Genomic DNA, 56,023 nt, shown 5'->3' on the forward strand with positions numbered 1-56,023 from the left:
GCGAGGTCCGGGCTATCAATTCCTATCCAAACAGATGCTCAGCACCCGTTGGCTTATCCGGCACACAGAGCGTAATAGGGGTGTCGCAACCACCAACCTGAAAGGACCAAGCGATGCAAGACCTCCACGAAATCCTCGCCGCGCAAGCCCGCCACAACGCTCGCGACGTGCTGCTGCGCGCCCGCAGCGTCCTGGAGCGCGCCGTTGAGGAGATCGACAGCCGGCTTCGGGACTACGACGACGCCCGGGACGACACCGAGCGGGCAGCGGTCGTGAACCGGATCATCAACCACCTGGCCAGCAACATCCAGCCGAACCTCAACATCGCCCTGATGGCCGAGCAGCAGGCGGCGCTCGCCAAGCTGGCGCGGTAAGCGAAAGGGGCCGGGCCGCCGGCCCCTCTTCACGCATCAACAGGAGGAAGAGACCATGAGCCATACGGTGAGCATCCCGGCAACCGAGAACGAAGCTTGGGGTTTCATTGGCGCGATGGGCGTGCACGCCCCCGCGGCTTGGCCACTGGCGATGAGCGCCGTGGCCGAGGCCACCGGCCAATCGCTGGAGGCCGTGAGGGCGTTTCTCGACAGCCGGTGGGGCCGGCACTTCGCCAACGACGTGCTCAACAGCCTGCACGAGGGCACTACCTTGCCCGCAGCCATCCTGACTGCCGTGGACCGGTGGATGACGTGGCGAGTCGGCGCCAAGATTGCCGCGCACCACGGTATCCCCCAGGGAACAGCACATCTGCTGGGCTTTGTCGCCCTCGCCGCGTTGGAGGAGAGGCTGGTTTAGCGTCTCAGCCAGTAGTGGGCCGCAAGCACGCGGTCTCCTTGAAGCTCTGAGCTCTGCATCGTGGGGTACACCAACGATGCCATCGTTTGTACAGCCTCGAAGGCTGCTCCCATTAACATCGCTGAACCGGCCCAGAGCAGAGCAACCGCCGCAAGAAGGATCAGGCTGATTGGTATGTTCACGCGCCAGAAGCGCAAACTCGTCACTCTGGGTACGCCAACAAGATCAAAGGTGCTGTGGATGACAATCAGCATTGCGCGTACGGCCGACGCGGCAAAGAGCAAGCGCCCGAGGTCACTTCCGTTTGCTACGCCCTGCCATGCAAATGCGGTCTCCGGTGCGTACCGAACAATGTCTTCATAGATCCTCCGCAGGATCACGTGTGCAGGCTCTGGTGAGGGCGGGGTTTCGTAAGTCATGCTGAGTCCTCCGAGTAGTGGAGAGACGACAGTACGAAACATCGAGGAGTTCATCCACCCGAAAATCGGGCGTCTGATGTGCGATTTTTGTGGGGGGCAGGCGTCATCAGGCTTCTGCCAGCGAACAGACCTTTTCCGCAACGTTGTCGAAAACGCTGCCGTCAGTTTCACGAGTCGCGTCTTTGCCGGTCCAGTCTTGCCAGCGCCGAACGATGATATCGACGTACTTCGGGTCAAGTTCTATCAGCCTTGCAACGCGGCCGCTCTTCTCTGCAGCAATTAGCGTGGTGCCTGAGCCGCCGAACGGGTCCAGCACCGCCTGCCCTGGCCGGCTTGAATTCCGAATTGCCCGCTCGACCAGCTCCACCGGCTTCATTGTCGGGTGCAGGTCGTTTTTCCTGGGTTTCTTGATCTGCCACACGTCGCCCTGGTCGCGGTCGCCGCACCAGTGGCGCTTCGCGCCCTCGGGCCAGCCGTAAAGGATGGGCTCGTACTGGCGCTGGTAGTCGGCGCGGCCCAGTGTGAAGCTGTCCTTGGCCCAGATGATGAAGGTCGACCAGTGGCCGCCGGCAGCCCGGAACGCCATCTGCAGCCGGTCCAACTCGCTGGAGGACATGGCGATGTACATCGCGCCCCGGCAGTGGGCCGCCATCAGCGATAGCGCATCGCTCAGGAATTGCTGAAACCCCTCCCCGAGCGCGTCGTTCAGGATGGGGCGAGCCGTTCCGCGCTGCCGGTCCTTGGCGGTGTTGGCATAGTTAACGTTGTAGGGAGGGTCGGTGAACAGCATGTCGGCCTGCTCTCCGCCCATCAGCAGCCGGTAGCCCTCCGCGGTGGTGGAGTCGCCGCAGACCAGCCGGTGCGGGCCCAGCAGCCAGATGTCGCCCGGCTGCGAGATCGATACCTCCGCCACCTCGGGGACAGCGTCGTCGTCGGTCGCGCCTTCGCATTCCGGCTCCTCGCCCTGCAGTAGCTCGGCCAGGGCATCCGCATCGAAGCCGGTCAAGTCCAGGTCGAAGCCGTCGGCGTCGAGCGCCTGCAGCTCAAGGCGCAGCAGCTCGTCGTTCCACCCTCCGAGGTCGCTGAGGCGGTTGTCGGCGATGACAAGGGCGCGCCGCTGCGTCTTGCTCAGATGGTCGAGCACGACCACCGGGACCGTTGGGAGCCGCAGCAGCTGCGCGGCCAGGAGCCGGCCCTCGCCGGCAATCAGCACGCCATCGGCACCGACCAGGCACGGATTCACAAACCCGAACTCGACGATGCTCGCCGCGATCTGGGCAACTTGCGCCTCCGAGTGCGTGCGCGTGTTGTTCGCGTAGGGCAACAGCCGCTCGATGGGCCAGTGCTCGATCTTGGCGGCCAGCCAGTTCACGGTGGGGGACGGGGCAGGGAGCATCGAAACTTCCAGGAAAAGGCGGGCCCGCCCCCGAGCAGGAGGCGAGGAACGGAGACGGGCCGCAAATGCCGCTTACGCGGCTTCAGGAGGAAACGCAGGGGTGCCGTCGCTTCCCCTGGGGGACAACGACGTGCAAAGAATGCGGCCCGCTCCGAGCGGAGGTCGGAGGCGGGCCGCGGGAGGCGGGGTCAGCGGCCAGACGGAGAAGGCAAGAAGGCACAACGACGGCGCGATACGATGCTGCTACAGCAGGCAGGAGCTGTGTGAGTGTGCGGGACCAGCACGGTAAAGTGCAGTCTCCAAACGCCTAGGGACGGTTCCTTCCATGCTGACGTCATTGCTTCGACCAACTGCTCTTGCTGCGTTCCTTGTCGTAGTTTCTGCTTGCTCTACCCGGCCGGGAGGGAGCGCTGAAGGGCCCTGTTCTTTTAGTTCACTACAAGCGGCGACGACGCCAGAAGCCGTCCGGTCCGTTAAGTCGGCCTGCTCGCCCGGTTCTCCGGTCTTCAGCAGAGCACTGTTGAAGTTAAACGGCATGCCGCTCCCAAAGGCTCCTGTGCTCTCGCTTCGGCCAGAAGCGCCTTTGACCTCGTCAGAGCGAGTACGCCTCGAGGTCGATGTCTTTTTCGATTGGCTTGAGTCTTACCCTGCGGACCTTGCCTTCCAGAAGTTGAATGAACTCATCCTCAGGATGGGAACAACCTACCAAATTGAGTCGGTTCGAGTTGTCGGTTCTCAGGATCGCATAGAAGGCCAAATTGCGTCGCTTCAACTGCCAAGGGAGAGAGCAGATTCTGTTCGTCGATACCTCATGTCTGCGGGCCTCGACTCACGCGTCAGTGTCGAAGCTTCGACCGCCGAAGCGCGCTATCCAGATACTTTAGAGGGTCAAGCTCGTGATCGTTCGGTCACGGTTGTTGTCATTGCATTGCGTCGCCGGGCAAGTTAAATACGTGGTGCGAACGCTGCGAACCTCAGTTCGCGGTGCACGCTAGCGAAGCGTCGTGCGTTTCCCGCCCGCATTGGGTACCAGAAGGAAGGACCCGCAAACTCTCCTCTGAGAGCCCCGAAAGGCAAGCTGAGAGCTTGACTTCAGGGGACGTTTGCTACTGCTGGTCCTTGCGTCACCATAGCTGGAACTGTAGCCAAAACCGGCCCGAAATGCTGCACGGCCATTTCCCGCAGTAGCCCGCGGGAGCCCGCTCTGCCCCCCGATGGCCCGCTACAACCCGCTATTTCCCGCTGTGGTTCCGGGCTAAGGCAGCTGCTGCTGGTTGAGACGGTCAGCGACCACACCGAGGGCCACCAGCCATCGGCGCCACGCCGTGTTGCGGTCGCAGCCCATTCGCTTTCCGATCTCGCTCCAGCCGTAGCGTTTCGCGCGCATCCACACGAGGTGCCGCTGCTCGACTTCGAGCCACTGCACCCACCGCATGGCCTGCAGCATGCGCTCGACCGCCTGGGGGCTGGGCGGGAAGGTCAGGGGGCGGTCATCGTCGCGTCCGAGCGCCTCCCACGCCTCGCGGGTGACCTGCGGCCAGCTGCTCAGGTAGCCCTGCACCCTGACCGGCGGTAGCCGGCGTGCCGTGTCCGCCGCGTCCGCAAAGCGCATGGCCACGGCCTCCACGGTCCATTGCTCAGCCATCGCGCTTGCCTCCCTTGCCGTAGAGCCGCTCGCCGATCCGGCGCACGATCTCCCGCTCGATGAGATCCAGGCGCTCGTCGGCTTCGTGGACCACGAGGATGCGCTGCTTGCGCCAGCCTTCCTCCTTGACCGCGTCGAGGTCGGTCCTCTGTGGCTGCAGCTTGCCGAGGGCGCAGCGGTAGCGGTGATGGGGGGTCAGCATGCTTCGCCCTCCTGCGTGTCCAGCGCCCAGTGCAGCAGCGCCAGGGCATCGGCCTCGTTGTCGTCGACGGGAGCGTGGCCGCGCACTCGCATTGCTGCCATCACGTGCTCCTTGCCCGCGTTGCCGCGGCCCGTGGCATGCCGTTTGATGGTTCCGACGGGCACACCCTGGTAGGGCACCCGGTGCTGCTCGCACCAGGCGGTGAGGTGGGCCATGAGCCCGCCGTACAGGTGCGCGGCGTCGATGCCGGTGTGCCGCCGGACCTCCTCGAAGTACACCGAGCCCAGCTCGCCCCTGGCGCTGTGCAGCTCCGAGAGCCAGCGTTTGAAGCGCAGAAAGCGCATGCCTCCCCCCTCGAAGCGCTGCGGGCGGAAGTGCTGGGTGCCGCTCGTGATGGTCCTATCGCGCTGGCGCACTGCCCACCCCGTGCTGGTCCCCATGTCCAGCGCGAGGATCGCGACTCTGCTGTTGTGGTGCTGGTGCATGGAGCCCGGAGCAACCTCCTTACGTAGCGGAGGGGGAACCTCTGTTCCCCCTCCTACGTAGTAGGAGGAGAGTGTTCGCCAACTGGGGTTGTCGAAAAAATCCAGTTCCGACAATGACTTACGGCAGTTGGTCAGTTGGCATGCCAACTGGCGGCTGCCAACTGCCAGCAATCGCGCAAGTCCTTGTCCTGCCTGGATTTTTTCCTCGAATTCGGCCGAAAGCAGTTGGCAGTTGGCAGCGCTTTTGCCAGCTTCGCAGCGCTCATTCATCGTTGACCTCCAGGGTGGTTTCATCGTCGTGATAGACCCACACTTCGGGGTTCTCGACCGGCAGCGCCGCGCCGGTGGGCCGGCACTTGTAATGGGTGGGCAGCACCATCAGCTCGGTGAGGGGCAGCTCGCCGGTGGCCACGTCGGGCTCACCGAGCGGCACGCACAGGACCATGGCTTCGACGCACAGGTAGCCGAACTTGGTCCGCTCCGGAGAGGGCAAGCCGTAGTCCGATGCATTGCGGAAGAACTTGATGTAGCCCTGCGTCGACAGGGCCGAGATGCGCTGGCGGATGGTGCGTTCGCCTCCGAGCCCGGCCTTGCCCTCGAAGGCTTCCGCGAACTGATTGGTGGTGTAGCAGCGGCCTGCTGCCGCCTCGTCGTAGATGATCTGCAGGATGACGTCGCGCTTGCGCCTGCGTTCGGCATCCAGCCGCGCGCCGTGGTCCTGCATCACCAAGCGCCGGCTCGCAGCGATCTCCCGCCACTCGCCCTTGATCTTGTCGACGTCCTTGGGCGAGATCGCCGCGCCGTTGCGCAGCTCGAAGATGACCTGGCGCGCGGTGCTCGCCTCGTCCGGTCGGAACAGCAGCATCCCCGTGGTGTAGTAGCCGCGCAGGCTGCTCGCGCCGGCCAGGGCCTGGAACGGGTCCTCCTCGAACTGCTTCTTGCCGAGCTTTTTGGTGTGGTGCACCAGGACGATCCCAGCCTGCGGGTTCACCGCATCGCGCAGGCGCTCGACCCGCTGGGACAGGAAAAACAGCATGCCGTCGTTGTCGTTCTCGCCGCCCGCCTCACCGCCGTCGAACACGTTGCGCAGCGGGTCGATGGCAATGATGTCGGGGCGCTCGCCGCGGAAGGCCGCCGTGATGGTCGGAATGACCTGCGCGAGGCCGGCGTCGTCCAGGATGAGCCGCAGCTGCGGCGTGGCCACGAGGTTGGTCCGCGCCGCACTCACCCGGCTGGCCGGTAGCCGGATCTCTTTCACGCGCTCGCGCAGGTAGTCGTACTGGACCTCGGCCTGCAGGTAGAACACCCGCAAGGCCCGATGGGGGCGCATGCCGAGGAAGGGGGCGCTGCCGGCCATGTGCGCCAGCCAGGACAGCAGGAAGTCGCTCTTGCCGACCTTGGGCGCGCCGCCGAACACCAGCATGCCGCCCGGCGTCAGGACACGCGGCGCGATGAGGTCGGGCGGCAGCGGGCTGTCGTCGTCGAGCAGGTCGCCCAGCGTGAAGGACGGCAGCGGGGCCGGCGCCGCCCTGACGCTGCGGCGCTCGCCGTGTGCGATGAAGCCGCGCACGTCGAAGCTCTCTGCGACCGCGTTCGCCACGTCCCAGCCCTCGGGCTTGTCCTCCGGCGGGTACAGGATCGTGCAGGAGACCGCCCCGGCCTGGAGGATGGCCAGCGCCGCATTCTCGGCGTACTCCCAGCCGGGCTTGTCCCTGTCGGGCCAGATGATCACGACCTTGCCGGCCAGCGGCGACCAGTCGGTCTTGTCCACTGGGGCGTTCGCGCCGTGCATGGCGGTGGTGGCGCAGAAGCCCATCTTGATGAGGGCGTCGGCGCACTTCTCGCCCTCGGCGAGCACCACGACCGCGGACTTGGCGATGCCGGGCTGGTTGTACAGCGGCCGGGGGTCGGGCGGCGCCGTCTTGCGGCGCTTCACGTCATACGGCCGGAACTCCTTGCGGCGCCCTGGCGGGTCGTAGCGGTAGACGACCGCGATCAATTTGCCGTCCGCGTCGAGGTAGTCCCACTTCGCGGTGTGAGGCCCGAGCTCATCGACAGGCGGCCCGCGCCTGACCGGTGCGGCGGGCTCCGTCGGAGCGCGGCCGAGCAGGTCGCACGCCCGCTGCAGCACCTCCGCGAAATGGGTCTGCGTGTCGATGCCGTAGTGCTCGCCGATGAGCGTGAAGATGTCGCCGCCGCTGCCGTCGGCCCGGTCGGTCCACAGCCCGGCCTTCTCGCCGTCGAGCACCACCTCCAGGCTGTCGCCGGGGCTGCCGAGGACATCGCCGATGAGGAACTTGCCGCCGCGCTTCTTGCCAGCGGGGAACATCGTGCTCAGCACCGGCTCCAGCCGTGCGAGCAAGGCGGCGCGGATCTCCTCGCGCTCGGCATCGAAATCACGCTGGGGCTGCGCCTGGGGGGGAGCGTCGTTGAAGTCAAGAAAGCGCACGGGCGCATCGTCGGCGGCGGCCCCCTCCCTGGCGGTCAGCGGAGGGAGCGTGTTGTCGTCGTGGATCGTCATGAAGGTTCTCTGCGGTATTCGGGTAAGAGGCCCGGCCTGGCCGGGCCAGTGTTCGAAGTGCATGGGGAGGTGCGGGCGAGCGTCACGCCGGTATCGATTCGCTCGTCGAGGACGTGTGCACGAGGCGCTGGATCGCGGCCTTGTTGAACTTGAAGGTCAGCAAGGCCGACGCGCGGTAGCGCGTGAGTCCGTAGTCGGTGCGCAGCTTCTCGGGCAGGTACTGCAGCTGTTTGGAGGTGGCGGGCTCGCCGAGCCAGCGCCGGGTCTTGTACGCCGTCTCGGCGCTCTCCCGCTCGTTGATCCAGTCATTAGCGCGGGCGAGGCAGACCGCGCGCTCGCCCACGGCCAGCAGGCGCGGCCGCGCATCTTCGGCGCCGCCCACGGCATACCAGCGGCCCTTCCAGCGGAACAGCCCGCCCCAGGCGTTGAAGCCCGTGGCCACCAGCGATGCATCGTCCTGGAAGAGGTCGCACCAGCGGAAGTTGGACCGTTCCAGCAGGTCGATCTCGGTCATGACGACGCTGGCGCGTGGCGAGATCGCGGCCGGCTCGCGCTCCCACAGGTGGCCGCACAGAGGGCACTCCCGGCAGGCCAGCGGCACCTCGACCTCACACTCGGGGCAGTCCTTCGTCGGCGCTTCGCCGTCGCGGGGCTGGCCGTCGAGATCGACCTCCTGCTCCAGCCGGCCGTGCGTCAGCGAGGCGGTGCCGAAGTCGAGCACGATGCAGTCGGTTTTCACCACGCCCGGGTGCTCTGCAGGATCGACCGTGCGCAGGCCCCGGCCTACCATCTGGATCAGCGTCGACTTGTGCGAGCTGGGCCGCAGCAGCACCACGCAGGAGGTCGGCGTGTGGTCGTAGCCCTCGGTCAGGACGGCCACGTTGACCACGACCTGGGCGGCACCGCTTTCATACGTGGCTAACCGCGCCTGGCGCTCGGCGTCGGACAACTCGCCGTGGATCAGCACCGCGGAGACGCCGGCTTCCCGGAAGGCGGTGCAGACGCTCTCGGCATGGGCGACCGTCGAGCAGAACACGATGGTCTGACGGTCGCCGGCCTTCTCGCGCCAGTGGTGCAGGACGGCCTCGTTGATCGGGGCGCTGTTCAGGATCTCGGCCACCTCGTTCATGTCGAAGTCGATGGCGGTGCGCCGCACCCTCTTCAGTTGCTCTTGCGCCCCGACGTCGATCACGAAGGTGCGAGGCGGCACCAGGTGGCCCGACGCGATCAGCTCGCCGAGCGTGATCTGGTCGGCCACGTTGCTGAACACCTCGCGCAGCCCTTTGCGGTCGCCGCGGTTCGGCGTGGCGGTGACGCCGAAGATCCAGGCGCCGGGGTTGCGCTCCAGCACCTGGTCGACGATCCGCCGGTAGGAGTCCGACGCCGCGTGGTGGGCTTCGTCGATCACCAGCAGATCCAGCGCCGGCATCGAGTCGAGATGCGAGCCGCGCGACAGCGTCTGCGCCATGGCGAAGGTGGCGCGGCCGGACCAAGACTTCTCCTTGGCGTCGAACACCGAGGTGCCGATGCCCGGGTTGACGCGCTGGAACTTGGCCCGGTTCTGGCCGGTGAGCTCGTCCCGATGGGCGAGCACGCAGGCCTTGGCGTCGGGGTTGGCCAGCACGCTCCCGGCGACCGCCGAGAGCATGACGGTTTTGCCCGCGCCGGTGGGCGCGACGCACAGCGTGTTGTGGTGTTGCCCGAGGGCGGCCAGCGACCGCTCGACGAGCAGCGCTTGCCGGGGACGCAGCATCATGGCCGCGTTCCTTGCCGTTCGCGTTCGGCCGCTTCTGCCTCGCTGCGGCGCGCCTGCCAGGCGGCTACCTCCGGCAGCCTGAAGCGCACGAGGCTGTGGATGCGGTAGTGGGGGATGCCCAGCTGCCGGCGCCGGGTAGCGTCCGACAGGAAGCACTCGGGTAGGTTGAGGGCGCGCGCCGTCTGCTGCGCGGTGAGCAGGCGGTCCTTGGCGGCGGGGTGGATGTCGTTGGTTTTCATGGTTGGATTCGGTGGCACCGGTCCTGCCATGGGCAGAACCGGCATTCGATGTGGGTGGGGTCGTGGAAAGCGCGCGGCAGCAGCTCGCCGGCTTCGGTGGCGTGGATGACACGCGCCGCGCGGTCGGACATGCGCTGGGCCAGCGCCGCATCGAAGGGCACCAGCTCGGCGTAGATCTCCATCGTGTCGGCGTTCAGCGCCGTGAACAGCGCCGGGTGCTCGTGCAGCTGCAGGTAGGCCTGGTAGATCGCGACCTGCGCGGCGTAGACCGGCTTAGCTTTGGCCAGCTTGTGCTTCTGCAGCTCCTTCCAGGATTTCGAGCCGAGGCATTTCATCTCCCAAAGCGCCGGACAGACGAAGCCGTCCGGGCCGGCGAGGATGACGCCGTCGACGTGGCCGCGCAGGCGGCCGTTCGCGACGCTGAAGCCGAATTGCCCGCCGTCGGGCTTGCGGGTGCGCAGATCGAAGCCGGCGGCACGCAGCCACTCGACCATGACCTCCTCCATACGGTGACCGCGTTCGAAGACGCGCAGGATGCGGCCGGAAAAGCCCCGGCCGGGGTCGACCGGTGCCTGCGCGTACTCGAACTGCAAGGCCCGCTCGCAGGCGACACCGACGCGCGAGGCGCCGAGGTAGTCGCGGGCGGGCTGCGCGGCGGCCTGCCGCTGCAGGCCGTCGTCGATCAGCGCTTCCACCCGCTCGCCCAGGCTGGACGTTGGGTTGAAGTCCATCATCGGGTGGTCGCCTCCCCACGTGCGTCGCTCGACGCGTTCGCGAGCGGATCAGGCGTCGGCACCATGCCCCGCACGGGCGGGTACTTCGTTGCCTCGTGGTGCTCGACCATCGCCTCGGTGTAGCGGGTCACGATGGCATCGATGACCTGCAGCGCCTCGGTCTCGGTGTACTGGCCCAGCGGCTTGCCGAAACCGATGGCCGCACCGGCTTCGCCGAAGGCGCGCAGGCAGCGGCGCATCGCGGCCTGCTCGATCTCAGAGGGATCGATCATCGGAACCTCCTTGCGGTCGACGTCCCCCGCGAGTACGGCCCGCCAACGCCCGTACAGCACATGGAACGCTTCCAGGCAGCGGCGAGAACAAAAGACCCAGTCGATCGGGTAGTGCCGCGGGTCGGTCAGCGCGTAGCGGGTGTCGCTGTGGCCGAAGCCGCGGGCGCTGCGTGAGCAGATCCAGCATTTCAAGCGTCCTCCTTCAAGGCGGGCGCGGCGGCCTCGGCAGCTGTCGCGAAGACGGCCTCGCACCGCTTCGCGAAGTCCTGGTAGCCGCTCGACAGGCGGGCGATCACGGTCACGGCGGCGATTTGCGCCTGCAGCCGCGGCACCCCCTCCTCGGACAGCCACCGCCGGTGCTGCTGCGACACCGGCCGCCCGCTCTGGACGTGCCGGAACAGGGCCTGCGGCAACACCGGCCGGTAGACCCACTGCAGGGTGACCTGTTCGACGGCCAGGGGCTGCGGCGCTTCCTGGCCCTTGAAGTGCCAACGGAACAGCCGATAGAGGGCACGGTGGTAGTCCGCACCGAAGCGACGTTCCCACGCCGGGCAGATCTCGTTCAGCAGGTCGGCCATGCGCCCCAGTACCGCACCTGGCGCCTGGTGGCGGCCGTAGCCTGTCGCCTCGTCGATCAGCTCCACCTCGGTGCGCGCGGCCAGGGTCGCGACGACCTTGATGCAGTTCGCCAGCAATCGCTCCGAGGCGCCGTGCCGCCGGCCGGCGAGCGCCGCCTCGAAGAGGTTGGACGCAACCTCGCCGATGATGCCGGCGGGACAGAACTGGCCCTTCTGCCCGTCCAAGAGGAGGATGTCCTTCGGCCCTTCATCCAGCAGCGGCTCGGACGTCGGGGCGAACTCGCCGAGCAGCAAGCCCAGCCGGTCGCCGTAAGAGGTTTCGTCGAATCGCAGCTCAAGGGCCACGTGGGGCCAAACGAATCCGCGCTCGCGCGTCTCCAGCACGACGGCTTCGCAGGGGACATCGAGGAAGCGCACGACACCATGGCAGACGACGGGAATGACAGCATCACTCATGTCCATCCTCCTCACTGGGCCCACGCCGGCTTGCCGCTCACGGGCGGACGGCCTGGCGCGACGGCTTGCGCGGGGGCGCGGGCGGCAGGCTGCTGCGCTGCCGGCCGGTAGCCCTGGGCCGCGGGGGCGGCGGTCGGCGCGGGGAGCACCTGGGCCATGGGCTGCGCCGGGACGGCGGTGCCGGCCGGCGCGATACGCGGCGTCACGCCCATCAGCCGCGCGTGGTCCGGGTGGTCTGGCTCGACCGCGACCTTGATGACGTTCTTCAGCTCGTCGCGGCCGTCCTTCTCGACGTCGATGCGGGCGAGGAACTCGATGCCGTCCAGCTCGTGGAAGCCCGAGATGAAGCGCCTAGCGGCCGTGTCGGGACCCAGGTCCTTCGGATGCAGGTTGCGGGCGCTGTTGAGCACACCCCGGATGAAGCTGCGGCCCATCTGCGTCCAGGTCGATCCCTTGGGGCTGTAGAGACCAATGTTCGACCACACCTTGCGCCTGGCGTAGTCGCCGGCCAGCACCACGAACTCGCAGGCCAGGTACACCGAGCCGGTCTCATAAGATTGGGTGGCCCAGCCATCGGTCCAGCCCTGGGAATGATCGTCGAAGCCGCCGGGCTTGATCGTCATGCGCACCGGCACGACGGTGCCCTTGGGGATGAGGTCGAAGACTTGCGGTTCTGCGTCGTTGAAATCGTTCCAGGTGGTCATGCGGTGGTCCTTTGTTGTTCGTTCGATTCGGAGGAAAAGCTCTGGTGGGTGGTGGCGCACTTGCCGATCAGGGCGCCCAGGTCGGGCGGCTCCAGCAGGTCCAGGACGCCGGAGCGGTCCTTGGCCGGGTAGCCATAGGGGTTGACGGTGTGGGTCACGAAGGCGCGGAAGGCGCTGCCGTCCTCGGCCTTGATCTCGGCCAGCGTGACCACCTCGTCGACGATGCCGGGCAACTCGCTGGCGGTCTTGCTGCCCTCGATCTGTGGGAGGAAGACCTTGCGGTTGAAATCGTCGAACCGCTCGTCGAGGATGGCGACGAAGATCACGTGCTTGCCGCGGGCGTGCTGCAAGTGCGTGAGCGCGCCGATCATCTCAGCGCCCAGTAGCCCGTAGGCACCGCGTGTGTCCGGCTTGCCGGTCCGCTCGGAAAACGCCTGGGGCTGCGTCTTGGCCCAGGCCAGGCACCAGCGGGAGAGGACGGTGAGGCTGTCGACGAAATAGCAGTCGTATTTGTCGAGCTGGGCCGGATCGCCGTAGCGTTGGCAGACGTGGTCGAAGTGCGCCTGCGAGAACGGCGCCTCGGCCGGCAGCGCGGCGTTGGGGCCGGCCAGGAATACCACGAGATTCCGGAACTCCGGCCAGGTCGTCGAGCGCATCGTGTCGCCGCGCCAGTCCTTGACGGCCAAGTCGCCGGCTTCGAGGTCGATGAACAGGGTGCTGGCCTCGGGCAGGGTCTTGAGCTGGGACGTTTTGCCGATCCCGCTCTTGCCGAGTAGAACCAGCTTGACGCCGGTGCGCTCCGCCAGCCGCTGCTCGGCGGTGATGATGGGAAGGGCCATCAGATCGATTCCTTGGAGTCGAGGTGGAGGGTGAAGCTCGGCTTGCCGGGCTCGACCGTGCGGGCGGGGGCGAACTGCTCCTGCAGGGTCGGCGGCCAGCTTTTGAACTTGGCCTCGCTGACGGACAGCTTGGCGTCGATGTAGTGCTCGACCTTCTCGCCGCCCGCGACGATGCGCTCGGCCAGCTGGTGCAGCTGCTGCTGGTCCCACTTCACGCGTTTGGGCAAGTCGAAGGTGATCCGCACCACGCCGTCGCGGCCGTGGGCGGTGCCGAAGTCGCGGCCGGACTCGTGCAGCACGCGCCGGCAGGTGTCGCCATAGGCGGTCTCCAGCGCAGCGTCGAACTTCTGTTCGGCCTGCCGCAGCCAGGCGGCGGCGGTCGCCAGCTGCTGCTGGATCTCTGCCGTTTTTAAGGGCGGGCAGGGCGGCCAGCTCGGCGACGCTCAGGGCGAGCAGGGCCGGCAAGGGCGCCAGCTCGGTCACGGTCAGCTCGGCACCAGTGAGAACAGAGATAGTGGTGTCGGTCATGGGCGCGGCCTCACTCATCGCGTTCGGATGTGGAGATGCGGCCGGCGGCGCGTTCGAACTCGAACACCGCGGTGAGCGGGTAGCCGATGCGGCTGCCGAGCTTCATGTACTTGGGGCCGCGGCCTTCGTTGCGCCAGCGCTCGAGCGTTCTCTCGCTCACGCCCCAGCGCAAGGCCAGTTCATCGGCGCGCAGCACCTCGCGTTTGACCGGTTCCCGCGAAGCAAGGGCGGCGGGACTGCCAGTCGTGCGGGGGACTCGCCCCCGTTGAGATGTCGTCAACATTGATCCTCCGGTGAATGGGTGTGTGCGCGCACCGGAGGCATTGGAGATTTCTGGCAGCGAACTGTCAGCGAACTGGGCAGCGAACTTTTGCGAAAGTTCCAGTTCGCTGCCGAGGTCGATCCGCGGTTGGGAGAGGCGAAAAGGCGAGAAGAAGGGCCAGCATCGTGGTTTGTGCTTCAACCTGGTGCACAGCGGCTGACCAGCAGCGAACTGAGTTCGCTGCTGGCGGGAGACAAACGAGGCCGCTGCCCAAAAGCAGTACGTCCAGCGGCCTTCGGGGAGGGAGCAGCGAACTCAGTTCGCTGCTGGCCCGGCGCACAGCGGCAAGGACGGCCGGGGCGCCTGGATGCGGAGTTGGAGGGGCAGCGAACTCAGTTTGCTGTCAGCGTGGAGGACGAAGGCGCTCTGAAGGGGGCGGTGGCTGGGCGCCGCGCCGGGTCGGAGCCAGCCGACCGGCGCAGTTCCCCTTCACAGTTTCAGCGCATACGTGCCCTCACGAGCGTTGACTTCCACCAACCGCGAGTAGGCGTAGCGCGGCGCCTCGTACTCGGGCTTCCCCTTGTTCTCGGTTTTCACCTTGAACACTTCGGCCGGCTTGTTGCCTTTCAGTCCGGCGCGCGCCATCACCACCTCGCCCTTTCGTGGTTCTCCGTTGAACGACCAGAGCGCCCTGAAGACGGCAGCCTGGGCCCGAGTGAGGCGGATTGGGTTGTGAGGGTAGTCCTTCAGGAACACCCACTCAAAGTCGTCTGAGAACGGCCCGTGGACGGCTTCCACCGGCCTCTGCGCTGCGCGGGCCAGCTCCGCCCGCGGGGACGGCGGCGGCTCGATACAGCTCAGGCGCGAGCCGTTCAGGACGAAGCAGCGCTGCAGCGGCATCCACATGATGCCCTCCTCGAACGGCTCGGCCGGCAGAGGCAGGCTTGTTTGAGGCGTCAGCGCCAGCGCGCGCCCCGTGGTGCTTGAGCGCATCCGTCCGAGCAGCGCGGAGCGCGCCCAGAGCCGGCTGACGCAACGTGCGAGCAGCACCGGCTCATGGCGCAGCGAACCCAGTCGCCACACGCCCTCAGCCAACTCCACGGGCCCGTCGTTGCCGGAAATGCCGAGCGCCAGGCGCAGCTGCGCGGCGAGCCAGCGGGTGTCGAGCTCGACCGTGAGCCGGTAGTCCGGTGTCACCGTGACGATCCCACAGTCCGGGCAGTCGCAGCCGACGGCGGTCCCGCCAGAGCCGCCGAGATCCACAACGTGGCCGTGCTGCTGGTGGCACTCGGGGCACAAGACGTAGGGGTTGTTGTCCGGGCGCGCCTCGACGACGTGCGCTTCGACGAGTGCCGAGAGCAGCACTCGCTGATCGCAGGGGAGGGCGGCTATCAGTGTCGGGGTCGAGCGCTTGAACAGGGTGCACGCGAAATTCCAGACTTGTGCGTCCCACGTCACGGACTAGGCTCCACCGTGTGCTCCGGCATTCCGGTCGGCAAGGAGGGTGCCTCGAAGGTCTGCTCGGGGCGCAGGATGCCCATGTCGATCAAATAGCTCTCCAGCTGGCGCTGCAGGCTCGCCTCGAACTTGTGCAGGTTCACGCGACCGCGATCGGTGATCTCCAGGCAGATCTGCCGCATTCGGCTTCGACCTGGCTCTGGCGGGTAGTAAAGCGCGATGTCGGCCGCGGTGATCCTCCATCCGTCGGTGAGCGGATGGTCCTCGCACCACATCTCCTTCAGCAACTCGGTGACAGAGCGCCGCCCGCCCGCGGCGGTCGCGCTGCACTCCAGCTTCAAGGTGCCGGCCGGGCTGATCAGGGACAGCGACTTCACCTGCACGACCGAGAAACCGTCCTCGATCGCCCGGGGAACCCGGAAGCCGTCGCGCAGCGGGGAAAGATTGAGCCGGGGCCGCAGAACGCGCTGTGCGTCCACATCACATTCCAGCAGGTGGCGGGCGAATGCGTTCACCAGCATGTGGTGGAACTTGGCGCCGCCGCGCACCAGGGAGCGGGTGGCGCCCGTGCGCGGCGCGTACTCCAGGACGATGTGGATCGTGGGGTGGCCGATGCGCTGGCGAACGGCGTCGCCGTCGAACTCCAGCAGCAGGTTCGGCAGGTCCTTGACGTGGAGCGTCAGGACGAAGACGTCGTTGCTGCGCTCGAACAACTGCGCCACGCACCGGTCGCCGCAGCCGAACTGCTGCCGGTAGAAGGCGCCCACCTCGGCGCACAGGGCCTGCAACGCCTCCGCATCACGCCGGGGCACCACCTTGCAGCCGAGGTCATGCTGCTGCGCGCGAGCGACGTTCGCGTCCAGGTATTCCGCGGCGCAGGACTGATCAAAGATGGCGCGGTAGCACACATAGAGCCAGAACGATCGGTGCAAATCGCTCTTGCACCTGACGAGCGCCAGGAAGACGTCGCCGTGGGTGGCTGCGGCCTCGAACATGGCGTCGCGGCCGAGAGGGTGGGCCAGCTGCGCCCCTCGCTGCAGGCCGGCAATGATCCGCTCTCGGACCTGCGAGTTCTCAAGGGTTTGAACGGCTTGGACGACGGCAGGCGCGACGGCCTCGCAGCCTTCGGATGGCTGAAGAGGCACTTCGAGGCCCTGGTCCGCCAGCCAGGTGTGCAGCACTTCGTCTTGGGCGAGATGGGTCAGCACGTCCACATACGTCCACATCTTGGTCACGCTTCGCTCTCCGACTTGTTGCAGGGATCCAACCCTGCGGTTGTTGTTGCATATACACACACAAGTGTCCGGCGGGTATCGAACCCCCACTAACCCGCTAGAACCCGATACGCCGCCGAGAGTAAACCCTAGCATGGAAACGGTTCTTTGTACTGCTGCTTACCAATGTCATCACATCAAACTCGCAGGTCTGACAGGGAAACCGGCGGGGGCTTGGCGCCCCGGCCTCCGCAGCAGGAAGTCGCCGACCTGCTGGCCGGCGCGCTGCTGCGCTTGCGCGCCTGGACCACTGCGGCTCCCGCGCCACTTCACTCGGACATAGAGACGGTTGGACTTGGCTTCCTGCCCACCCAGAGCGTGAATGCCAACCCCTCTCAACCGAAACGGAGTTGACGCATGACGACCTTCGCACCGGCACGACCGGGTCCTGCAGTGGCGAGCCTGGCCGAGCAGATCGCCCAGCTGCCGCACCTGGACATGGAGCAGCTGTGGGCCCGCTGGGACGCGCTGTTCGACGACCGGCCCGCCCACCACAACCGGGTCTACCTGGAGAGCCGCATTGCCTATCGACTGCAGGAGCGCGCCTTCGGCGGCTTGTCGCCCTCGGTGCGCCGCCGGCTGGAGAGCATCGGCGAAACCGGCATCGTGCCGCGGCTCAGCCAGCGCGAGGCGAACGGCCTGCTGCCAGGGACGCTCCTGACCCGCGTGTATGACGGCATCGAGCACCGGGTGGTGACACGCGGTCCCAATGACTTCGAATACCAGGGCCGGCGCTACAGGAGCCTGTCGGCCATCGCCCGCGCTATCACCGGCACGCAGTGGAGCGGGCCGGCGTTTTTTGGGATCAGGACGCCGCGCCAGGGAGGAAAGGCATGAAGGCCTCACGCGCACCCCTGGCCGCCCCGGTGGCGCTCCAAAGGCGCTGCGCGGTCTACACCCGCAAGTCCACGGACGAAGGGCTCGATCAGGACTACAACAGCCTGGAGGCACAGCGGGATGCCGGCCTCGCCTACATCGCCAGCCAGCGCCACGAAGGCTGGGTCGTGGTGCACGACGGCTACGACGACCCGGCTTACTCCGGCGGCAACCTGGAGCGGCCGGCGCTGCAGCGCCTGCTCGCGGACATCCATGCCGGGCGCATCGACGTCGTGGTCGTCTACAAGATCGACCGGCTCACGCGCAGCTTGACGGACTTCGCCCGGCTGGTCGATGTGTTCGACCGGCATGGCGTGTCCTTCGTGTCGGTCACCCAGCAGTTCAACACCACCAGCAGCATGGGGCGCCTCACGCTCAACGTGCTGCTGTCCTTCGCCCAGTTCGAGCGCGAGGTCACCGGTGAGCGGATCCGGGACAAGATCGCGGCGAGCAAGGCCAAGGGCATGTGGATGGGTGGCATGCCGCCGCTCGGCTACGACGTGCAGGACCGCCGCCTGGTGGTCAACGAGGCCGAGGCCGATCTGGTGCGCGACATCTTCCGGCGCTTCGCCGAGCACGGCTCGCCCGCCCGGCTGGTGCGCGAGCTGGCCATCGAGGGGCGCACCACCAAGTCGTGGGTGACGCAGGCCGGCACCCACCGGCCCGGCCGTTTCATCGACCAGACCCATATCGGCAAGCTCCTGCGCAACCGCGTCTACCTCGGCGAGATCGTCCACAAGGGAACGAGCTACGAGGGACAGCACGAGCCCATCGTCTCGCAGGCGCTGTGGGATGCCGCGCACGCGATCCGCGACCAGCGGCGCAGAGGCGCCCAGGAGCGCCGGACCGAGCATCCGGCGTTGCTGGCCGGGCTGCTGTTCGCGCCGGACGGGCAGCGCATGCTGCCGACCTATACCGCCAAGAAGGGGGGCAAGCGGTACCGCTACTACGTCTCGTCCCTCTACAAGCGCCGGTGTGCCGGTTCAGTGGCGGAGCCGGGGAAGTCCGACATCGGCCTGCTGCCGGCGGCGGAGATCGAAGGGGCCGTACTCCAGCAACTACAGGCGACGCTGCGGCAGCCAGAGATGGTGATCGCCGTCTGGATGGCCGCGCAGCGCCTCCCTGAAGGCCGGGAGATCGACGAGCCGCAGGCGGTGGTGGCCCTGCAGCGCATCGGCGACGTGTGGGAGCAGCTGTTCCCGGCGGAGCAGCAGCGCATCGCCCGCTTGCTGATCGAGCGGGTGCAGCTGCACGACGGCGGGCTCGACATCGTCTGGCGCGAGGACGGCTGGTCCGGCTTTGGCCCTGAGATCCAGCGGCACCGGTTTGTGGAGGAGCAGCGGCTCCTGGTCGAGGAAGAGGAGGGCGTTTGATGGGCAATGCGGTCAAGTTGAAGGGCAGCGCCCGGCAGGTGGTCACCGTCGAGGGCGCGGGCCAGCCGCGGCAGCACAGCACCGGAGTGCAGAGGGTGACGGTTGTCCCGCTGAAGATCCGGCGCCGGCACATCCGCAAAGTGCTGACGCCGCCGGCGGGGGACGGCGGGGCGCCGACCCGGTCCTCGTTCGACCTATCGATGATCAAGGTACTCGGCAAGGCGTTCTACTGGCAGCGGTTGATGGAATCCGGGGAGGTCAGCAGCACGAAGGAACTGGCCCGGCAGCTCAAGCTGGACCCGGGCTGGGTCGCGGAGGTCTTGCGTCTCACGCTGCTAGCGCCCGACATCGTGGAGGCGATCTTCGAGGGCAAGCAGCCGCGTCATCTCCATCTGCAGCTGCTGAGGGGCCGGACCGACCTGCTCCCGAGGGAGTGGGCTCGGCAGCGGGAGATCCTCGGGCTCACGTCACCGCCTTCAAACTCCGAATGCGAATGAGCACCCCCTCCAGATCCCGGGAATCAACGGGCTTGCTCAGGTGGGCGTCAAATCCGCTGATGCTGGCCAGCTCCATGGTCTCCCACTCGGGCGCGCCCGTCATGGCAACGAGGATCACACCCCAGCCGCGCGTCTGACGCAGGGACTCGGCAGCCTCGTAGCCATCCATCACCGGCATGTTCAAGTCGAGGACGACCATGTCGGGTTCGAAGCGCCGCGCCACCTCCAAGCCTTGCTGCCCGTCATAAGCGGAGCAGGCCTCATACCCTTTCAGCTGGAGCACCGCCGCCAGCGAGTCCGCGAGATCTGCGTGGTCGTCCACGATGAGCACTCGTGTCGCTCGTGTGGTCGCCGCCACCGGGGGGCTCTGTACGATCTGAACTTCGGCGGCACTCATCAGCGCTCGCTCATCGTGGCATTGCCATCCCATAAAGCACCCAGCACGTAGAGGCAGCGCGTTGGCGGGAGCATGGGCCGATGTTCCCCATGGAGCAAGAGGAGCAAGAGGCCATGACTTCGTAGTGAACATAAGGAATGCGGGTGGCTAGGCCGTGCGCCTAGCTTCCTGTAGATGGATGACACCATGCGTTCTCTCCCAATGAGGTGGTGAGGACGCATGGTGACCCTTGATCAAAATCAGAGGGAATATGCAGATTCTCACTGCGTGATGTCCGGTCGGCTGCACTGTGATCGCAGCGTCGCTAACGCAGCAGCGTCAGTCAGCTGCGACGAAGGAACCGTGAAGCCCGACAGGTAGTGCGTAGGGCAGTCGGGCTTGCATCACTGGTCCGGCGCGCAATGCCCCAGCATCGAAGACAGACAGAACGGTCTGCTGCTCCAGCAAGTCCAGAGCACTGCCGATCACCCATCGTTGGCCCGGAACGTTGCAGTCGCTGGCAATGACATGCTCCTCCACCAGCCAATCCGCACCGTACTCATAGAAGTCGACACCACCTTCCTCGACATCGAAGCTGGCGACCTGGTCGAAGCCGGGGACAGTGGGGTCGCGCTGTGGACTGCGGCGGGCGAAGACCACTTGGCGGTAGCGTTGGCCGATCTCTTCGGCGGCAACCGCCGGGTACTCTCCCTCAAGATCATGGCGGGTTTGATAGTCGACGCTACCCTTGCGGGTATCGATTGTGATCAGCGTCATGCGCGTGCCGCCGTAGTGGCGGTACTCTCCCTTCATGAGGGTCCAGCCCGCGAGCATCGCGCGTGGTTGGTCGTCTCTCATGCAGTCGAGCCGGATAACGCCGTCGTCGTCCTCCCACGCATTGCCGATGTGGAAGACATTCGACGCCGGCAGTTCGAACCGCTGTTCGCTCCAGTCGCGCAAGTCCACCACCACGACGCGCAGCCCGAGGGAGGGGCGCCACTCGCACGCGGCGCCGAACGGCAAGCCACCGCGGATCCGATCAGGACTCAAGGCCAGCGGCGGCGCCAGGAAAACCAGATGCCGCGAGGTCACCGCGAAGTCGTGAAGGGTGGCCGAGTGGGGGATCGAGAGGCTTCGCACGTCGATGAGCGCGCCGCTGGCCGACACATGGAAGACCCTCACCAGGCCTTCTGCGGCCACGCAGCCGAAGTTCCACATCGTGCCGTCGGGCATCCGGCGCGGATGGGCAGAAAAGGCGGCGGCTTTCAGGTCGTCCCGCCAGGTCTTGATGCCGAGAGTCTCCAACGTGTTGGGATCGACCCGGTAGGCCGAGCCGGGCTCCCACAGCGCAAGCATCTCGCCCGCACAGGGCACGATGTTGATGTTGCCGGCGTTCATTTCTTCCATGGGTTCCGGCAGGTTGCGGGAACCTTCCACATGCGTGCCGAAGCCGCTGACCAGGCGCTTGCCGGCCGCCTTCTCGCGCAAGTATTTCTCGGTGCGCAGGTAGCGCGCCTGGTGCGTCACACCTTCGTCCCGCAAGCGAAAGGCTTGCAGCAGCCCGTCACCGTCCCAGCGGTGCGCGTAGCGTTGCCCGGCCATGTCGTGCAAGGCCGGTCCGGTGCGGAAGAACGTGCCGCGCAGGCCCGCCGGGAGGGCGCCCTGAAGCGCCACCGGCCCGGCCTGGACCGATTCCGCATCGAAAGACCGGTAACCCAGCGTCCAGGGCTGATGCCGGGCGTTCTGGAAGGCGGCACGTATCCCTTCCCCGTCCCAATGACCGGACAGATCGAACGGCGGTTTGAAATCTGCTGCGTGCGGGGAAGATCCTGTTTGCGACGTCATTTCGGTCTCCTTCATTTGACGAGCGCCGTGGCGGGTAAATGCACCCGCATCACGGTGCCACTGCCTACCCGGGACTTCACCTCGATGGTGTAGCCCAGACACTCCGACAGGCGTTTGACCACGGCCAGGCCGAGCCCGACACCGGCGCAGCTCTCCACGCCGCCCGGCCCGTCCTGTTGACCCTGATGAAACGCCTCGAAAATTCGTGCCAGCTCTTCCTTCGGCACACCTGGACCGTCATCCCACACATCGATGAGACAAGCACCGGCACGCCGTCTCGCGCTCACAAGGACCCGGCTTCTGGCGAACTTGAGTGCGTTCGACACCAGGTTCTCGAGGATGCGAAGCAGCATCGTCTCGTCCGTGAGCAAGCACACAGCGGTCCCACGCATGCGCAGATCGATTCTCCGGCTCATCGCCACTTCCTCAAAGTGCAGGTCGATGTTCTGGAGAATGTCTTGAACTGAGACAGCTGCGAGCTTCGGCCGCAAGGCGTGCCGCTCCAGCCTCGCAAACTCAAGCACATCCGTGACGTAGGCGTCGAGGTCCTCGACGGCCGCGGCGAGGCGCTTGAGCGGAGAGTCCGTAGCGCCGGGCGAGAACTGAAGTTGGGAGGAGTGCGCGAGCAGCTTGATCGCGTGCAATCGCTGCCGGAAGTCGTGGCTGGCACCGTTGAAGAACGAGGAGCGCGCTTCCAGTTCGGTGGCCACGTCCGCCTGCAGCGCTTCGAGCGCCATGTTGGCCTCTTGCAGCTCTGAGACCAGCAGGTCGACCTTGTCGCTGCGCTGCAGGTAGTTGGTGACCTGCTTGACCACGATGAAGACGGTCAACAGCACCAACGCGACCCCGCTGACCACGAGCAACGGGAGCCATGCAGACGGCGCCCACGTGGCGTGTCGGAGTTGGACCGCGAAGGGGACCCAAAGTGCCACGGCGTGTACCGCGGCAGCAAGGTGGGATACGGGTGCGCTGCCCATCGCCGCCACGGTCATCAACACCAGCACCATCAGGAGCATCACGAAGGTCGGTGTCAGCTCCTGCCCGACGAAGAGAACCGAAGTGGCGATCCAGAAGGCACCCGACAGCAGCACTGCGAAGAGCGGAGTCAACCGCGCCACTGGCTTTTGTGCGAGCGCCAGCGGCGAGTTGGGGAACATGAACCGCGTAAAGAGAACGCGCCGCACGATAAGAATCAAGACGCCGGCGATGACCCATTGAGTCAAAGCGGCACGCGGTATCGTCGGGGACAGCCATTCACCAAGGTACATCAGCAACAGGCTGAGCGCGAACGTCGCTTCGATGACACGCACTTGGGTCATCGCGAAGGCGCGCGTGGCCGCAGTCGCGCTGGTCACCCACTTCCATCGCGCGTCCTCTTGGCTGGTGACTTCCACGGCCTCGGCCGTTTCCTCCTGGGAGTAGCCGTATCGCAGGACGGAGTAGTAGCCCGACGCCTGCTGGCCCTTGGCGACCCTGATCGTTTCGTTCATCGGTTCCTCGCTGTGGTATCGCGGATCTCGGACGGCTCGACCGGGCTACCTCCCCGGCCCGTCATCCCTGTCGTGGCCTTCCCCAGGAGGTCGCAGGGGCAGGGCGGCGCTGGAGCCGTCGCCGAACGACGCGTGTTGCTCCAGAGTTGGAGAAAGCAGCCCCAACTCCATGGCCTTCGCAACGGCATGCGCCCGGCCTGTCACACCGAGGACGCGCAGGATGGAAGCCATGTGGTTGTTGACCGTGCCTTCAGACAAGTTGAGCGCGACGCCGATCTGCTTCGACCCCAGGCCTTGAGCGACAAGCTGGAGCAGTTGGAGTTGCCGTCGTGTGAGGCGGGTCGTGGGCGGTGCCGGCGTGAGGGTGGCAGACATGTACACGTGTTCGCCAGCCAGCATGCGGGACAACGCGTCCGAGAAGTCCGGGACTGGAAGCGCCTTGCCGATGTAGCCGAGCAAGCCCAGTTGGCGGGTAGCTTCGATGAATTCCTGCTTGGTGTTGGCACTCACGACGCAGGTCCGGCTGGCCAGGCCCCGGTCGGCGACTTCGCGGACCAAGGACAGGCCCTGTGCACCCGGTACGTCGAGATCGAGCAGTATGCGAAACCACGCCTGCTCCCGCTGCAGCACCGTCTGCGTCTGAGCGGCCGTATGGCAGATCACCAGATCGGAGCGGGTCCCGCAGCGCTTTAGCAGATCCGCCGTGGCTTCGGCCACCAGCGGGTGGTCCTCGACGATCAGGATCGGCAGTGTCTCGTTCGCGGCACAGCGTGGGGTGGGACAGTCGGACTGGGTCATCTATCGAGCGGGTCAGGTGCAGGCCTCGTGGCTGGAGCACGGCTGCGGTTCCAGATGAAATGCGACCTTGCTGTGTTTGCCAGGATGGCGAAAAATCCGCCACGCGCAGATCTGACAGGAAACTCACGCGCTTTGCCGGCAACCCTCGCGACCGGCAAGCGATGGCCGTGTGCAGTAAGGCGGTGGCCGCCAAAAGAAGCGCAGCATTTCTACTGCATGCGCTGGTATCGAACAGCGCAGGAACAGTGGACCCTGCACCCTTCCCTGAACCGACAGGTCTCTTTATCCTGTCCCTGCGGCAGACGCCGCAAAGGCGCTGCGCGGTCTACACCCGCAAGTCGACCAACGAAGGGCTGGACCAGGACTACAACAGCCTCGAGGCCCAGCGGGATGCCGGCCTGGCCTACATTGCCAGCCAGCGGCACGAAGGCTGGGTCCCCGTGCACGACGGCTACGACGACCCGGCTTACTCCGGCGGCAACCTGGAGCGGCCAGCGCTGCAGCGCCTGCTCGCAGATATCGACGCCGGTCGGGTCGACATCGTGGTGGTCTACAAGATCGACCGGCTCACGCTACTGCTTCCGGACCGAAGTAGCGGTCGTAGGGAAACACCAACAGGTCAACGGAGCACCGTTTACCAAGATCTCGTACCAAGGTCTACCTTGCGGCGCGCTCCATTGGCTGCTGCAATCCAGAAGAGTCCGGATGATGTCCCGCTTCGAGCGAGCGATCCCAAAAGGGACTTCCACTTCCCTGCACCTCCCGGTCACTCGGAAGGAACCCATCGTTTGTCACGTATGACACGATCAAGCATGCTCATAGTGAGTGGCCGGTACTCGCCCTGATCCCTAGCTGCTTTGCCTGCAAAAGGCACGATCCAAAGCAGCACACGGGTGAGCATGTTTCGCCCAGCGAACTCCGGCGGGAAGAACTTGTCGAACTCGAATCCACTCAGGTCGACCTGATAGTGATCAACCAGAACGCCCATGTAAGCTTCTGCGACATCTCCGTAGATGCGAAGGTCGTGATAGAGCCGTGTTTCCCATGTGCAGGCGGCAAGCTTCTTCTCAGGCAGACCGCAACGCCTCAGGTACTCACGCAACGGGTCGGACAACTCGCTCATGGTTTCAATCGCAAGATAACGCATCGTAGAGCTCGTACGCGCCCAGTGCACCACCTAAGTACGGCACTTTGCGAGCAAACCTGGTGATCAGGTTGCGCGTTGGCACCGAGTACCAGCCACGACTCGCTGCGGCGTGATTGAGCTGGCTAAACACCGATGTCGTTGAGCCTGATGGCCCGCCTCCAGCAATGCCCGTCCTAGGCTTACTGGCGAACGGGCCGAACAAACCGAGTGTACCGCCCACGGCAGAGTTGCCTACAGGACCAAGCGGGGTCTCCTTGCATGCGCAGCGCTCCTTCTTGTACTGCTCCAGGATGTAATCGAAAGCGTAGCCCACACCAATGCCGATCGCTATCGGTACGAATGCAATCTCACCCGTGGGGTCGATGTACAAGACAGGGTTTCCGTCGACATATGCGTACGTGTTGATGCCTCCAACCAGCCCGATCGGATCGCTCTGCACGTACCGCCCAGTGTGGGGGTTGTAGGTCCGAAAGTAGTTGTACGCGGTAGTGGTCTCCACATCGAAGTACTGCCCCGGGAACCGAAGGTGGAAGTCCAGCCGCTGCGCCGCCGCCTGCCCTTGGGGGGCCCCGTTGGCGGCTGTGATCCCGAAGGGCTCGCCGATGGCGCTCCACTCCCAGCGCTCGGCCCCCGCCGTGTCGGTGATCAACCGCGGCGTGTTCAGGTGGTCCGGGTGGATGTTGTGGATCGCGGGCGGGTTCGGCGTGCCGGTGGAACGCACCGGCTGCGTTGGTGTGGCCCCGGTGATCACCGCCACCGGCATGTCGTACAGCCAGATGTACTCGCGCTTGACAAGCTGACTCACATCGCTCTCGGCGATCAGCTGCCCCGCTTGGTCATAGTGGAAGTAGGTGTCGCTGGAACCGACGTACGCCGGCGGGCTGTAGGTGACGCCCCCCGAGCTCAGCGTGGAGCCAGCCTTGCGTATGCGCTGTCCCAGGCCGTTGTGGCTGTAGACGTGGCGCGCCAGCGGCCCGTAGCTGGTGCTGAGCCGCCCGGTCACCACCAGCCCCTCCCCGGTGGCGTAGGCGTAGTTGATGGTGCCCACCGGGTTGGCCGCGTCGACGGTGATGTTGCCGGTGGCATCGGTCGTGATCGCCTGTGCCGGCTTGCTGTCCTGCTGCACGCTCTGCAGCCGGTTGCTGGTGGCGGCATAGGTGTAGGTGGTCGTGCTGCTACCGGCTCCGCTGATCACCCGCTTCGTGCGGTTGCCGTTGAGGTCAAGATCGTAGCTGTAGGTGGCGCTGGGCAGCGTGGCCTGGATCAGCCGGTCGAGGTTGTCGTAGCCGTAGCTGGCCTTGATGGGTGTGCTCGCCGCGCCGGTGGCGATCTCGGTGATGCGGCTGGCGGCGTCGTACTTGATGCTGTACTGCGCCTGCTCGGCGCTGACACCCGGCGCGCCTTTGCCAAGGGTAAAACCGGTGATGCGGCCGTCCAGGTCGTAGCTGCGGCTGTAGCTCTGCACGGGAGCCGCGCTGCCGTTGCCGAACGTGAAGCTCTTGACGGCGTAATCGCCAACGCCCAAGGGCTGGTACTGCACCTTGCTGATCACCGCTTGAGCGGTGCCGGCGCCGGGATGGGTGGTGGTGATGGCGCTGATGCGGCCCTGGCTGTCGTACTGGTAGTCGACCTTGCGGCCGGACGGGTAGGTCAGCCCGAGCAGCCGACCGGTCTGCGCACCACTGCCCCAGCGGTAGCTGAGGGTGTGGGCCGGCGTGCAGTTCGTGGCGGTGCCCCAGATCTGGCAGCGCCGTGTCAGGCGGCCTTGCGCGTCGTAGGCGAACGCCAGCCGGCTGGTCTGCTGGGCGCTGGCGTTGAACTCGGTGATGCTGGTCAACCGGCCGCGGCCGTAGTTCTCGGATCCGGCCGCGGTGCTGTAGGCATCGTAGCCGTACACGGTCTTGGCACCGCCGGGGTAGGTGGCCTGTGTGAGCCGGTTCAGCGTATCGTAGGCATAGACAATCTTCTGCCCGCGGGCGTTTGTGACTTCGGTGACGTTGCCGGCGGCGTCGACCTTGCTCAAGGTGGTGCCGGTGTCGGGGCTGATCAGGTTGACCGGGTTGCCTAGGCCGTCGACGCCGTAGCTGCTGGTGTTGCGCCTGGGGTCGGTCACGCTGGTGAGTTGGTCGCGTTTGTCGTAGCCGTAGTCGATCTGCGGCTGGGCCGCGCCGGCTTTCGGGAGAGGCAGCCGCTGCTGGATCAGCCGCTGCAGGGCGTCGTAGCTTTGCACCCTCACCTGGCCGCGCGGGTCGGTGATCTTCGTGCGGTTGCCTTCGGCGTCGTATTCGTACTGGGTGATCGTGTCTTGCACGGGGGCGGCTTGGGCCCAGGCCGACAACGGCAGCGCCTGGGTGGTCACCAGTACGCCGACCAGGACGTGTTGTCCCCAGCGGAGCGAGGGGCGTCGTAGGCTCATGAAGTTCCTCCCCGAACGGTCCGGGTTGTTGGTGGGGCGTGATGCCGGGGTGTCGCTTCAGCGCGGCACGCCGGTGGTACTCTGCACTCGGCCCAGGGCGTCGTAGGTGCGTCCGATGTTGCGTGTCAACGTCCCACTCGGGTCCTTCACTGCTTCCTGGGTCCGGTGGCCGGCGTTGTCCAACGTGTAGCTCACCGAATTGCCAAGGCTGTCCTGGATGCTTATAAGGCGGTGGGCGTTGTCGTAGCCGTACACGACGGTGCTGCCGTCGGGCTGTGTCACCTTCTTCAGCAGGCCGGTGGGTTCGTATTCGTACTGAGTGCGCTGGCCGTTGACCGTCACGCTGCTCAGACGCTGGCGCGGCTCGTAGCTGTAATCGGTCACGATGCCGTTGGCGTCGATCTGCTTGAGTACCTGACCGTGCGGGTTGTACTGGGTGTAGCGGGTCACCTGCCCGGCCGGGTCGCTCACCTGCTTCAAGTCGCCCTGGGTCCAGTCCGCCGTGGTGTCGGGGTGGTACTCGTAACGGGTGACGTCGGCCACATCGGTGCGGGGACCGTCTTCGCTGAGCAGCTGGCCGTAGCGGTTATAGGTGTAGCGCCACTGGCGTGGCGCGACGCCGCTGGTCAGTGCGGCGGAGAAGCCCTTGCTGCCATCCGCGTCCGTTGTCGCTTGTTCGACCCGCTTGCACACTACGGCGATCGGCTTGCCGTCGGGCAGCTTCGCTTCGGACGGTGTGCAGCTGGCGGTTGCGCTGCCGTTGAAGGGATCGGGCTGGCCGTTGTAGACGGTCGTCACGATACGCCGCGGCTCGGCAACCTTGGTCTCCAGGTGCCAGTCGGGGTGCCACTGCCTGCTGGTTTTGCTCGCCTCTGGCGGCAGCGTGGCGCCGGAGGCGGTGTAGGTGTCGCAGGCGGCCGTGTTGGGCAGCCCCTCCACCCGTGCCGTCTCGAGGTTGCGTTGTGATTCATAGGCATGGCAGGTGCGCTTGCCATTGAAGTCGTCGCGGCTGCGCACGTTCCCCCTAGCGTCGTAGCTCATGTGGCTGGTCGCGGCCGCGCAGCCGGCCCCGGCCGGTTGCGACAAGGCGGTCCGGCGGGCGACGCCGAGCACGTTCTCGAAGCGGTAGGTGCGTGTTGCATTCAAAGGATCGGTGAGGCGGGACTCGCCCATTGCGGCGTCCGGCCCAGCGACACCCTGGTAGGCGACGGCGTAGCGGCCGACGGTCCGGTCGCCGCTGGCATGCAGCACTTCCTCGATCGCCCGGCCTTGGGCGTCGTAGCCGTAGCTGGCATGGCGGACGCCCTTTTCGTCAATGAGGCCGGTCAGCGCATGCGGCAGCTCGGTGCCTGCGGTGCGCGCCGACTCGTTGTAGACGTAGCGGCGCTGCTTCCCGTCGGTGTGGACCACCTGCTCCAGATTGGACCGGGCGTCGTAGCTGTAGCGCAGCACCGTGCCGCCCGGCAGCGTTAGCTGCGTGACGCGGCCCTCGCTGTCGTGGCTGAAACGGAGGGTTCGGCCAACATGGTCTCGCATGGTCGTCAGGTCACCCGGTGTTGGCTCTGCCGAACTGTAGGCAAGCTCCCAGCTGTCCCCTGCGGCGCCGTGCACCTCCACCAAACGTCCGTCGGCGTCGTACTGCTCGATCGTCGCGTGCTCGATGTCCCGGTAGCGCCACCCGGTCAACGTGCCGGTGGCCGGCAGTCGTTGCAGGCGGTCGTCGACATCCGCATCGGCGACCCAGGCGTCGCCGCTGGGCTTGAAGTACACGATGCGGCCGTCGGGCCGGTAGGCCGCCACCTGCTCACCGATCGGTACGACACGGGCGTCCAACGCACTGCGCCAGCTCGCACCGAACAGCGCGCCGGGCGCCGCAGCGGGCGTGCTGTTGTAGTACCGGGTGAGATTCAGCCCGCGAGGTGATGCCGTGCTGTAGTCCGATTCGCGCAGCGACTTGTTGCCGCTGCCGATCGCAATGGGACGCGGCGTGCGGTCGCACTCGTCGCCGAAGTTTTTCGGGATCGTTCCACAGTAGCGGGGAATGTGGATGTCAGCGCCAGAGCTGGCGGTGCAGAAATAGGTGGCCAGGCTCACCGGGGCGGTCGAGGCGGTGAGTGGACAGGACCGCGTGCCCGGGATCGCGCCGGCTTTGCGGTACAGCGGGAAGCACACCTCGTCACCCGGGATCGCCCATGCAGGCAGGGGGACAAGCAGGGCAGCGGCAAGCGACAGCAGCAGGGCCGTGCCTGAAGAGCCGCTGATACGATGGGAGTGGGAGGAGAGCGCGGGGGCCGGCGACGTGTCGAAGGCCGACGTGAGATGACGCACGTGCAAAAGCGTGCGCTCAACGTAATCGCTGTTCATGCTCCCTCCCTGGAGACGGTTCTGCGGTGAACGGGACCGTACTGCGCTTGTTGGAGTGTGCGTCTCTCACGACAGCGAGAAACACAGGCGAGCGCATGATAGGAGGAGCGTGGGCCAAATGGCAATGTGAGACGCTGCAGCTCCCCTTGTTCTCGGGGAGGACGCACATCAGTCCGGGCGAGAGGTGTTGGAAACGGCGGGCTGCGACATCTAGAGGTACTCGACGCCAGGCCTGGCTGACGCGCCTCTCTCCACATGACGCCCAACATGCCAGTACTGCGTAGAGCACAGTAGCCGTTTCTTGCCGCTGCAAACTCTCTCAGATTACAAGGCGTCGTCGGTGACTTACCCTCCGCCCGAACCAACTCGTTTCCGCACGCCGAACAGGTGATCGGTTGACCGTGCAGGGTGGATGCTTTCTGTTCACGAGGGTAAGCAGCCCACCTTTGTCGCTCGATCCTGACGTTCCCCGTTCACAGAAGACAGTCGGGCGCACGCCTCCCACACCACGGCGCCGGTTGGCTCTGCGGGTTCAGCTTTTCTCTTGGTACCCCGAGCTTCGTCGTTACACGCATTTGATGCTCGGACGTCGCCCTCCGCCATGACCTCCAGGCGTCCACCGTTGATCCTCACTGCAACGGGAGAGCCGGTGGATATCGCGCTCCTGTTTCCAAGCAAGACCAACATGAACTGCTACTTCAGGGAGATCCATCAATGCAGAGTCAAATCGCAGCGCGACTATTCCTCTTAGTTCTCGGATGTCTCATCGTTGGTGCCAGTGCGAGCGGTCAGACGGCACCGCCCATCGTCATCGGTCAGACCACGGCGCTCACGGGAGGGGCGTCGGCATCAGCACGTGAGATGACCGCCATCGCCAACCTCTACTTCGAGTCCATCAACTCCACCGGGGGCATCCGCGGGCGCCCAATCAGCTTGGTCACGCTAGACGACGGATACGAGCCGGCGCGATCGGCCGCCAACACCAGCCGTCTCATCGAGGAGTACGGAGCGATTGCGCTGTTCCTGTCTCGGGGGACAGCCACGACGGCCGCGATGTTGCCGGTGCTCGCTCGGCACAAGGTCCCGCTCATCGGCCCGTCCACCGGGGCCATGAGCTTGCACAGGCCCTGCCATCCGTATGTGTTCAACGTCCGTGCCTCGTATCAAAGCGAAGCCTCCAAGGCTGTGCAGCAGATCGTCGGCATGGGACTCCGCCGGTTTGGCCTCATCTATGTCGACGATGCCTTCGGCACCGATGCCGTTGCAGGAGTGAAGGCAGGCCTGGGGAAAACCGGCGCGCAACTGGCCTACGCCGAGAAGTTCGACCGAAAGGCGACCGACTTCAGCCGGGTCGTCGATGTGGCTGTGAAGGCAGATGCCCAGGCCCTGCTCATCATCGCCACCAACGAGCCGACGATCGCGCTGATCCGCGAGTTCCGAAGGGCTGGGGGGCTCGGCCATGTGGTCACCCTAAGCAACAACGCTTCCGGAGGCTTTATCGCTCAACTGGGACAGCACGCGGCAGGCGTCATCGTCGCCCAGGTCTTCCCGCCGGAACGACGCATGGACATCCCCCTGGTGGCAGAGGCAGCGCAACTGCTGCGTCGCTCCAAGGAGTACAAGACCGTGAGGGTCTCGCCTGCGATGCTGGAAGGCCTGGCTTCCGCGAAAGTGCTGGCTGCGGCACTGCGCGCCGCAGCGAAGCCGACGCCGCACCACCTCATCGAGTCTCTTCAGAGTGGGACGCCGTTCGACGTCGGGTGGCCGGGCCACAACGTGACGTACTCGGCGACCGAGCATACCGGTCTGGAGTGGACCGACCTCTCCATCGTGTCTGCCAGCGGCCAGTTCCGCAGGTAGCTCAGTCGGGCGGCAGCGGTCGGCAAGGGGCTGCTGCCAGGAACCGCTACAGGTCGCGTCACTCTGCCTCGCTGTCAGGGATCACAGCTTCCTTTTTATGCAGCGGTCGCTGAACCTGCCGGCAGACGCTTCGAACACCTATCCCTGGAACCCGACACGGAGTACCTATGACCGTTCCCACCCACCTGAACCCGCCCGACGGCGTCTCGCGCAGGCGGTTCCTCAAGGCCGGCGCCTGTGCTTCCGCGCTCGCATGGCCCGGCGTGAATCTGCTAGCTGCCCCCTGGCCGACGCGTCCCGTGACCCTGATCGTGCCATTTGCGACCGGGGGGGGCACCGACGCCTTCGCCCGTCCACTGAGTGCCATGCTGACGCGCCAACTCGGCACGCAGGTGATCACGGTGAACCACGGTGGGGCCGGCGGCACCCTGGGAGCGACCGTGGCCTCCAAGGCGCCGCCCGATGGCTACACCTTCCTGCTGGGCGCCGTGCATCATGCGATCGCGCCCAGCGTGTACCGAAAGCTGTCGTACGACATCGAGACCGACTTCGTGCCGGTCGGGTTGGTGTCCAACGTGCCGCAGGTCGTCGTGGTCAATCCCGGACGTGTGCCGGTCTCCGACCTCAAGAGCCTGGTGGAGCATGTGCGTAAGCGCCCGGGCAAGCTGAACTACGGATCGGCCGGGACCGGCACGAGCCACCATCTGGCCGGCGAGTTGTTCAAACAACAGACCCGAACCTTCATCACGCACATTCCCTACCGCGGCGCCGGCCCAGCCCTGCAAGACCTGATCGGCGGCCAGTTGGACCTGATGTTCGACGGGCTCGGGTCGTCGGCGTCTCACATCAAGAGCGGACGCATCCGGGCGCTTGCGGTCGCTGCGTCCGAACGCGCACCGGCCTTCCCCGATGTGCCGACTACTGCGGAGGCCGGCCTCCCGGGCTACCAGGTCTCCACCTGGTACGGCTTGTGGGCTAAACGAGGGACGCCGGCCGACATCCTGGAGCAAGTGCAGGCGGAACTCGGCAAAGCGCTCGGTACAGCCGAACTGAAGAAGACGTGGAGCGAGCTGGGAACAGAGACGCCACATCTCTACGGCGACGCATTTGGACGGTTCGTGCATACCGAAATCGCGCGATGGAGCGAGGTCGTCAAATCCGCTGGGGTCCAGCTCGACGCATGACACGGCGGTGGCGGCGTGGTCTGACGCGTTGGGTCGGCGTGTGCTCGTCACCCGTGGTCAGGTTGCAATGCCGACAGGAACATCCATGGCACCCAGCACTTTCATGTGCTCCACCGATACTGCTAGCTGCATCGCGCCTGCATCGGCGTAGGTTGCGCCTCACCCGCATGTCGATGAACGGCACTATCGCCACTTCGGTTGCCGTAAGGACGGCCATGCGCATCTTCTCCTTCCCTCCTTCGGCAGGTCTCTTTATCCTGTCCAGGCGGCAACCGCCGCAAAGGCGCTGGCCCGAGGTGGTAGCACACCCCGAGCCAGCTAACCACAACCAACTTGCACAGGAAGTCACTCGTGGCTGAGATCAATCATAGGCCCGGCGAACCATCGCCCACAAGGAAGCTTGAGAAGAACGAGCGGTACACCACCGTGACCGGGATGTTTCGCGGGTACGAGCGATCGCCGTCGTCGTCACCGGGCGTCTACGAGCGTCCGACGGAGAGAAAGGTCCCTTGGATACGCCTCGGCGGCAAGTGGCTCGAAGAAGCGGGCTTTGACATACAGGCGCGTGTCCGTGTTCGGGTCATGAACGGGTGTTTGGTCCTAACCACGGACTGATCAGGCCAACCGACGGCGGACGGCTGTTCCTCTTCCGCATCGAGCCTTGTCGCCCGAGACAGGCATCGGTGCGGAAGGTGAGGGCAGTCCGACGCGCCAGGCATTCACAGCATGAAAAAAGCGATTGTCTGAGGATCCAATGCGGTCCAGGGCGTCAACACACTGGGGCCCCGGGAAGGCAGCCGGCGGAGGCCGCTTCGGTCAAGGCTTCATCTCCTGCGCGCTGCCAGTCGCTAAAGATTTCTCGCATCGCTGGCTCGACCGATACGAGCACTGGATTGTTGTCCGCTCGCCGTCGCAGCACGGTCAGGGGCTGGCAGCGGGGAGCCTTGTCGAGAGCGCGCAGCACGACCTGCCTGGGCCGGTGGACCCCGACAGTTGCAGGCACCAGTGCGACGGCCAGGTGGGCTGCAACTACGTCCAGCACACCGTGCACCGTGGCGGCTTCGTAGTGGACGTAAGGCTGATATCCCGCTTCTGTGAAGAGCTCGCTCAATCTGCTGGACTGCGCCAGCCACGGCTGTTCGGTGAAGGCGGCAAACCTGTCCTCGGCGAACTGCCGCAGGTCCAGCGTGCTTTGCTGTGCGCGGGGGTCCTGGCAGTGCAGTGCGATGCAGAGCGTGTCGTCGAGCTCGCACACGACCGAGATGGCCGCGTGCCTCGGCGGGATGCAGGCAATGCCGAGGTCGATCTCGTCGGTGAGGAGCGCTCCGACCTGGTCGCTGCTTTCCATCCCGCGCACATCAATGTCGATGCCGGGGTGGTTCACGCGAAGCCGGGCGGCCAGTTCGGGGAGCACCGTTCCTGTGGCGGTCGGAACCAGTCCAATCCTGAGGCAGTGAATTTCGTCGGCCTTTGCGCGGCGCGCTAAGTTCACCAAGCGTCCCATCGACGTAAGTTGCACGCGCACCTCGGGCAGCAACGCCTTGCCAGCTGCGGTCAGCACCACGCCCCTTGCATGGCGGGCGAACAGCAGCACGCCAAGTTCTTCCTCCAACTGCCGGATCTGCTTCGAAAGGGCCGGCTGAGCGATGAACAACTTTTCCGCTGCGGCGCTCAGGCTGCCTGATTCGGCGACCGCTGCAAAGTAACGCAGATGCCTCAATTCCATTCGACCTCCCATAACTGGTTGGCATGGGTCCCAGACGACATATGTCGTTGAAGTACGGGCCCAAGTCGGCGAAAAATAGCGCGTACTTAGGGAGGCGGCAATGAAGCAACTAGGCTTGATCGGGACGACGTTGGTGGCGTCGCGGCCCCTGCACGATGGTCAGGCGAATGCACGGCTCGCCATGCTAGTTCAAGTCGAGTTGCCTGCGTCTGAGATCTACTGCTTCGACCTCGTTAAAGGGGGCGCGATCAGCGAGGAACATGGCGGCGGTACCGGGTTCCACAAAGCCGGCAGAGGCAGTTGCCGGCGGTGGCTCACAGCGGTCAGTCGCACGCGCGCCACGCCGAGCTGAGCGAACGCATGAATCGAAAGATTTGATCTCCGCGATCACGGTCGTGGGGTAGGGAAACCTTTGCCTGCGGGTTGCGCAGGCTTTCGGAAGGAGAAGCATGCTGGACGATCACGCGCAGTACGGGTTCTGGTGCTATGCGACGCTCGCCCCTGGGCTGACGTGGAGAGGCAGACGAGCTTGGTACCGCCAGCTGGAGATGCAACTGCAGTCGGAGGGCTTTGCAACCGGCCTCCACCGCTCGGTGATGGTCGTGCTGGACGACAGCTCATCGGTGGGCCCTCGTTACCGCTACCAGCTGGTTCACACGCTGCTGCGGGACCCGCTCTTGATCGCCATCCAGGTGGGCAATCTCGTGCCTTCTTTGCAGTTCGACGTCAATGGCAGAACGGGGACCTGGGTCTGGGAAGCGACCGGGCTGCCGCGTGGACTCTGCAATCAGTTCGTCAAGACGACCTTGCACAGCATTCACTGTGGCGCGACACGGGCCAGCCGTGCGAAAGCACGACGCCATACACGTGGGCCGAGCCCGCGGTGGCCGCCTTCAACACCGCCGCCGCAACTGGCGCACACCGGGCTCGATGCGCTGAGGCTATAGGACCGATTACTGCCTGTCGCACTGCAGCTTACAAGGCCAGCACGAGCGGGGGATCAGATGGACGCGCTTGTATCTCCATGAGCCCAAAAAGCGCCCATCGAGTCCTTCCCTGTGGGAGCCTGTCTCTTTATCCTGTGGGCGCGGCGGACGCCGTAAGGGCGCCGACCCGAAGGTGCGGGAACACCTCGGGCCGGCTAACCACAACCAACTTTCACAGGAAGTCAATCGTGGCTGATGACAATCATAGGCCGGGCGAAGCCTTGCCCACAACCAAGCTCGAGAAGCACGAGCGATACCTCAGCGTCAATGGCGCATTCCTCCCGCATGACCGCACCCGCCAGCCCCCGGGGACTGCCGATACGCCGGTGCCGTGGGTTCGCCTGCGGGGGAAATGGCTGAGGGACGCGGGTTTTGAGGTCGACGCGCAGGTTCGGGTGCGCATCATGGCCGGGTGCCTGGTGCTGACGACGGATTAGGAGGGCAAACGGGCCGCGGAGGCGGCCCATCCTCCTCGGCGACCCTGTGGCGTCTACGTGCCTCTCCGAGCGTTGTCCACCATGGCTGTGGACAAGTTTGTGAGCAGGCGGTGCAGAGCCGTTCTCGTGGGGCTCCTGGAGACGCTTCTCGCTGTGATGCTGAAAGTTTTAGCAGGGGCCGTTGCGACAGACAGGGAAGTAGATTTCGTGGTCGTTGTGCTCTTGACGCCAAGGGTGCACGAGCAACGCGTTCAGCGTGTCCTACACTGTCGACAGGCCCTCGGCCCGTCAGACGTGGGCAAGACCGATCGCTCGGGACCCACGATCATGGCAGGCATCCTTCTCAGCTTTCTTCGCGAACTCGATGCTGCTCTCTCAGAGCATGAGACGGCTGATTTGAGAGCACTGAAGGAGGAAGACCTTCTCTCCCTGCACTTTGGTCTCGGCTTGCACATCCGCAACACCTTCATCCATCCGGCCACATCCCGGTTGGGCAATTTGCTGCGCGACGAATGCATGGACCCGGACAGCGCGAGTACGTGGCTCACTCGGCTGTATCGGGATCATGTTCAAGGCTACCCACTGACGATGGATCGCCTCGCGATGGTGCTGCAGCAGGCGTTCGGGCATCTCCGGGACGATGAGGTTGCGCAGCTAGCTGATCGGCTTCTGCGCACCGACACGGATCCTTAGGAGAACCCGTTCTTCGTCGGTTGCGGGCGTCGCTTTGACATCAAGCGGGCTGCCGCTCATCACCACGCTGGTTCACGACGCGCCCGGCTCTTGCCCCACAGTTCCGGCATCAGGTGCCTCAGCGCCAGCGGTACGTCTACGCGGGCGCCCCGTCTTTGTGCCAGAGCTGGAGGTCCTCTTCGAGGCGGCCTTGGATTTGGTTCGCCCCTTGGTCGTTCGAGAAATCTTCTTGGCAGCTGGCGTCTTGCCCGCGGCGGACTTGCTTGCAGCGCGCCGCTTCGTTGCCGGTGCGGTTTCGCTTGAGGTGTCGGCATCGCCAGACGACCCCGACGCCGTGAGGAAGGAGTCGAGCGTTTCACCTCGCTCTAGAGCCTGCCGTAGTCAGCGTGGCCGAAGACGGCGGCCGGGACGACTATTGCCGTGCGCGCCTTGGTGCTTCGGCACTGGAGCGCGTACGTTGGGGCGAAATCCCTACCTTGATCCCGCCTTCCCGTTGCTGCGTCTACTTCCCACTACGATCGAGTTCTCGTTATCCGCATAGCGAGAAGGGGAGGTGATGCCGACATTCGAAGCCAAGGCCGGTGACGGACCAACAAGAGAACGTTTGAGCTTCAGGGCGCGTCATCGTCCGCAGGAGGAGCCCCAGGAGGGTCCCCTAGATTCACGGAATCCGTTTACCCCGGCATCTTTGAACGTCTTGCACAAGGAGCTGTGGGAAACCGGTGTGCGCCCCTACATTGAGGACCTTGGGTGGCTTGTCTCCGTTAAAGGCAGGCTCTGGGTACCCGGGGCAGATGAGACTCACTACGAGAGACACTACAAGGTCCCGCTCGAACTGGACGGTGAGACCACCTATGTGAGCGTTGGGAAGAAGCTGATCTCGGCGCGCAACATTCAGGCAGGCGACTTTGTTGTCGCGACAGGCCGGATTGCCGCGTCTTCGTATAAGGGCGAGATGCAAGTACGGCTTGATGTCGTAGACGTCCAGCGTGCCGAGTCCCCCGAAGAGGCCGAACGCCGTCACGAGGAAGAACTGACGTTTTCAGCGGCAAAGGCCCTTGGAGTTCGGCGCTATCCGTTTCCTCTGAAGGAACGCCTCACGATCTCCCTGATTTGCTCCCCTTCTAGCCAGGTTCGGGAAGACTTTGTGCGGGCACTTGGCCCGGCTCTGGACTACATAGATATGGAGCATCTGAGCGCGGCCATGAACGATGCTCGTGCCATTGCCAAGAAGATTGATGCTGCAACGGGCGACATCATTGCTCTGGCCCGTGGAGGTGGGGCAGTTGAAGAGCTAGCGCTACTGAACTCTCGCTCCCTGGCTGAGGCGCTTGCGAGAAAGAACGCGTTTCGGATCGTGGGGCTTGGCCACAGCGGAGACTCGAGCCTCCTCGACTATGTGGTCGACTATGCTGCTGATACACCGACTTCTGCCGGTTTCTTCATCCGCGACCAATTGGCGGCGTTCATCGAAATGCGAGAAGCCCATCAGCGGCACACGTTGCGAGAGACGCAAGCGGTCGCAGAGAATGCGCAAGCACGGGTTGACGCATACGCCGAAGATCTCAAGGTTTCAGCGCAGGCCCAATCCGCTATGCAGGGCCGCCTGGATGAACTGCAGCAGCAACTGGAGCGCTGGAAGGGGGAGGTCCGTCAACAGAAGTCCGAATCGCAAAAAGCGTCGCAATCCACAGCGGTCCTGGCAAAGTTGCTGCTCGCCGCTCTCTCCGTCATCTTGTTGCTTTCTTTCGGCTTGTATCTCAAACACTAGCGTTCCCAGCAGAGTTACTCTGGCGGGGCGATGCTGTATGAGAAGCGTATCCGCGGAGACGATGCGTCATGGCTACTCCTCGCCTGTATTCGGTGGTGGCTGCCCGCCGGGACGCTGCGAATTCAAGCGAGAGGGACCAATTTCAACGATCAACATGGCACACAGTGCGAGTGCGAAGAAGCTCAAACCGCCATAGTAAGCCGCGTTGATATAGGCATTCCAAGCGCGAATCGACGCGTCGAGCGTCTTCATATGATGTTGAGCGACGCGACAGGCCACCTCATGTTCGCCCGCCTTCCTACAGTCGGTACTGTTGTTCACCGGCTGCTTGATCACGTACTCGGCTTCGAACTTCAGCTTGTGTGCCTCTAAGTCTTTCTCGTACATGGTCGGTGCCAGCTGTCCGATTGAGATAACGGCCGAGGCGACAAGGACAGTTCCGACTCGAACAAAGTTCTTCGGAGCGTCGTACTTTTCAAGAACTAGTCGTAGATGTTCCCAAGCTGACAATTTGTTCTCCTGCTTGAGTTCGGGATACCGGACTTCCCCGGCGCGGGACTAACTGGGTTTTGCTGCTTCTGCGCTAGAGGGGTTGGCAATATTGCAGTTCACCCTAGCAGTCAGGTTCCTGAAGCAGCCCAAGGGGGGACCGATTTGGCCTGGGTTAGCCGAGAGGGCCCGGGCCTCCTGTCCAGTCGTGGTTGATGATAGGCCGAGCGAAGCATCGCCTGCAACACCGATCCCCAAGCACGAGCGGTTCATCACCGTCTCATCGATGTTCCGAACGCATGAAAGGGCGGCGCATGGTCTCCGGCCTCAAGTTGTTGAGACGAAGGTCCCCTGGATTCGCCTGCAGGGCAAGTGGCTCGAAGCCGCAGGCCCTGGTCCTCAGGCCCGCGTGCGCATCAGGATCATGGTCGGCTGTCTGGTCTTGACTGTGGACTGAAGCAACAACTGCGGGGGACCCGAACCTTAGGCTTCGGCTGCCTGGGACACCGCGTCCTCAGGAGCAGCGATCGGCACCGTAACTTCACGTGCAGACGATTCCGTTGCTGAGCGTCGCGTCTTAGCCACTGGCTTGGTCGCAGCTTTCGGAGCTGCCGCACGTTTGCGGCCCTGCTTGGGCGTGACATCCAAAGCCGCAGCGCCCGCCTTCGGCTTCTTCCCCGACGCATTGACCTGGCGTCCCGGTTTCTTGGCCGTAGCCTTCTTCACTCCCACGCGCCGCTTCTTGGCAGGAGCCGGAGCAGCGCCGTCGCCCGTCGCGTTGGACTGGCCCGGTGGCTTCGCGAGGAACGACTCCAGCGCCTCACCGCTTTCCAATGCAGCTCGGAGCCATGCCGGACGGGGACCCCGGCCGGACCAGCTGTTCCCGTTGCCGTCCTGGTACTTCGGCGCTACCGACGCCGACGCTTTTCGCCCTTGCTTCTTCGGCGCGAGTACCTTCTGCTCACTCCCGAACACGTCCTCGGCGGTAAAGCCGTAGAGCGCGATCTGCTTCTTGATCTCCTTCAGAACGCCGGCCCCTTCCTTTCGCTTCGCCGCCTCCATCTGGCGACGCAGGGCTTCCATCTGTTCTTGAAGTTGCGCGTAGGTCTTCAGCATACAAAGGCTCTCCACGTCTGAAACGCGTGAGCATACTTGAGTGGCCGGCTGACGATTTGGGGACGATCGGTCCCACAGCGATGTATAACTCGGTCTCCCGCTGCAGTGCTGTAAGTTGTGGCGGGGGGGGCGTCCGTCCAAAAGCCGAAGCGGGTAGGCTTCGGTCTGAGAGCGTGCATGGCTATCAAGCACATGGATGCGACAGGTCCACACGGGAGGAGACGCGACAATGACAGTAGAACCGGCGGCGCCCGAGCCCGCCGCAAATCCCGCCGCGGGTGCCCCACCACCGGAGCAGAGGACGCCCAACAAGGGCAGCGGCATCAACTGGAGTTGGATCGGGCACCTCGGTCTGGTCTCCGCGTTTCTCGGCTTTGTTGGGCTTGTTGTAGGGCGCGTGTACACCTGGTCGTACCTCGAGACGGCCGGTGTGCCCACCCAGTTCTTCTCGTACTCAACGCAGGATTTGATCTTCTTTGGGTATCTCAGCCTTGCCGCCGATTTCCAGTCTGCAATCCTGTTGCTGGCGGGGGTGCTGTTGGGGTGGGGCTTGCTCATAGCCTTCTTCACGGCGTTAGCACCGTGGGCACGTTTCGTCCTCGTAAAGCAGTGGATTCCAGCAATGCAGCAGTGGCGGCTTTGGAATTTCTTGGCCCGCTGTCTGGGGCGTGCAGCGCTAATTGGCACGCCTTTGCGCCGACTCGCAGCATGGGCGCACCGCAATCGCGCCGGAGTTGCGGAGCTGAGTGGCCCTCGTCGTCGGAGGGTGCCGGATTGGTTGTGGATACTTACGGGCGCCGGAGTCGTTGGGGCATTATTCCTACCGGCGTCGATCTGTTGGCTGCTAGTCCGTGTAGCCTTCCACGAAGGCAGAAGCCAGTTCAAAGATGAGTTGGCGGCGTATCAGCGCGGAGACTCAGCTGTGCTGAAGAAGCGCAACCTGCGCCACGTCATTGTCGAGCGAGAGCAGGCGGAGGGAGTACGGACCGTCGCGGGGCTGATGGTGCAGGCGACCGCCGAAACAGTAGCACTGCACAACGGACGTGCCCTGGAGATCGTCAAAGTGGATAACAAGCTGCGATGCCTGCGCTCCTACCCAGCCTGGGATCGTCCGAACCTGGACGCTACGGTGAACTGCGGCGCGGAGGCGAAGCCGGGGGCGAGCAAGACCAAGCCTGAGCCGCATGCAGCAAGCGAGGCAGTGCGAAACGTCGACACCCGGGAAAAGACCGACTGAAGCCCGCGCACGCGCTTCTGGCGCTGCTCCATCGACCCCGCACCTGGTGGCGTCGGCACGCAAGCCTTTAGCTACCGTCAGTCCTGGCTCTGCTACGCGCTGGCAGGACCCCTTTCGCTGCCTCCATCGACGGGGCAGCGCTGACCATCAGAGTAGGCTGGACTGCGGGGGCGGAGCCTTGGGCGACACCTTATCCGGGCCCGCATCGAAGCTCTCGGACGGGGGGAGCACGAGGGCGGAAACAGCCTCCTCGACCGTTCCCCGTAGCCAAATCTCAAATGCATCGGGATGAAGCGGCACCACAGCACGCTTGTCCTGCATCGTCTCCGGACGATCTGGGTCTGGTCGGTGCATGCGTCGCAAGAGGGGATGGTCATCGCAGTTGAGCGTGACCATCGTGTAGCTCTCATGGACCTCGCCTGTTTCCTTGTCGATCCAAGTATTCCACAGCCCAGCCATGCCCCACGGCTGGCCATCCGGCCGACGAAAACGCCACCACTGGTTCTTGCCGGTCTCCCAGTTCGGTTCCAGGTAAGACCAAGCGGGAATGATGCAACGCTGACCACGGGCCCAGGGGGCCTTGTAGGTAGCGAGCTTATGAATGGTCTTGAACCGGGCGTTGTTCGTCAGGATCGTGCGTTGGCCTGGTTTCTTCGCCGGCTGCGGCGTCTTGGCGAACCAGCCTATGAGGCCCCATTGGCCGAACACTTCCTCAAGGTTTCCGTCTTCCCTTGAAGGGCGGATGAAGACGCCTGGGCCGAAGGGGCCAATATCACGTGCGAAAGGAGCGGGACTTTCCACCGACCGACCTCCGGCTTCTCGGAAGTGCCAAAGCCCGTCCGCACGAGACGGGTTGTACTGATTGCACATGAACCGATCGTAACCGGCACAGTGCGCTCTTGGGGCAGCAGTGCACCGCGACCCGCTTAGATTTGAGGACGGTCAGGCAGCGACCCACTCCGCTGACAACGACTCCGCCTGCCGCAAGACCGTCTCCGTCGCCTCCTCCTGCCGGTCCGGCGGGTACTTGTAGCGACGCAGCAACGTCTTCACCATCACGCGAAGCTTCGCCCGCACAGTCTCACGCTTGGCCCAGTCGACCGTGACCGACTTCCGTAGATTCTGCGTCAACTCCACGGCGATCTTCTTGAGCGTCGCGTCGCCTAGCTCGCGTACCGCAGCCTCGTTCATGGCTAGCGCGTCGTAGAAGGCCGCCTCGTCGCTGTTCAAGCCGAGACGCTCGCCGCGCTGCGCCACCTCCTGGAACCGCTTGGCCATCTCGATAAGCTCTTCAATGACCTGGGCCGTTTCGATGGCGCGGTTGCGATAGCGCGTCAGGCTCTGCTGCAGCAGTTCGGAAAACTTGGCGCTCTGCACCACATTGGTCTTGAAGCGCGACTTGATTTCGCCCTTGAGCAAACGCTCCAGCAGTTCGACCGCCAGATTTCGCTCTTTCATATGGCGCACGTCTTCGAAGAACTCGTCCGACAGCACGCCGATGTCCGGCCGCTTCAGGCCGGCTGCGGAGAAGATGTCGATGACCTCGTCGCTGACCACCGCGCGGCTGATAATTTGACGCAACGCGTGTTCCTTCTGTTCATCGGTCAGCTTCTTGTCGGTGCCGGCGTGCTTGGTCAGCGCTGCTTTCACCGCCTGCAGAAAGGCCAGTTCGTCGCGGTAGGCCAGAGCGTGGTCGAGCGTGCAGCACAGGGCGAACGCTTTGCTTGCGGCCAGCACAGTGTCGGCGAAGCGCTTCTTGCCGTCGTCCAGACCCAGTACATGGTCTGCCACCGTCGGCAACAACTGCCAGGCCTTGCTGCGAAAATCGGCAAAGTCCACACCATGCAGCATGTCGTGCAGCACGTCCATCTGCTCCTGCAGCACCGCTAGCGCTTCGTGGGCATCAACGGTGGGCTTGCCGCGCCCGTGGGCCTGGGTGTAGTCCGCCAGGGCCGCCTTCAGCTCGTTCGCGATGCCGATGTAATCGACCACTAGGCCGCCGGGCTTGTCCTTGAAGACGCGGTTCACCCGTGCGATCGCCTGCATCAGGTTGTGGCCGCGCATCGGCTTGTCCGCGTACATGGTGTGCAAGCAGGGCGCGTCGAAGCCGGTCAGCCACATGTCGCGCACGATGACCAGCTTGAACGGGTCGGCCGGATTCTTGAATCGTGTTTCCAGGCGCTTCCGCACATCCTTTGGGTAGATGTGCGGCTTCAGCAGTGCCTTGTCTGAGGCCGAGCCCGTCATCACCACTTTGATGGCGCCCTGCATCGGGTCGTCGCTGTGCCATTCGGCCCGCAGCGAGACGATGGCGTTGTACAGATGCACACAGATGTCCCGACTCATCGCCACGACCATCGCCTTGCCGTCCATGGCGGAGAGACGATTCTCGAAGTGAGCGACGATGTCAGCCGCGACCTTCTGGATGCGCGGTGGCGCACCGACCAGTTGCTCCAGCGCCGCCCAGCGGCGCAGCTTGGCTACTTTGGCGGCGTCGCCTTCTTCCTCCTCGGTCAGCTCGTCGACTTCGCTGTCGAGCTGGGTGACGTCGGCTTCCTTCAGCTCCAGACGGGCGAGGCGGCTCTCGTAGTAGATGGGCACGGTGGCACCGTCGCGCACTGCCTGCTCGATGTCGTAGATATGCACGTAGTCGCCGAACACGGCGCGCGTGTCACGGTCGTCGAGGCTCACTGGGGTGCCGGTGAAGGCCACGAAGGTGGCGCCCGGCAGCGCGTCGCGCAGGTGCTGAGCGTAGCCGTACCGCACCGCGCTCGTAGCCTGGTACTCGGCTGGCGACCCGGCTGCTTTGAGCGTCTGCCCCTCATTGGCCGCCAGGCCGGCTGACTTGGCCTTGCCGCCCACCAGGCGCGCCTCGAAGCCGTACTGGCTGCGGTGCGCCTCGTCGCAGATGACGACGATGTTGCGCCGGTCCGAGAGCACGGGGAAGGTGTCCTCGTCCTCGCCCGGTGTGAACTTCTGGATGGTCGTGAAGATGATACCGCCGGAGGGCCGGTTGGCCAGCAACCGGCGCAGCTCCGGTCGGGTATCGGCCTGGGCCGGCGTCTCGCGCAGCATCTCGCTGGCGGCGGCGAACACGCCGAAGAGCTGGTTGTCCAGGTCGTTGCGGTCGGTCACCACCAGCAGCGTCGGGTTGCCCATGTCCGGGTGAGCCATCAGGGCGCCGGCCAGGCAGGTCATCTCGATGCTCTTGCCGGCTCCTTGCGTGTGCCACACCACACCGCCCTTGCGGGTGCCACCAGGCACCGAAGCCCGCAGCACGCTCTCAACCACCGCCCGCACCGCGTGGAACTGGTGGTAGCCAGCGACTTTCTTGACCGGCCGCCCATCGTCCTCGAACAGCACGAAGTGGCGTAGGTACTCCAACAGCAACTCGCGTTGGAACAGGCCCAGCACCAGCGTCTCCAGCTCGCGCATGGTGCCCAGCGGGTCGGTGGTGACTCCGTCAATGGTGCGCCAGGCCATAAAGCGCTCGCGGTCGCTGGTGAGCGAGCCCATGCGCGCCTGGATGCCGTCGCTGATGACTTGCAGCACGTTGGCGTGGAACAGGTCAGCGATGTCCTGCTGGTAGGCCTGGATCTGATTCCACGCGGCCCAGATGTCGGCATCCTCGTCGCCCGGGTTCTTCAATTCGAACAGCACCAGCGGCAGACCGTTGACGAACAGCAGCACGTCGGGCCGGCGGGTGAGCTTCGGGCCCTGCACGCTGAACTGGTTGACGGCCAGCCAGTCGTTGGCCTCCACGTCGCCGAAGTTCAGCAACCGCACGCGGTCGCCGCGCGTCTCGCCGTCCTTCTGGAATTCCACCGGCACGCCGTCCACCAGCCAGCGGTGCACCTGGCGGTTGGCGTTGACGAGGCCCGGCACGTTGGGATTGAGCACCCGGCGAAGCGCGTCGTCGCGGGCGCCGGCCGGGATGTGCGGGTTCAGCCGCGCGATGGCCTCGCGCAGCCGACCGGCCAGCACCACCTCGCGATAGCTCGCGCGCTCGGTGCCCGGGGTCCTGGCATCGGGCGGGGAGATGTCGGGGCCGTGGGCGGTAGCCCAACCCAGGCCGGCCAGCCATTCAAGCATGGCCTGTTCGACAGCGTCCTCGCTGATGCCGCTCATTTCGCTTCCCCTCCACTCGGCCGCGCCTGCGGTTTCGCTGCGCGCACTTGTTGGTAGTTCTTCGTCTCGAACAAAAACTCTGACAGGGTGACTGCCGTGTGCACCGCCAACTTGGCGTGATGCCGACTCGGTCGGTAAGAGGTGGCGTGCGCATCGCCCATCTTGTTGCGCACGGCGGCAAGACCACCAATGACGCTGACAAGCCCGGAAAGAATCTGCCGTAGCGAATCCGAGATGTCCTCGCGCTCCGGCTCCAGATGAAGGTGCTTCTGCACGCGCTTGTACAACGCTCGTAGATTGCCGTCGTATTCCGGCGCCTGGGCGTCGAACTCCTTCTCGATGCCAATCAGAACGCTTTCGACCAGGGAGCGCGCATTAGTGATAGCCCCCGAGTAGTCTCCCTCGGCCAGCTTCCCTTCGCATTTGCGAATGTTGTCGTCGATGGCGAGCTGAGTCAGCTCGTGCAACACCTTGGCGGGCAGTTCCAGCTTGACCGAACCGGCGGACAGCTCGCGAACCTTGTATGTGAACCCGTCCTTGACCACCTCGAAGCCATCGTGCTTGAGGTGGTCGTTGACCTTGGCTACGACGACGTCCACGTCGAGCTGATGCTTCAGAAATGCCCGAGGGTCGAGTGCCGTCTTGATGATTTGCTTCATCACGGCTTGCCCGTTCAATTCCCGCAGCTTGTCCTGAGCATAGATTCGCCGCGTCGGAAAGCCTCCGCCAGTCGGATACACGTCCCGTCCACCGAATTCATTGAAGAATTTCACGAGCTGCGGGCCACTTCTGTAGGGCGAACCGTCCATGTCACCGGCAATGAGGTTGCCCAAGAACTCAATGGTGTACTCGGAAATTTTCATCGCGACCTGCCTGCGCTATGCCAGTGCTCTTTCGAGCTGGGCTTGGGCTTCGGGGAGGCGGAGCTTGCCGGAGATGAGGCGGGGGAGCAGCGAATCTCTCAGAGCTTCAAGCTCAGCGATTGGTGCGGCATAAACACGGTCAATAAGAGGGCGCACCAGCTCGAAGAATCTCTCGAAAATTGCTGGCGGTGCCGTCACGACCATCTCCGAATCGAGGAAATGCTGGGTCTGGAAATTAGCAAGGCCCGTGCTTTGGACTTGGTAGTTCCACATCTTGCCGGCCTGATAGATTTGGGCGAGGTGACGCGCAAGCACCAGCGCAGTATGGGAGTCTTTCGCTCGAAACAGTCTGCAGAAGCTTGTAGGGACCGCAGCAGCCCCGAGCTTGGCGAGGAGGTCGCGTGTAACGTAGAGCGAGCGTCCGGTGGGTTGCGTTTTGCTGCCGCCGGAGACTTCAATTACCAAGTCGCCGTCATGCAGGAGACGCTTTGCAGCCTTTCTTGGACTGACGAAGCGTCGAGGGACTGCTTGATAGCGACCCGCGCAGATGTCTGGGATGTCGGTGCCCCTGATGACGGTAGCCGGCAAAGAGCAGTCGACGCTCTCTGCCTCGGAACCCCAGTCACCACCTATCGCATGCGCCAAGAGCGAGCCAAACGGCTTGGCTGTCCACCCCTTCGGAATCAACCCGAGTGCCGATTCCTCGAACTCGGCGGGGAACAACGCCGCCGTGTCCGCGTCCATGCCTTCGGGCTCGCGGCCCTCGGCCTTTGCACGTACGGGGTCGAAGTCGATGAACCAGCTCTTGAACACGGCTTGGGCGATGGATTCGAGGGTGGCGTTGGTTTGTCGGAAGAGCAGCCAGCGCTCGTCAATAGAACCGAGTAGGTTCGCAATCTCACGTTGCTTTGAGAGAGGTGGTAGAGGAATCTTGAACTTCGAGCAGTCTCCCACTCGAATGTGAGACACAACGGACCCGGAGCCCTCGTGAGCTCCGAATTGATGCTGCAGCTGCGGAGAAAGAAAGGAATAGCAGAGGAATCTCGGATCCAACACCGACTTGTTGGCACGGTATTGCATCAGGCGCTGCCCAAGAAATATGGTTTGATTTCCTCGCACGAGGCCAACTTCTCCGATGGGAGCCTCGCGCGTAAGTACAACATCGCCGTCTAGGACAGCGGCTCGTCGTGTCCACGTCCGGAATGTTGACTCGTCGACAAACTTGCAGTCGGTCAAGTCAATGAAGCCGCGTCGCACGTTGGTCGTGCGAATCATCTTGTAGGGCGTCTGAAGGTCGACGACCGGCGCGGTCTTATTCACGCAGTCGACGATTAGGTCGCAGCAGTCGGCGACCGGAACCAGCGGCCACTCAGACTGCATATCCGAGTTCTCCCAGCTTTTCCCGAATCACAGCATCCAACTCGGCCCCTTTCGCCATCTGCTCGGCGAGCTGGTTAGTCAGCCGGTCCATCTTCTCGTTGAAGGTATCGTCGTCGTCCTTGGCCGCCTCGGCACCTACATAGCGTCCCGGAGTCAATACATGACCGTGCTCGGCAATCTCGGCTAACTTCACCGCACGGCAGAAGCCGGCCACGTCAGCATAGGGCTCGTTGGCACCATCCTCCCCATCGGCGCGCCAGCGGTGCACAGTGGCCGCGATGCGCGCCACGTCCTCGTCGTCGAACACGCGGTTCACCCGCGTTGCCATGCGGCCGAGCTTACGCGCATCGATGAACAGTACTTCACCGCGCCTGTCGCGGCCACGCCTGCCGCTCGGCGTTGCCACGCAGCTCTTGTCCTTGGTCAGGAACCACAGGCAGGCCGGAATCTGCGTGTTGAAGAAGAGCTGCGGCGGCAGCGCAACCATCACGTCCACCACGTCAGCTTCGACCATCGCCTTGCGGATGGCGCCCTCGTTGTTCTGGTTGCTGCTCATGCTGCCGTTAGCCAGCACCACACCGGCCTGGCCGCGCGGGCTCAGGTGGTGCAGGATGTGCTGCAGCCAGGCGTAGTTGGCATTGCCGGCAGGAGGCGTACCGTAGGCCCAGCGCCGGTCCTCAAAAAGACGCTCTCCGCCCCATTCGCTGTCGTTGAAGTGCGGGTTCGCAAGGACGTAGTCGGCCCGCAGGTCAGGGTGCTGGTTGCGATGGAAAGTGTCGGCAGGCTCCGTACCCAGGTCCACTGCGAAGCCTCGGATGGAAAGATTCATCTGGGCCAAACGCCATGTCGTCGGATTTGACTCCTGACCGTAGATGCTGATGTCGTCGACCTTGCCGCCGTGCGCCTCAATGAACCTCTCGCTCTGCACAAACATGCCACCCGAGCCGCAGCAGGGGTCGTAGACGCGGCCCTGGTGCGGCGCCAGCACCTCGACCAGCACCTTCACCACCGAGGCCGGCGTGTAGAACTGGCCGCCCTTCTTGCCCTCCGCGCTGGCAAACTGGCCGAGGAAGTACTCGTAAACCTCGCCGAGCAGATCCTTCGCCCGATGGCCCTCGCCGAAGCCGATGGTCGAAATCAGGTCCACCAGCTCGCCCAGCCGGCCCGGTTCAAGCTGCGTGCGTCCGAAGCGTTTGTCGAGGATGCCCTTCAGGCGCGGATTGTCGGCCTCGATGGCTTCAAGCGCGGCGTCGATGCGTACGCCGATGTCCGCCTGCTTAGCCTGAGCGCGGATGGCGTCCCAGCGAGCCGAGGCCGGCACCCAGAAGACGTTGGCCATGGTGAAGTAGTCGCGCTCATCCAGCGCCTCGGCGTGGTCCGCCGCGTCTGGCAGATAGAGGTCGCCCGCTTTGTCGTTGAACGCGGCCAGGAGCTGGATGCGGCGCTCATCGAAAGCATCGGAGATGTATTTGAGGAAGATGAGGCCGAGGACGATGTGCTTGTATTCGGCGGCATCCATCGAAGACCGCAGCTTGTCGGCGGCGGCCCAGAGGGTCTTTTTCAGGTCTTGATTCATGCGTTGGGGTCAATCGCTCTTGGCTACGCCTGCAATCTTGTCACAGCTTCGAAGGGCAGTTCTTTTTGTAACTCATAGGCGGCCCTCCGCGTCATGGCGACCTTCGGACGTCTCGGTACTGTCACAGCGGACGCGCTCTGAGCCACTTCCGCCTGAACGGGCGAAAGCCGCTGATTGCACGTTGCTAGCCGTCGGTCAATGTTCGAGTTGCGTGCTGAGGGCCGTCGGCCACTGGTGACCTGTACGCAGTCGAGGCTTCTCCTGGTACACCAAGACCTTGGAAAACCGCTCTATTTGACCCTCGCGTAAGTCCGCGTCAGCAAAGGACTTCTGCGTAGGCCGGGCGGAAAAAGTTGCCCTACTTTTTAGAGAAGAGAGAGGAAAAGAGAGTCGAAACGAGGCAAAAAGGGCGGAGAAGGGCGCGGGCGTGGCCTACGCAGAATGGCCCGGAACCCCGCACCGGCGCGGGAAACGCCCAAAGCAAAACGCCCAACCGAGAGCGGTTGGGCGTTGTGTCTTGGTGCCGGTGAAGAGAGTCGAACTCCCGACCTTCGCATTACGAATGCGCTGCTCTACCAACTGAGCTACACCGGCAAAGAGACCGAGATTCTAGCAGCAAAATCCGGCCTGGGAAGGGGCGCCGAAACCAACGCCTCGTGAACTCCTGCCGCGCGCCCTCAGCGGGCCGCTTCCTGGTGGTAGGCCGTCACGCGCTCGACCTCGTTTTTCGAGCCCAGAATCACGCTCACGCGCTCGTGCAGCTTGCCCGGCTTCACATCCAGGATGCGCTGCTGCCCGTTGGTCGCTGCGCCACCGGCCTGCTCGACCAGGAAGCTCATCGGGTTGGCCTCGTAGAGCAGGCGCAGCTTGCCGGGTTTGTCCGGCTCACGCTGGTCCCAGGGGTACATGAAGATGCCGCCGCGGGTCAGGATGCGGTGCACATCGGCCACCATCGAGGCGACCCAGCGCATGTTGAAGTCCTTGCCGCGCGGGCCTTCCTTGCCGGCCAGGCATTCGTCGATGTAGCGGCGCACCGGCGGGGCCCAGTGGCGCATGTTGCTCATGTTGATCGCGAATTCCTTCGTGTCGGCAGGAATCCTCACGTCGTCCTGGACCAGGACGAAGGAGCCCTGCTCGCGGTCCAGGGTGAACATCGCCACGCCGTCGCCCACGGTCAGGACCAGCGTGGTCTGCGGACCGTAGATGCAGTAGCCGGCTGCCGCCTGCTGGCTGCCCGGCTGCAGGAAGTCCTCCTCGCTGACGCCGGTGTGGCCCTCGGGCTTCTTGAGCACCGAGAAGATCGTGCCGATGCTGACGTTGACGTCGATGTTGCTGGAGCCGTCGAGCGGGTCGAACAGCAGCATGTACTCGCCCTGCGGGAAGCGGTTGGGCACCACGTAGATGCCGTCCATCTCCTCGGAGGCCATCGCGGCCAGGTGGCCGCCCCATTCGTTGGCCTCGATCAGCACCTCGTTGGCGATGACGTCGAGTTTCTTCTGCACCTCGCCCTGCACGTTCTCGGTGCCGGCGGTGCCGAGCACATCGCCCAGCGCGCCCTTGTTGACGCTGATGGCGATGCGTTTGCAAGCGCGTGCCACCACCTCGATCAGCAGGCGCAGCTGGCCGGGGATGTGGCCGTGCATGCGTTGCTGCTCGACGAGGTATTGCGTGAGGCTGACGCGTTTTTGGGTCATTTCATACTCCCAATGGTCTATCGAAATTGTTGTGGCCGTTCGCGGCCTCAGTCGGCCAGTGCGCGTGTGACGATTTCGCGCACGTCGTCGCTGAGCTCGGGCTTGGCTGCGACGCGCGCGATGGCTTCGCGCGCAGCGCTGCGGTAGGGCTCGGCCAGCTGCTTCCAGCGGTCCATCGCGCGGGCGACGCGGGCCGCGAGTTGCGGGTTGATCGCGTCCAGCTCCAGCACGCGGTCGGCCCAGAAGACGTAGCCGGCAGCGTCGCGGCGGTGGAAGGCGGCCGGGTTGCTGAAACACAGCGCCGTGACCAGGCTGCGCGCCCGGTTGGGGTTGCGCAGCGAGAAGTCGGGGTGCGACAGCAGCTGCTTGGCACGGGCAAAGACCTTGCCGTCCTTCTCGGGCGCCGAAGCCTGCAGCGCGAACCACTTGTCGATCACCAGCGCCTCGTCGCGGAACAGAGCGTGGAAGCGCTGCAGCGCCGGCTCGGCCAGCTCGTGGTGGGCCCCCACCAGGGCGCCGACGGCCCCGATGCGGTCGGTCATGTTGTTGGCGTCCTTGAAACGCTGGTACGCCTTGCCGGGCCACTCGGTGGTGGACTGCGCCGTGGCTGCCAGGCAGAGGTTGGCCAGCGCCAGGTTGGCCAGCGCGCGGCGCCCCGAGGACACCGGGTCGGGCGAGTAGCCGCCTTCGGTCTGGTGGGTGTCGAAGGCGGTTTCCCAGTCGGCCTGCAGGGCCAGCGCGAGCTGCAGGCGCAGCGACTCGCGCACGGTGTGGATCAGCTGCGGGTCGACCTCCTGGAGCTGCTCGGCGATGTAGCTTTCGCCAGGCAGGGTCAGCAGCAGGTCCTTGAAGGCGGCGTCCAGGGTGGGGTGGTGCAGCACGGCACGCATCGCTTCGAGGTAGGGCGCGTCGGCTTCGATGCGGCCGTCGCCCTTCACCGCGGCCAGCAGCCGGTTCAGGCCCAGGCGCTGCGCCGCCTCCCAGCGGTTGAAGGGGTCGGCATCGTGGGCCAGCAGCACCAGCAGGTCGGCGTCGCTCAGCGTGTCCTCCAGCACCACCGGGGCCGAGAAGCCGCGCAGCAGCGAAGGCACCGGCTGGGCCTCCAGGCCGGTGAACTCGAAGTGCTGGGTGGCTTCGCTCAGCACCAGCACACGTTCGGTGCCGGCCGAGGCGCTCTCGCCGACCAGCTGCAGCGGCAGCGCCGCGCCGTCGCGGCTCACCAGGCCCAGCGCAACGGGGATCACGAAGGGCTGCTTCTCGGGCTGACCCGGGGTCGGCGGGCAGTGCTGGCTCAACTCCAGCCGCCAGGTGCGCATCTCGGCGTTGTAGTAGCCGCGCGCGGTCACGCGCGGCGTGCCGGCCTGGCTGTACCAGCGGCGGAATTGATCCAGCTTGTGCGCCAGCGGGCTGTCGGGGTTGGCGTCGGCGATCGCCTGTGCGAAGTCGTCGCAGGTCACCGCCTGGCCGTCGTGGCGCTGGAAGTACAGCGTCATGCCGCGTGCGAAACCGTCGCGGCCCACCAGCGTCTGCATCATGCGCACGACCTCAGCGCCCTTGTCGTAGACGGTGGCGGTGTAGAAGTTGTCGATCGCGACATAGCTGTCCGGGCGCACCGGGTGCGCCATCGGCCCCGCATCCTCGGGGAACTGGTGCTGGCGCAGCGTGCGCACGTCGTCGATGCGTTTGACGGCACGCGCGCTCGGCGAGCCCGAGAGGTCCTGGCTGAACTCCTGGTCGCGGAAGACCGTCAGGCCTTCCTTGAGGCTGAGCTGGAACCAGTCGCGGCAGGTCACGCGGTTGCCGGTCCAGTTGTGGAAATACTCGTGGCCGACCACGCTCTCGATGCCGGCAAAGTCGGCGTCGGTCGCGGTGGCAGGGTTGGCCAGCACGTATTTGGTGTTGAAGATGTTGAGGCCCTTGTTCTCCATCGCGCCCATGTTGAAGTCGCTGACAGCGACGATCATGAAGCGGTCGAGGTCCAGGGGCAGGCCGAAGCGGGCTTCGTCCCAGGCGACCGAGGCGATCAGCGAGCGCATTGCGTGCTCAGTCTTGTCCAGGTCGCCGGCGCGCACGTAGACCTGCAGCAGGTGGTTGCGGCCGCTGCGCGAGCGGATCTTCTGCTCGCGGCAAACCAGGTTGGCGGCCACCAGCGCAAACAGGTAGGAGGGCTTGGGAAAGGGGTCGTTCCACTTCGCGTAGTGTTTGCCGCCTTCCAGCTCGCCCTGCTCCAGCAGGTTGCCGTTGGACAGCAGCACCGGGTAGCGCGCCTTGTCGCCCTTGAGGGTGACGGTGTAGACCGCCATCACGTCGGGACGGTCGAGGAAGTAGGTGATGCGGCGGAAGCCCTGCGCCTCGCACTGCGTGAAAAAGCCGCCGCTCGAGGTGTAGAGGCCCGACAGGCGGGTGTTCTTCTCGGGCGCGCAGGTGGTGCGCACCTCCAGCGTGAACGGGGTCTCGGGCAGGTTTTCCAGCACCAGCTGCTGGTTCTCGACGCGGAAAGAGACCGATTCGCCGTTGACCAGCACGCGGGTCAGGTTCAGGTCCTCGCCGTCCAGGCGCAGCGCCTGCGCGGGGACGTCGGCATTGCGCTCCAGGGTCATCCGGTTGACCACCAGGGTCTTGGCCGGGTCGAGGTCGAACGTCAGGTCGACGGTCCTGATCCAGTAGGGCGGCGGGGCGTAGTCCTCGCGGCGGGTCACTGCAGCGGTGCCTTCACGCATGGTGGTCGCTTTCTTTCATTGCGGGCCCCGGTCCGGGGCCCGAAGTTTCAGATGCCCTGTTTCAGGCTGGCTTCGATGAAAGCGTCGAGGTCGCCGTCCAGCACCTTCTGGGTGTTGGAAATCTCGACGTTGGTGCGCAGGTCCTTGATGCGGCTCTGGTCCAGCACGTAGGAGCGGATCTGGTGTCCCCAGCCGACGTCGGTCTTGCTGTCCTCCAGCTTCTGCTGCTCGGCCATGCGCTTGCGCATCTCATGCTCGAACAGCCGCGAGCGCAGCATCTGCCAAGCCTCGTCGCGGTTGCGGTGCTGCGAACGGTCGTTCTGGCACTGCACCACGATGCCGGTGGGCATGTGGGTCAGGCGCACCGCGGAGTCGGTCTTGTTGATGTGCTGACCGCCGGCGCCGGAGGCGCGGAAGGTGTCGGTGCGCACGTCGGCCGGGTTGATCTCGATCTCGATCGAGTCGTCGACCTCGGGATAGACGAACACGCTCGCGAAGGAGGTGTGGCGGCCGCCCGAGGAGTCGAACGGGCTCTTGCGCACCAGGCGGTGCACACCGGTCTCGCTGCGCAGGTAGCCGAAGGCGTACTCGCCCTCGACTTTGATCGTGGCGCTCTTGATGCCGGCCACATCGCCCTCGGACTCTTCCATCACCTCGGTCTTGAAGCCCTTGCGCTCGCAGTAGCGCAGGTACTGGCGCAGCAGCATGCTGGCCCAGTCGCAGGCCTCGGTGCCGCCGGCGCCGGCCTGGATGTCGATGAAGCAGTTGTTGGGATCGGCCGGGTTGCTGAACATGCGGCGGAACTCGAGTTGCTCGAGCTCGGCCGTGAGGGCATCGACTTCACCTTCGATGGCTTGCAGGCCCGCGATGTCGTCATCGGCCCTCGACAGCTCATAAAGCTCGCCGTTGTCCGAGAGCTCGGACTCGAGGCGGCTGATGGTCAGCACCACGCCTTCGAGCGCTTTTTTCTCGCGCCCCAGTTCCTGGGCGTGTTTGGGGTCGTTCCAGACCGCCGGGTCTTCCAGCGCGGCGTTGACCTCGCTCAGACGGTGAGACTTGGTCTCCCAGTCAAAGATACCTCCGTAGCTCGGCGGTGCGCCGAGTCAGGTCTTCCAGCGTGGCGCCCAAGGTGTTGATGCGTTCTGCGTCCATGGCTCGTGTCCTTCTCAAAACGCGGCATTTTCTCATGCTGCGGCGGGCCTCCCGTCGTCTGCTTCGATCCGGCGATGCAGGAGCGTGAGCGGGCGCTTCCTCGGTGCGCCAAGCGCGTCCGGCGGGCGGAAGGCGTCGGGCCCGCTGGTATAGTGACCGGGTGATGGGGGCGCATGTTTTGTGCCGGCGACGCGGCGGCCCGGTCAGGCCGGGAGTTCGCGCTGTGCAGTCCCCTGCGATGACGACAAAGGCCGCGCAGCGGTTCAGGATCCATGAGCAGTTTGTTCCTCCGCAACCTAGAAGCACAGATCGGCCTTCTGCAGCAGCTGCAGTCCTTGGACGAGGTGGTTGGCCGGGCCGGTGTGTTGGCAGCCCGGACGCTGGGCGCGGGCGGCCGGCTGTTTTTCTGTGGCAACGGTGGCTCCGCGGCCGACAGCCAGCACATGGCCTCCGAGCTGACGGGGCGGTTCGTCAAGGAGCGCAAGCCACTGGCCGCGGTTGCCCTCACGACCGACACTTCGGCCCTGACTTCCATCGGCAACGACTATGCCTTCGAGGAGGTGTTCGCCCGGCAGCTCGCCGGGCTGGCGCGCGCGGGCGACTGCCTCGTCGGCATTTCCACCTCGGGGCATTCGAAAAACGTTGTGCGTGCTGTTGCCACTGCCCGTGAGCTGGGTGTGCACACGATCGGGTTGCTCGGTCGCGACGGCGGCCAGCTCAAGGACATGTGCGATGTGGCCATCGTGGTGCCGAGTCAGGTGACGGCGCGCATCCAGGAAACTCACATCCTGATCGGACACACCCTGTGCGGGCTCATCGAGGAAGGCCTCGGCCTGGTCTGAGCTGCGGCCCGGCTGGCCCGGCCGCGGGAGAGGTCGGCGGGGCGCCTAGCGGCGCTCCAGGAAGGCCTCGATGTGCCGTGCCAGAGCTTCCGGCTGGTCGTGGTGCAGCATGTGGCCCGCCGGGGACAGCACGTGGCGCTCGAGCTGCTTCACCGTCGCGAGACGGGCTTCGAAATCGGCGCGGGGGTAGCGGTCGCCCCAGAATTTCTTCAGGTCCGTCTGGTCGCCTTCCGCCCACAGGACCGGTGCGCTGATCTGCTGCCAGCAGGCGAGCGCTTCCTCCCTGCGGTAGAGCACCGGATTGATGCGCTTGTGCACTGGATCGCCGAGGATCTCCCAGCGTCCGTCGTGCGCCTGCTGCGCCCAGTGGGGCGCGAGCCAGTCGGCCCGGTCGCGGCGCAGCAGCGGATTGGTCTTGCAAAGGCGG

General features: G+C 64.9%; 51 protein-coding genes, 1 tRNA gene and 1 pseudogene (1 of these 53 cut by a window edge). 16 read left to right on the forward strand and 37 right to left on the reverse strand.

Going from position 1 to position 56,023, the window contains the following annotated elements; genetic code table 11:
- The first annotated feature begins 113 nt into the window (after positions 1 to 113).
- Both OOT46_RS00005 and OOT46_RS00010 read left to right on the forward strand, forming a co-directional pair.
- Complete coding sequence (locus tag OOT46_RS00005; RefSeq protein WP_265401518.1) at positions 114 to 374, forward strand: hypothetical protein; 261 nt, start codon at positions 114 to 116, stop codon at positions 372 to 374.
- A gap of 55 nt (positions 375 to 429) precedes the next feature.
- Complete coding sequence (locus OOT46_RS00010) at positions 430 to 792, forward strand: hypothetical protein (protein ID WP_265401519.1); 363 nt, start codon at positions 430 to 432, stop codon at positions 790 to 792.
- Here OOT46_RS00010 and OOT46_RS00015 read toward each other — a convergent pair.
- The 17 genes from OOT46_RS00015 to OOT46_RS00095 form a co-directional block, all read right to left on the reverse strand.
- A complete protein-coding gene (locus OOT46_RS00015) occupies positions 789 to 1,211 on the reverse strand; it encodes a hypothetical protein (protein WP_265401520.1) in 423 nt (140 codons plus the stop codon). The two genes, OOT46_RS00010 and OOT46_RS00015, sit on opposite strands and share 4 nt — an antisense overlap.
- Before the next feature lie 106 nt (positions 1,212 to 1,317).
- The gene (locus OOT46_RS00020) at positions 1,318 to 2,583 is read right to left on the reverse strand and encodes a site-specific DNA-methyltransferase (RefSeq protein ID WP_265401521.1); all 1,266 of its coding nucleotides are present in this window, start codon (positions 2,581 to 2,583) and stop codon (positions 1,318 to 1,320) included.
- Between the two features lie 1,279 nt (positions 2,584 to 3,862).
- On the reverse strand, positions 3,863 to 4,252 hold the full coding sequence (locus OOT46_RS00025; protein WP_265401522.1) for a DUF6362 family protein: 390 nt from the start codon (positions 4,250 to 4,252) through the stop codon (positions 3,863 to 3,865).
- On the reverse strand, positions 4,245 to 4,454 hold the full coding sequence (locus OOT46_RS00030) for a hypothetical protein (RefSeq protein WP_265401523.1): 210 nt from the start codon (positions 4,452 to 4,454) through the stop codon (positions 4,245 to 4,247). Before OOT46_RS00030 ends, OOT46_RS00025 begins: the two co-directional genes overlap by 8 nt.
- Complete coding sequence (locus tag OOT46_RS00035; protein WP_265401524.1) at positions 4,448 to 4,939, reverse strand: crossover junction endodeoxyribonuclease RuvC; 492 nt, start codon at positions 4,937 to 4,939, stop codon at positions 4,448 to 4,450. Before OOT46_RS00035 ends, OOT46_RS00030 begins: the two co-directional genes overlap by 7 nt.
- Positions 4,940 to 5,201: 262 nt before the next feature.
- The gene (locus tag OOT46_RS00040; RefSeq protein ID WP_265401525.1) at positions 5,202 to 7,460 is read right to left on the reverse strand and encodes an AAA family ATPase; all 2,259 of its coding nucleotides are present in this window, start codon (positions 7,458 to 7,460) and stop codon (positions 5,202 to 5,204) included.
- 82 nt (positions 7,461 to 7,542) lie between these two features.
- Positions 7,543 to 9,216: a DEAD/DEAH box helicase gene (locus tag OOT46_RS00045; protein ID WP_265401526.1), complete on the reverse strand. Its 1,674-nt coding sequence runs from the start codon at positions 9,214 to 9,216 to the stop codon at positions 7,543 to 7,545.
- Positions 9,213 to 9,455 (reverse strand): DNA-binding protein, encoded by a 243-nt coding sequence (locus OOT46_RS00050; RefSeq protein WP_265401527.1) that lies wholly within the window; start codon positions 9,453 to 9,455, stop codon positions 9,213 to 9,215. The genes OOT46_RS00045 and OOT46_RS00050 overlap by 4 nt, the downstream gene beginning before the upstream one ends.
- Entirely contained in the window at positions 9,452 to 10,189 is a 738-nt protein-coding gene (locus OOT46_RS00055) for a PD-(D/E)XK nuclease family protein (RefSeq protein WP_265401528.1), read from the reverse strand. The genes OOT46_RS00050 and OOT46_RS00055 overlap by 4 nt, the downstream gene beginning before the upstream one ends.
- On the reverse strand, positions 10,186 to 10,653 hold the full coding sequence (locus OOT46_RS00060) for a DUF6511 domain-containing protein (protein WP_265401529.1): 468 nt from the start codon (positions 10,651 to 10,653) through the stop codon (positions 10,186 to 10,188). The genes OOT46_RS00055 and OOT46_RS00060 overlap by 4 nt, the downstream gene beginning before the upstream one ends.
- Positions 10,650 to 11,495, reverse strand: coding sequence for a P63C domain-containing protein (locus tag OOT46_RS00065; RefSeq protein WP_265401530.1), 846 nt, complete (start codon positions 11,493 to 11,495; stop codon positions 10,650 to 10,652). The genes OOT46_RS00060 and OOT46_RS00065 overlap by 4 nt, the downstream gene beginning before the upstream one ends.
- A gap of 11 nt (positions 11,496 to 11,506) precedes the next feature.
- Complete coding sequence (locus OOT46_RS00070; protein WP_265401531.1) at positions 11,507 to 12,199, reverse strand: hypothetical protein; 693 nt, start codon at positions 12,197 to 12,199, stop codon at positions 11,507 to 11,509.
- A complete protein-coding gene (locus OOT46_RS00075) occupies positions 12,196 to 13,038 on the reverse strand; it encodes an ATP-binding protein (protein WP_265401532.1) in 843 nt (280 codons plus the stop codon). The genes OOT46_RS00070 and OOT46_RS00075 overlap by 4 nt, the downstream gene beginning before the upstream one ends.
- A complete protein-coding gene (locus tag OOT46_RS30740; RefSeq protein ID WP_322114214.1) occupies positions 13,038 to 13,337 on the reverse strand; it encodes a hypothetical protein in 300 nt (99 codons plus the stop codon). Before OOT46_RS30740 ends, OOT46_RS00075 begins: the two co-directional genes overlap by 1 nt.
- A gap of 239 nt (positions 13,338 to 13,576) precedes the next feature.
- Positions 13,577 to 13,762 carry a helix-turn-helix transcriptional regulator gene (locus OOT46_RS00085; protein ID WP_265401533.1) on the reverse strand — a complete coding sequence of 62 codons (186 nt, stop codon included), beginning with the start codon at positions 13,760 to 13,762 and terminating at the stop codon, positions 13,577 to 13,579.
- Positions 13,763 to 14,317: 555 nt separating this feature from the next.
- Positions 14,318 to 15,286: a hypothetical protein gene (locus OOT46_RS00090; protein WP_265401534.1), complete on the reverse strand. Its 969-nt coding sequence runs from the start codon at positions 15,284 to 15,286 to the stop codon at positions 14,318 to 14,320.
- Positions 15,283 to 16,656, reverse strand: a complete 1,374-nt coding sequence (locus tag OOT46_RS00095; RefSeq protein WP_265401535.1) for a hypothetical protein — start codon at positions 16,654 to 16,656, stop codon at positions 15,283 to 15,285. The genes OOT46_RS00090 and OOT46_RS00095 overlap by 4 nt, the downstream gene beginning before the upstream one ends.
- Positions 16,657 to 16,917: 261 nt before the next feature.
- On the opposite strand from OOT46_RS00095, the gene OOT46_RS00100 reads away from it, so the two are divergent.
- Genes OOT46_RS00100 through OOT46_RS00110 form a run of 3 tightly spaced genes read left to right on the forward strand, consistent with a single transcriptional unit; the run spans position 16,918 to position 19,306 of the window.
- Positions 16,918 to 17,397, forward strand: a complete 480-nt coding sequence (locus OOT46_RS00100; protein WP_265401536.1) for a DUF2924 domain-containing protein — start codon at positions 16,918 to 16,920, stop codon at positions 17,395 to 17,397.
- Positions 17,394 to 18,809, forward strand: coding sequence for a recombinase family protein (locus tag OOT46_RS00105; RefSeq protein ID WP_265401537.1), 1,416 nt, complete (start codon positions 17,394 to 17,396; stop codon positions 18,807 to 18,809). The genes OOT46_RS00100 and OOT46_RS00105 overlap by 4 nt, the downstream gene beginning before the upstream one ends.
- Entirely contained in the window at positions 18,809 to 19,306 is a 498-nt protein-coding gene (locus OOT46_RS00110; protein ID WP_265401538.1) for a hypothetical protein, read from the forward strand. The genes OOT46_RS00105 and OOT46_RS00110 overlap by 1 nt, the downstream gene beginning before the upstream one ends.
- On the opposite strand, the gene OOT46_RS00115 is transcribed toward OOT46_RS00110, so the two are convergent.
- The 4 genes from OOT46_RS00115 to OOT46_RS00130 form a co-directional block, all read right to left on the reverse strand.
- A complete protein-coding gene (locus OOT46_RS00115; protein ID WP_265401539.1) occupies positions 19,272 to 19,703 on the reverse strand; it encodes a response regulator in 432 nt (143 codons plus the stop codon). The two genes, OOT46_RS00110 and OOT46_RS00115, sit on opposite strands and share 35 nt — an antisense overlap.
- Before the next feature lie 318 nt (positions 19,704 to 20,021).
- Positions 20,022 to 21,542: a carotenoid oxygenase family protein gene (locus tag OOT46_RS00120; protein WP_265401540.1), complete on the reverse strand. Its 1,521-nt coding sequence runs from the start codon at positions 21,540 to 21,542 to the stop codon at positions 20,022 to 20,024.
- A complete protein-coding gene (locus OOT46_RS00125) occupies positions 21,539 to 23,017 on the reverse strand; it encodes a sensor histidine kinase (protein ID WP_265401541.1) in 1,479 nt (492 codons plus the stop codon). Before OOT46_RS00125 ends, OOT46_RS00120 begins: the two co-directional genes overlap by 4 nt.
- A gap of 45 nt (positions 23,018 to 23,062) precedes the next feature.
- Positions 23,063 to 23,815 (reverse strand): response regulator transcription factor, encoded by a 753-nt coding sequence (locus tag OOT46_RS00130; RefSeq protein ID WP_265401542.1) that lies wholly within the window; start codon positions 23,813 to 23,815, stop codon positions 23,063 to 23,065.
- 287 nt (positions 23,816 to 24,102) lie between these two features.
- On the opposite strand from OOT46_RS00130, the pseudogene OOT46_RS00135 reads away from it, so the two are divergent.
- A pseudogene (locus OOT46_RS00135) lies at positions 24,103 to 24,408 on the forward strand (recombinase family protein); the annotation flags it as partial.
- A gap of 173 nt (positions 24,409 to 24,581) precedes the next feature.
- On the opposite strand, the gene OOT46_RS00140 reads toward OOT46_RS00135, so the two are convergent.
- From OOT46_RS00140 to OOT46_RS00150, 3 genes are read right to left on the reverse strand one after another with little or no spacing between them, the layout of a single operon-like run.
- Entirely contained in the window at positions 24,582 to 24,938 is a 357-nt protein-coding gene (locus tag OOT46_RS00140) for a DUF1493 family protein (RefSeq protein WP_265401543.1), read from the reverse strand.
- 4 nt (positions 24,939 to 24,942) lie between these two features.
- Positions 24,943 to 27,378, reverse strand: coding sequence for an RHS repeat-associated core domain-containing protein (locus tag OOT46_RS00145; RefSeq protein ID WP_265401544.1), 2,436 nt, complete (start codon positions 27,376 to 27,378; stop codon positions 24,943 to 24,945).
- Positions 27,379 to 27,435: 57 nt separating this feature from the next.
- Entirely contained in the window at positions 27,436 to 29,742 is a 2,307-nt protein-coding gene (locus tag OOT46_RS00150; RefSeq protein ID WP_265401545.1) for a DUF6531 domain-containing protein, read from the reverse strand.
- Positions 29,743 to 30,456: 714 nt separating this feature from the next.
- On the opposite strand from OOT46_RS00150, the gene OOT46_RS00155 reads away from it, so the two are divergent.
- The 3 genes from OOT46_RS00155 (at position 30,457) to OOT46_RS00165 (ending at position 33,401) form a co-directional block, all read left to right on the forward strand.
- Positions 30,457 to 31,602, forward strand: a complete 1,146-nt coding sequence (locus tag OOT46_RS00155) for an ABC transporter substrate-binding protein (protein WP_265401546.1) — start codon at positions 30,457 to 30,459, stop codon at positions 31,600 to 31,602.
- A gap of 167 nt (positions 31,603 to 31,769) precedes the next feature.
- The gene (locus OOT46_RS00160) at positions 31,770 to 32,786 is read left to right on the forward strand and encodes a Bug family tripartite tricarboxylate transporter substrate binding protein (RefSeq protein ID WP_265401547.1); all 1,017 of its coding nucleotides are present in this window, start codon (positions 31,770 to 31,772) and stop codon (positions 32,784 to 32,786) included.
- 351 nt (positions 32,787 to 33,137) lie between these two features.
- Positions 33,138 to 33,401, forward strand: a complete 264-nt coding sequence (locus OOT46_RS00165; RefSeq protein ID WP_265401548.1) for a SymE family type I addiction module toxin — start codon at positions 33,138 to 33,140, stop codon at positions 33,399 to 33,401.
- A gap of 154 nt (positions 33,402 to 33,555) precedes the next feature.
- Here OOT46_RS00165 and OOT46_RS00170 read toward each other — a convergent pair whose 3' ends face one another.
- On the reverse strand, positions 33,556 to 34,512 hold the full coding sequence (locus OOT46_RS00170; protein ID WP_265401549.1) for a LysR family transcriptional regulator: 957 nt from the start codon (positions 34,510 to 34,512) through the stop codon (positions 33,556 to 33,558).
- A gap of 449 nt (positions 34,513 to 34,961) precedes the next feature.
- Here OOT46_RS00170 and OOT46_RS00175 point away from each other — a divergent pair, with 449 nt between their 5' ends.
- The 4 genes from OOT46_RS00175 (at position 34,962) to OOT46_RS00190 (ending at position 38,399) form a co-directional block, all read left to right on the forward strand.
- Positions 34,962 to 35,459, forward strand: coding sequence for a hypothetical protein (locus OOT46_RS00175; RefSeq protein WP_265401550.1), 498 nt, complete (start codon positions 34,962 to 34,964; stop codon positions 35,457 to 35,459).
- Positions 35,460 to 35,686: 227 nt separating this feature from the next.
- Positions 35,687 to 35,935: a SymE family type I addiction module toxin gene (locus OOT46_RS00180; protein WP_265401551.1), complete on the forward strand. Its 249-nt coding sequence runs from the start codon at positions 35,687 to 35,689 to the stop codon at positions 35,933 to 35,935.
- A 294-nt stretch (positions 35,936 to 36,229) separates the two neighbouring features.
- The gene (locus tag OOT46_RS00185) at positions 36,230 to 36,628 is read left to right on the forward strand and encodes a DUF6794 domain-containing protein (RefSeq protein WP_265401552.1); all 399 of its coding nucleotides are present in this window, start codon (positions 36,230 to 36,232) and stop codon (positions 36,626 to 36,628) included.
- A 556-nt stretch (positions 36,629 to 37,184) separates the two neighbouring features.
- A complete protein-coding gene (locus OOT46_RS00190) occupies positions 37,185 to 38,399 on the forward strand; it encodes an exodeoxyribonuclease VII large subunit (RefSeq protein ID WP_265401553.1) in 1,215 nt (404 codons plus the stop codon).
- A gap of 72 nt (positions 38,400 to 38,471) precedes the next feature.
- Here the strand turns inward: OOT46_RS00190 and OOT46_RS00195 are convergent, their stop codons facing one another.
- Positions 38,472 to 38,786 carry a hypothetical protein gene (locus OOT46_RS00195; RefSeq protein WP_265401554.1) on the reverse strand — a complete coding sequence of 105 codons (315 nt, stop codon included), beginning with the start codon at positions 38,784 to 38,786 and terminating at the stop codon, positions 38,472 to 38,474.
- Positions 38,787 to 39,096: 310 nt separating this feature from the next.
- Here OOT46_RS00195 and OOT46_RS30850 point away from each other — a divergent pair, with 310 nt between their 5' ends.
- Positions 39,097 to 39,345, forward strand: coding sequence for a SymE family type I addiction module toxin (locus OOT46_RS30850; protein WP_416136125.1), 249 nt, complete (start codon positions 39,097 to 39,099; stop codon positions 39,343 to 39,345).
- Between the two features lie 26 nt (positions 39,346 to 39,371).
- On the opposite strand, the gene OOT46_RS00200 is transcribed toward OOT46_RS30850, so the two are convergent.
- Positions 39,372 to 40,004 carry an H-NS histone family protein gene (locus OOT46_RS00200; RefSeq protein ID WP_265401555.1) on the reverse strand — a complete coding sequence of 211 codons (633 nt, stop codon included), beginning with the start codon at positions 40,002 to 40,004 and terminating at the stop codon, positions 39,372 to 39,374.
- A gap of 229 nt (positions 40,005 to 40,233) precedes the next feature.
- Here OOT46_RS00200 and OOT46_RS00205 point away from each other — a divergent pair, with 229 nt between their 5' ends.
- Positions 40,234 to 41,241: a hypothetical protein gene (locus OOT46_RS00205; protein ID WP_265401556.1), complete on the forward strand. Its 1,008-nt coding sequence runs from the start codon at positions 40,234 to 40,236 to the stop codon at positions 41,239 to 41,241.
- A gap of 147 nt (positions 41,242 to 41,388) precedes the next feature.
- Here OOT46_RS00205 and OOT46_RS00210 read toward each other — a convergent pair whose 3' ends face one another.
- The 9 genes from OOT46_RS00210 to prfB all read right to left on the reverse strand — a co-directional run bounded on the left by OOT46_RS00210 (position 41,389) and on the right by prfB (position 54,754).
- Positions 41,389 to 42,042: an SOS response-associated peptidase family protein gene (locus OOT46_RS00210; protein WP_265401557.1), complete on the reverse strand. Its 654-nt coding sequence runs from the start codon at positions 42,040 to 42,042 to the stop codon at positions 41,389 to 41,391.
- 141 nt (positions 42,043 to 42,183) lie between these two features.
- Complete coding sequence (locus OOT46_RS00215; RefSeq protein ID WP_265401558.1) at positions 42,184 to 45,369, reverse strand: type I restriction endonuclease subunit R; 3,186 nt, start codon at positions 45,367 to 45,369, stop codon at positions 42,184 to 42,186.
- On the reverse strand, positions 45,366 to 46,232 hold the full coding sequence (locus OOT46_RS00220) for an abortive infection family protein (RefSeq protein ID WP_265401559.1): 867 nt from the start codon (positions 46,230 to 46,232) through the stop codon (positions 45,366 to 45,368). Before OOT46_RS00220 ends, OOT46_RS00215 begins: the two co-directional genes overlap by 4 nt.
- Positions 46,233 to 46,247: 15 nt before the next feature.
- Positions 46,248 to 47,612: a restriction endonuclease subunit S gene (locus OOT46_RS00225; RefSeq protein ID WP_265401560.1), complete on the reverse strand. Its 1,365-nt coding sequence runs from the start codon at positions 47,610 to 47,612 to the stop codon at positions 46,248 to 46,250.
- A complete protein-coding gene (locus OOT46_RS00230; RefSeq protein ID WP_265401561.1) occupies positions 47,602 to 49,188 on the reverse strand; it encodes a type I restriction-modification system subunit M in 1,587 nt (528 codons plus the stop codon). The genes OOT46_RS00225 and OOT46_RS00230 overlap by 11 nt, the downstream gene beginning before the upstream one ends.
- Before the next feature lie 518 nt (positions 49,189 to 49,706).
- Positions 49,707 to 49,782: transfer RNA gene (locus tag OOT46_RS00235), tRNA-Thr, on the reverse strand.
- 83 nt (positions 49,783 to 49,865) lie between these two features.
- Positions 49,866 to 50,882 (reverse strand): class 1 fructose-bisphosphatase, encoded by a 1,017-nt coding sequence (locus OOT46_RS00240; RefSeq protein ID WP_265401562.1) that lies wholly within the window; start codon positions 50,880 to 50,882, stop codon positions 49,866 to 49,868.
- 47 nt (positions 50,883 to 50,929) lie between these two features.
- Positions 50,930 to 53,602, reverse strand: coding sequence for an aminopeptidase N (gene pepN / locus OOT46_RS00245; RefSeq protein ID WP_265401563.1), 2,673 nt, complete (start codon positions 53,600 to 53,602; stop codon positions 50,930 to 50,932).
- Between the two features lie 47 nt (positions 53,603 to 53,649).
- A protein-coding gene (gene prfB / locus OOT46_RS00250; protein ID WP_265401564.1) for a peptide chain release factor 2 occupies positions 53,650 to 54,754 on the reverse strand; the annotation gives its coding sequence in 2 pieces (ribosomal slippage) (positions 53,650 to 54,672 and positions 54,674 to 54,754; 1,104 coding nt in all).
- Positions 54,755 to 55,026: 272 nt separating this feature from the next.
- Here prfB and OOT46_RS00255 point away from each other — a divergent pair.
- Entirely contained in the window at positions 55,027 to 55,596 is a 570-nt protein-coding gene (locus tag OOT46_RS00255; protein WP_265401565.1) for a D-sedoheptulose-7-phosphate isomerase, read from the forward strand.
- 45 nt (positions 55,597 to 55,641) lie between these two features.
- Here OOT46_RS00255 and OOT46_RS00260 read toward each other — a convergent pair whose 3' ends face one another.
- Positions 55,642 to 56,023, reverse strand: the 3' portion of a protein-coding gene (locus tag OOT46_RS00260) for an alpha/beta fold hydrolase (protein WP_265401566.1). 584 nt of this gene lie beyond the right edge of the window; only the last 382 of its 966 coding nucleotides appear in the window; its start codon lies beyond the right edge, outside the window; its stop codon occupies positions 55,642 to 55,644.

The sequence above is a fragment of the Aquabacterium sp. A7-Y genome (assembly GCF_026153205.1).
In the GTDB taxonomy this organism is placed as follows: domain Bacteria; phylum Pseudomonadota; class Gammaproteobacteria; order Burkholderiales; family Burkholderiaceae_C; genus Caldimonas.

Excerpts from the sequence above, each read along its gene's own strand:
- OOT46_RS00035 (WP_265401524.1), bottom strand. The coding sequence starts at position 4,939 with ATGCACCAGCACCACAACAGCAGAGTCGCGATCCTCGCGCTGGACATG.
- OOT46_RS00095 (WP_265401535.1), bottom strand. The coding sequence starts at position 16,656 with ATGCTAGGGTTTACTCTCGGCGGCGTATCGGGTTCTAGCGGGTTAGTG.
- OOT46_RS00055 (WP_265401528.1), bottom strand. The coding sequence starts at position 10,189 with ATGATGGACTTCAACCCAACGTCCAGCCTGGGCGAGCGGGTGGAAGCG.
- OOT46_RS00125 (WP_265401541.1), bottom strand. The coding sequence starts at position 23,017 with ATGAACGAAACGATCAGGGTCGCCAAGGGCCAGCAGGCGTCGGGCTAC.
- OOT46_RS00025 (WP_265401522.1), bottom strand. The coding sequence starts at position 4,252 with ATGGCTGAGCAATGGACCGTGGAGGCCGTGGCCATGCGCTTTGCGGAC.
- OOT46_RS00070 (WP_265401531.1), bottom strand. The coding sequence starts at position 12,199 with ATGACCACCTGGAACGATTTCAACGACGCAGAACCGCAAGTCTTCGAC.
- OOT46_RS00195 (WP_265401554.1), bottom strand. The coding sequence starts at position 38,786 with ATGTACGAGAAAGACTTAGAGGCACACAAGCTGAAGTTCGAAGCCGAG.
- OOT46_RS00215 (WP_265401558.1), bottom strand. The coding sequence starts at position 45,369 with ATGAGCGGCATCAGCGAGGACGCTGTCGAACAGGCCATGCTTGAATGG.
- OOT46_RS00240 (WP_265401562.1), bottom strand. The coding sequence starts at position 50,882 with ATGACCCAAAAACGCGTCAGCCTCACGCAATACCTCGTCGAGCAGCAA.
- OOT46_RS00130 (WP_265401542.1), bottom strand. The coding sequence starts at position 23,815 with ATGACCCAGTCCGACTGTCCCACCCCACGCTGTGCCGCGAACGAGACA.
- OOT46_RS00015 (WP_265401520.1), bottom strand. The coding sequence starts at position 1,211 with ATGACTTACGAAACCCCGCCCTCACCAGAGCCTGCACACGTGATCCTG.
- OOT46_RS00155 (WP_265401546.1), top strand. The coding sequence starts at position 30,457 with ATGCAGAGTCAAATCGCAGCGCGACTATTCCTCTTAGTTCTCGGATGT.
- OOT46_RS00075 (WP_265401532.1), bottom strand. The coding sequence starts at position 13,038 with ATGGCCCTTCCCATCATCACCGCCGAGCAGCGGCTGGCGGAGCGCACC.
- OOT46_RS00110 (WP_265401538.1), top strand. The coding sequence starts at position 18,809 with ATGGGCAATGCGGTCAAGTTGAAGGGCAGCGCCCGGCAGGTGGTCACC.
- OOT46_RS00225 (WP_265401560.1), bottom strand. The coding sequence starts at position 47,612 with ATGCAGTCTGAGTGGCCGCTGGTTCCGGTCGCCGACTGCTGCGACCTA.
- OOT46_RS00255 (WP_265401565.1), top strand. The coding sequence starts at position 55,027 with ATGAGCAGTTTGTTCCTCCGCAACCTAGAAGCACAGATCGGCCTTCTG.
- OOT46_RS00105 (WP_265401537.1), top strand. The coding sequence starts at position 17,394 with ATGAAGGCCTCACGCGCACCCCTGGCCGCCCCGGTGGCGCTCCAAAGG.
- OOT46_RS00115 (WP_265401539.1), bottom strand. The coding sequence starts at position 19,703 with ATGAGTGCCGCCGAAGTTCAGATCGTACAGAGCCCCCCGGTGGCGGCG.
- OOT46_RS00140 (WP_265401543.1), bottom strand. The coding sequence starts at position 24,938 with ATGAGCGAGTTGTCCGACCCGTTGCGTGAGTACCTGAGGCGTTGCGGT.
- OOT46_RS00230 (WP_265401561.1), bottom strand. The coding sequence starts at position 49,188 with ATGAATCAAGACCTGAAAAAGACCCTCTGGGCCGCCGCCGACAAGCTG.
- OOT46_RS00010 (WP_265401519.1), top strand. The coding sequence starts at position 430 with ATGAGCCATACGGTGAGCATCCCGGCAACCGAGAACGAAGCTTGGGGT.
- OOT46_RS00170 (WP_265401549.1), bottom strand. The coding sequence starts at position 34,512 with ATGGAATTGAGGCATCTGCGTTACTTTGCAGCGGTCGCCGAATCAGGC.
- pepN (WP_265401563.1), bottom strand. The coding sequence starts at position 53,602 with ATGCGTGAAGGCACCGCTGCAGTGACCCGCCGCGAGGACTACGCCCCG.
- OOT46_RS00065 (WP_265401530.1), bottom strand. The coding sequence starts at position 11,495 with ATGAGTGATGCTGTCATTCCCGTCGTCTGCCATGGTGTCGTGCGCTTC.
- OOT46_RS00190 (WP_265401553.1), top strand. The coding sequence starts at position 37,185 with ATGCCGACATTCGAAGCCAAGGCCGGTGACGGACCAACAAGAGAACGT.
- OOT46_RS00205 (WP_265401556.1), top strand. The coding sequence starts at position 40,234 with ATGACAGTAGAACCGGCGGCGCCCGAGCCCGCCGCAAATCCCGCCGCG.
- OOT46_RS00005 (WP_265401518.1), top strand. The coding sequence starts at position 114 with ATGCAAGACCTCCACGAAATCCTCGCCGCGCAAGCCCGCCACAACGCT.
- OOT46_RS00145 (WP_265401544.1), bottom strand. The coding sequence starts at position 27,378 with ATGAGCCTACGACGCCCCTCGCTCCGCTGGGGACAACACGTCCTGGTC.
- OOT46_RS00050 (WP_265401527.1), bottom strand. The coding sequence starts at position 9,455 with ATGAAAACCAACGACATCCACCCCGCCGCCAAGGACCGCCTGCTCACC.
- OOT46_RS00200 (WP_265401555.1), bottom strand. The coding sequence starts at position 40,004 with ATGCTGAAGACCTACGCGCAACTTCAAGAACAGATGGAAGCCCTGCGT.
- OOT46_RS00150 (WP_265401545.1), bottom strand. The coding sequence starts at position 29,742 with ATGAACAGCGATTACGTTGAGCGCACGCTTTTGCACGTGCGTCATCTC.
- OOT46_RS00040 (WP_265401525.1), bottom strand. The coding sequence starts at position 7,460 with ATGACGATCCACGACGACAACACGCTCCCTCCGCTGACCGCCAGGGAG.
- OOT46_RS00030 (WP_265401523.1), bottom strand. The coding sequence starts at position 4,454 with ATGCTGACCCCCCATCACCGCTACCGCTGCGCCCTCGGCAAGCTGCAG.
- OOT46_RS00045 (WP_265401526.1), bottom strand. The coding sequence starts at position 9,216 with ATGATGCTGCGTCCCCGGCAAGCGCTGCTCGTCGAGCGGTCGCTGGCC.
- OOT46_RS00120 (WP_265401540.1), bottom strand. The coding sequence starts at position 21,542 with ATGAAGGAGACCGAAATGACGTCGCAAACAGGATCTTCCCCGCACGCA.
- OOT46_RS00160 (WP_265401547.1), top strand. The coding sequence starts at position 31,770 with ATGACCGTTCCCACCCACCTGAACCCGCCCGACGGCGTCTCGCGCAGG.
- OOT46_RS00175 (WP_265401550.1), top strand. The coding sequence starts at position 34,962 with ATGCTGGACGATCACGCGCAGTACGGGTTCTGGTGCTATGCGACGCTC.
- OOT46_RS00100 (WP_265401536.1), top strand. The coding sequence starts at position 16,918 with ATGACGACCTTCGCACCGGCACGACCGGGTCCTGCAGTGGCGAGCCTG.
- OOT46_RS00220 (WP_265401559.1), bottom strand. The coding sequence starts at position 46,232 with ATGAAAATTTCCGAGTACACCATTGAGTTCTTGGGCAACCTCATTGCC.